At 73.4% G+C, this 57,671-nt stretch carries 41 protein-coding genes (2 of these 41 cut by a window edge); 9 read left to right on the top strand and 32 right to left on the bottom strand.

Features of this window, described 5'->3' with window-relative positions; translation table 11 throughout:
* The 3 genes from ACIOHG_RS25555 to ACIOHG_RS25545 form a co-directional block, all read right to left on the bottom strand.
* Positions 1–1,158 carry the 5' portion of a sensor histidine kinase gene (locus tag ACIOHG_RS25555; protein WP_400953931.1) on the bottom strand. 3 nt of this gene lie to the left of the window's left edge, so only the first 1,158 of its 1,161 coding nucleotides appear in the window; its start codon is at positions 1,156–1,158; its stop codon lies off the left edge, out of view.
* A 29-nt stretch (positions 1,159–1,187) separates the two neighbouring features.
* Positions 1,188–1,670: a DUF1453 domain-containing protein gene (locus ACIOHG_RS25550; protein WP_400953930.1), complete on the bottom strand. Its 483-nt coding sequence runs from the start codon at positions 1,668–1,670 to the stop codon at positions 1,188–1,190.
* Between the two features lie 139 nt (positions 1,671–1,809).
* Positions 1,810–3,957, bottom strand: a complete 2,148-nt coding sequence (locus tag ACIOHG_RS25545; protein WP_400953963.1) for a type IIA DNA topoisomerase subunit B — start codon at positions 3,955–3,957, stop codon at positions 1,810–1,812.
* Between the two features lie 453 nt (positions 3,958–4,410).
* On the opposite strand from ACIOHG_RS25545, the gene ACIOHG_RS25540 reads away from it, so the two are divergent.
* A complete protein-coding gene (locus ACIOHG_RS25540) occupies positions 4,411–4,641 on the top strand; it encodes a hypothetical protein (RefSeq protein ID WP_400953929.1) in 231 nt (76 codons plus the stop codon).
* A gap of 139 nt (positions 4,642–4,780) precedes the next feature.
* Here ACIOHG_RS25540 and ACIOHG_RS25535 read toward each other — a convergent pair whose 3' ends face one another.
* From ACIOHG_RS25535 to ACIOHG_RS25505, 7 genes are all read right to left on the bottom strand, one after another.
* Positions 4,781–5,632: a S1 family peptidase gene (locus ACIOHG_RS25535; protein ID WP_400953928.1), complete on the bottom strand. Its 852-nt coding sequence runs from the start codon at positions 5,630–5,632 to the stop codon at positions 4,781–4,783.
* A 187-nt stretch (positions 5,633–5,819) separates the two neighbouring features.
* The gene (locus tag ACIOHG_RS25530; RefSeq protein ID WP_400953927.1) at positions 5,820–7,442 is read right to left on the bottom strand and encodes an RNA polymerase sigma factor; all 1,623 of its coding nucleotides are present in this window, start codon (positions 7,440–7,442) and stop codon (positions 5,820–5,822) included.
* A gap of 440 nt (positions 7,443–7,882) precedes the next feature.
* Positions 7,883–8,755 (bottom strand): FadR/GntR family transcriptional regulator, encoded by an 873-nt coding sequence (locus ACIOHG_RS25525; protein WP_400953926.1) that lies wholly within the window; start codon positions 8,753–8,755, stop codon positions 7,883–7,885.
* 334 nt (positions 8,756–9,089) lie between these two features.
* Positions 9,090–9,932, bottom strand: a complete 843-nt coding sequence (locus tag ACIOHG_RS25520) for a hypothetical protein (RefSeq protein WP_400953925.1) — start codon at positions 9,930–9,932, stop codon at positions 9,090–9,092.
* Positions 9,925–11,838: an ATP-binding cassette domain-containing protein gene (locus tag ACIOHG_RS25515; RefSeq protein ID WP_400953924.1), complete on the bottom strand. Its 1,914-nt coding sequence runs from the start codon at positions 11,836–11,838 to the stop codon at positions 9,925–9,927. Before ACIOHG_RS25515 ends, ACIOHG_RS25520 begins: the two co-directional genes overlap by 8 nt.
* A gap of 338 nt (positions 11,839–12,176) precedes the next feature.
* Entirely contained in the window at positions 12,177–12,935 is a 759-nt protein-coding gene (locus ACIOHG_RS25510; RefSeq protein WP_400953923.1) for an NUDIX domain-containing protein, read from the bottom strand.
* A gap of 197 nt (positions 12,936–13,132) precedes the next feature.
* Positions 13,133–15,658: a glycogen debranching N-terminal domain-containing protein gene (locus tag ACIOHG_RS25505; protein ID WP_400953922.1), complete on the bottom strand. Its 2,526-nt coding sequence runs from the start codon at positions 15,656–15,658 to the stop codon at positions 13,133–13,135.
* 762 nt (positions 15,659–16,420) lie between these two features.
* On the opposite strand from ACIOHG_RS25505, the gene ACIOHG_RS25500 reads away from it, so the two are divergent.
* Complete coding sequence (locus tag ACIOHG_RS25500; protein ID WP_400953921.1) at positions 16,421–17,734, top strand: alpha/beta fold hydrolase; 1,314 nt, start codon at positions 16,421–16,423, stop codon at positions 17,732–17,734.
* A 37-nt stretch (positions 17,735–17,771) separates the two neighbouring features.
* Here the strand turns inward: ACIOHG_RS25500 and ACIOHG_RS25495 are convergent, their stop codons facing one another.
* Positions 17,772–19,313 carry a DUF4192 family protein gene (locus ACIOHG_RS25495; RefSeq protein WP_400953920.1) on the bottom strand — a complete coding sequence of 514 codons (1,542 nt, stop codon included), beginning with the start codon at positions 19,311–19,313 and terminating at the stop codon, positions 17,772–17,774.
* A gap of 206 nt (positions 19,314–19,519) precedes the next feature.
* Here ACIOHG_RS25495 and ACIOHG_RS25490 point away from each other — a divergent pair, with 206 nt between their 5' ends.
* Both ACIOHG_RS25490 and ACIOHG_RS25485 read left to right on the top strand, forming a co-directional pair.
* A complete protein-coding gene (locus ACIOHG_RS25490) occupies positions 19,520–21,718 on the top strand; it encodes a RecQ family ATP-dependent DNA helicase (RefSeq protein ID WP_400953919.1) in 2,199 nt (732 codons plus the stop codon).
* Between the two features lie 379 nt (positions 21,719–22,097).
* Positions 22,098–22,736 carry a hypothetical protein gene (locus ACIOHG_RS25485; protein ID WP_400953962.1) on the top strand — a complete coding sequence of 213 codons (639 nt, stop codon included), beginning with the start codon at positions 22,098–22,100 and terminating at the stop codon, positions 22,734–22,736.
* Positions 22,737–22,987: 251 nt separating this feature from the next.
* On the opposite strand, the gene ACIOHG_RS25480 is transcribed toward ACIOHG_RS25485, so the two are convergent.
* The 3 genes from ACIOHG_RS25480 to ACIOHG_RS25470 all read right to left on the bottom strand — a co-directional run bounded on the left by ACIOHG_RS25480 (position 22,988) and on the right by ACIOHG_RS25470 (position 25,266).
* Positions 22,988–23,515 (bottom strand): hypothetical protein, encoded by a 528-nt coding sequence (locus tag ACIOHG_RS25480; RefSeq protein WP_400953918.1) that lies wholly within the window; start codon positions 23,513–23,515, stop codon positions 22,988–22,990.
* Positions 23,516–23,783: 268 nt separating this feature from the next.
* Positions 23,784–24,476: a ribonuclease HII gene (locus ACIOHG_RS25475; protein ID WP_400953917.1), complete on the bottom strand. Its 693-nt coding sequence runs from the start codon at positions 24,474–24,476 to the stop codon at positions 23,784–23,786.
* Between the two features lie 166 nt (positions 24,477–24,642).
* Entirely contained in the window at positions 24,643–25,266 is a 624-nt protein-coding gene (locus tag ACIOHG_RS25470) for a TetR/AcrR family transcriptional regulator (protein ID WP_400953916.1), read from the bottom strand.
* Between the two features lie 183 nt (positions 25,267–25,449).
* Here ACIOHG_RS25470 and ACIOHG_RS25465 point away from each other — a divergent pair, with 183 nt between their 5' ends.
* Complete coding sequence (locus ACIOHG_RS25465) at positions 25,450–26,988, top strand: MFS transporter (protein ID WP_400953915.1); 1,539 nt, start codon at positions 25,450–25,452, stop codon at positions 26,986–26,988.
* A gap of 139 nt (positions 26,989–27,127) precedes the next feature.
* Here ACIOHG_RS25465 and ACIOHG_RS25460 read toward each other — a convergent pair whose 3' ends face one another.
* The 9 genes from ACIOHG_RS25460 to ACIOHG_RS25420 form a co-directional block, all read right to left on the bottom strand.
* A complete protein-coding gene (locus ACIOHG_RS25460; RefSeq protein ID WP_400953914.1) occupies positions 27,128–28,717 on the bottom strand; it encodes a DUF4153 domain-containing protein in 1,590 nt (529 codons plus the stop codon).
* Between the two features lie 550 nt (positions 28,718–29,267).
* Positions 29,268–32,318, bottom strand: a complete 3,051-nt coding sequence (locus tag ACIOHG_RS25455) for an Ig-like domain-containing protein (protein ID WP_400953913.1) — start codon at positions 32,316–32,318, stop codon at positions 29,268–29,270.
* 285 nt (positions 32,319–32,603) lie between these two features.
* The gene (locus ACIOHG_RS25450) at positions 32,604–33,617 is read right to left on the bottom strand and encodes a carbohydrate ABC transporter permease (RefSeq protein ID WP_400953912.1); all 1,014 of its coding nucleotides are present in this window, start codon (positions 33,615–33,617) and stop codon (positions 32,604–32,606) included.
* Positions 33,614–34,639: a carbohydrate ABC transporter permease gene (locus ACIOHG_RS25445; RefSeq protein ID WP_400953911.1), complete on the bottom strand. Its 1,026-nt coding sequence runs from the start codon at positions 34,637–34,639 to the stop codon at positions 33,614–33,616. Before ACIOHG_RS25445 ends, ACIOHG_RS25450 begins: the two co-directional genes overlap by 4 nt.
* A 169-nt stretch (positions 34,640–34,808) precedes the next feature.
* Positions 34,809–36,176, bottom strand: a complete 1,368-nt coding sequence (locus tag ACIOHG_RS25440) for an ABC transporter substrate-binding protein (protein ID WP_400953910.1) — start codon at positions 36,174–36,176, stop codon at positions 34,809–34,811.
* Between the two features lie 183 nt (positions 36,177–36,359).
* On the bottom strand, positions 36,360–36,926 hold the full coding sequence (locus ACIOHG_RS25435; RefSeq protein WP_400953909.1) for a Clp protease N-terminal domain-containing protein: 567 nt from the start codon (positions 36,924–36,926) through the stop codon (positions 36,360–36,362).
* Between the two features lies 1 nt (position 36,927).
* Positions 36,928–37,158, bottom strand: coding sequence for an RNA polymerase subunit sigma-70 (locus ACIOHG_RS25430; protein ID WP_400953908.1), 231 nt, complete (start codon positions 37,156–37,158; stop codon positions 36,928–36,930).
* Between the two features lie 32 nt (positions 37,159–37,190).
* Positions 37,191–38,039, bottom strand: a complete 849-nt coding sequence (locus ACIOHG_RS25425; protein WP_400953907.1) for an SDR family oxidoreductase — start codon at positions 38,037–38,039, stop codon at positions 37,191–37,193.
* A gap of 66 nt (positions 38,040–38,105) precedes the next feature.
* On the bottom strand, positions 38,106–38,855 hold the full coding sequence (locus tag ACIOHG_RS25420; RefSeq protein ID WP_400953906.1) for a hypothetical protein: 750 nt from the start codon (positions 38,853–38,855) through the stop codon (positions 38,106–38,108).
* A 109-nt stretch (positions 38,856–38,964) separates the two neighbouring features.
* Here ACIOHG_RS25420 and ACIOHG_RS25415 point away from each other — a divergent pair, with 109 nt between their 5' ends.
* A complete protein-coding gene (locus ACIOHG_RS25415) occupies positions 38,965–39,459 on the top strand; it encodes a hypothetical protein (RefSeq protein WP_400953905.1) in 495 nt (164 codons plus the stop codon).
* Between the two features lie 71 nt (positions 39,460–39,530).
* Here the strand turns inward: ACIOHG_RS25415 and ACIOHG_RS25410 are convergent, their stop codons facing one another.
* Both ACIOHG_RS25410 and nrdR read right to left on the bottom strand, forming a co-directional pair.
* A complete protein-coding gene (locus ACIOHG_RS25410) occupies positions 39,531–42,407 on the bottom strand; it encodes a vitamin B12-dependent ribonucleotide reductase (RefSeq protein WP_400953904.1) in 2,877 nt (958 codons plus the stop codon).
* A gap of 218 nt (positions 42,408–42,625) precedes the next feature.
* Complete coding sequence (gene nrdR / locus ACIOHG_RS25405; RefSeq protein ID WP_400953903.1) at positions 42,626–43,102, bottom strand: transcriptional regulator NrdR; 477 nt, start codon at positions 43,100–43,102, stop codon at positions 42,626–42,628.
* A 438-nt stretch (positions 43,103–43,540) separates the two neighbouring features.
* On the opposite strand from nrdR, the gene lexA reads away from it, so the two are divergent.
* Positions 43,541–44,266: a transcriptional repressor LexA gene (gene lexA / locus ACIOHG_RS25400; RefSeq protein WP_400953961.1), complete on the top strand. Its 726-nt coding sequence runs from the start codon at positions 43,541–43,543 to the stop codon at positions 44,264–44,266.
* 111 nt (positions 44,267–44,377) lie between these two features.
* Here lexA and ACIOHG_RS25395 read toward each other — a convergent pair whose 3' ends face one another.
* The 5 genes from ACIOHG_RS25395 to ACIOHG_RS25375 are packed head-to-tail and all read right to left on the bottom strand — an operon-like array spanning position 44,378 to position 51,953.
* The gene (locus ACIOHG_RS25395; RefSeq protein ID WP_400953902.1) at positions 44,378–46,465 is read right to left on the bottom strand and encodes an ATP-dependent DNA helicase; all 2,088 of its coding nucleotides are present in this window, start codon (positions 46,463–46,465) and stop codon (positions 44,378–44,380) included.
* 13 nt (positions 46,466–46,478) lie between these two features.
* The gene (locus tag ACIOHG_RS25390; RefSeq protein ID WP_400953901.1) at positions 46,479–48,254 is read right to left on the bottom strand and encodes an IucA/IucC family protein; all 1,776 of its coding nucleotides are present in this window, start codon (positions 48,252–48,254) and stop codon (positions 46,479–46,481) included.
* Positions 48,235–49,623 (bottom strand): lysine N(6)-hydroxylase/L-ornithine N(5)-oxygenase family protein, encoded by a 1,389-nt coding sequence (locus ACIOHG_RS25385; protein WP_400953900.1) that lies wholly within the window; start codon positions 49,621–49,623, stop codon positions 48,235–48,237. Before ACIOHG_RS25385 ends, ACIOHG_RS25390 begins: the two co-directional genes overlap by 20 nt.
* A gap of 15 nt (positions 49,624–49,638) precedes the next feature.
* Positions 49,639–50,184 carry a GNAT family N-acetyltransferase gene (locus ACIOHG_RS25380; protein ID WP_400953899.1) on the bottom strand — a complete coding sequence of 182 codons (546 nt, stop codon included), beginning with the start codon at positions 50,182–50,184 and terminating at the stop codon, positions 49,639–49,641.
* Entirely contained in the window at positions 50,178–51,953 is a 1,776-nt protein-coding gene (locus ACIOHG_RS25375; protein WP_400953898.1) for an IucA/IucC family protein, read from the bottom strand. The genes ACIOHG_RS25380 and ACIOHG_RS25375 overlap by 7 nt, the downstream gene beginning before the upstream one ends.
* Positions 51,954–52,208: 255 nt before the next feature.
* On the opposite strand from ACIOHG_RS25375, the gene ACIOHG_RS25370 reads away from it, so the two are divergent.
* Together ACIOHG_RS25370 and ACIOHG_RS25365 are read left to right on the top strand one after the other, a co-directional pair.
* Positions 52,209–53,306: a trypsin-like serine peptidase gene (locus ACIOHG_RS25370; RefSeq protein ID WP_400953897.1), complete on the top strand. Its 1,098-nt coding sequence runs from the start codon at positions 52,209–52,211 to the stop codon at positions 53,304–53,306.
* Positions 53,307–53,424: 118 nt separating this feature from the next.
* On the top strand, positions 53,425–54,570 hold the full coding sequence (locus ACIOHG_RS25365) for a trypsin-like serine peptidase (RefSeq protein WP_400953896.1): 1,146 nt from the start codon (positions 53,425–53,427) through the stop codon (positions 54,568–54,570).
* A 73-nt stretch (positions 54,571–54,643) separates the two neighbouring features.
* Here the strand turns inward: ACIOHG_RS25365 and hflX are convergent, their stop codons facing one another.
* Both hflX and ACIOHG_RS25355 read right to left on the bottom strand, forming a co-directional pair.
* Positions 54,644–56,146: a GTPase HflX gene (gene hflX / locus ACIOHG_RS25360; protein ID WP_400953895.1), complete on the bottom strand. Its 1,503-nt coding sequence runs from the start codon at positions 56,144–56,146 to the stop codon at positions 54,644–54,646.
* Between the two features lie 7 nt (positions 56,147–56,153).
* On the bottom strand, positions 56,154–57,671 hold the 3' portion of the coding sequence (locus ACIOHG_RS25355; protein ID WP_400953894.1) for a RelA/SpoT family protein. It continues 810 nt past the right edge of the window; 1,518 of the gene's 2,328 nt are visible here — the last part of the coding sequence; its start codon lies off the right edge, out of view — the gene reads right to left on this strand; its stop codon occupies positions 56,154–56,156.

The following is a 57,671-nucleotide window of genomic DNA, read 5'->3' as shown; positions in this document are numbered from 1 at the left end:
CGTCGGCACCCGCAGCAGCACGCGCCACCCTCCGTCCTCGGGGCCCGCCAGCAGTTCGCCGCCGAGCAGTTCCGCGCGTTCGCGCATCCCGAGCAGACCGTACCCGTTCCCGCTGTCGCCCAGCACCGGGTCCGCCCCGCGCGGCGCCCCGGAGTTGCGCACCGTCAGCTCCACCGCCCCGTCCAGGTAGGCGAGTCGGACCTCGACCCGGCCGCCGGGGGCGTGCTTGCGGGCGTTGGTGAGCGCCTCCTGCGCGGTGCGGCGGACCGCCAGTCCGGGCTCGGCCGGGACCGGCCGGGGCACTCCGTCCACGGTCAGCTCGGCCGCGGACTGCGCGGCCAGCTCCGCGACGAACTCGGCGACCGGGGCGAACTCGCCGCGCAGCGCGGACAGCGCCTGCCGGGTCTCCACCAGGCCGTCCTGGGCCATCCGCCGGGCCGAGACGATCCGCTCCCGGACCTCGGCCCGGTCCGCGCCGGCGTCCAGCATCAGCCGGGCCGCCTCCAGGTGCACCAGCTGCGCGGAGAGGCTGTGCGCCAGCACGTCGTGGATCTCCCGGGCGATCCTGGCCCGTTCGGCCAGCGCCGCGCTCTCCGCCCGGGCGGCCTGCGCGGCCCGCTCCTCGGCCAGCAGGGCGCGCTGCGCGGACCGGGCCTGGCCGTCCAGCCGGAGCAGCCAGCCGAGCAGGCCCAGGCCGCCCGCGACGGCCAGCAGCACCAGCAGCGAGTCGTTCGAGCCGAACCCGTAACTGCCCAGCGCCGCACCGGCGGTGAGCACTCCGGCGGCCAGCGGCAGCCGGATCACCGCGAGCACCGCGAGGCCGCACCAGATCACCGCGGCCAGCGTCCGTGCCCCGCCCTCGTGGGCCAGCCCGGCGTACACCAGCAGCCCGGCCGCGCAGGCCATCGCGGGCCACAGCCGCTGCGCCCTGCAGGAGACGTACCAGCCGGTGAACAGCGCGGCGGCGGCCGCGATCCAGCCGAGCGGGATCAGCACCTGCCAGCCGCCGTAGTGCCGTTCGGCGTAGGTGCCGGACAGCACCGCGCCCAGCATCGCGGCCCGGCCGAAGAACGACAGCACCGTCCGGGCCCGGGAGCCGTGCTCCCGGACCGGGACGTCACCGGCGGGCCAGCGGGTCCAGCGTTCCAGCGTGCTCACCCGCCGGTCCTCCTCGGGTCTACGGGCCGTCAGGCGGCCAGGCCGTGCCGCTTGTCGTCCAGCTGCCGGGCCCGCCAGGCCACCGTGGTCGAGCGGACCAGCAGCAGCAGCGCCAGCGAGAGCATCAGCACGCTGCTGGACTGGTGGACGTGCAGCGCCGAGCCGACCCCGTACCAGGCGGCCCGGACCAGGATCGCACCGACCCAGGCGAACACGGTGGCGGTCGACCCCTGGGTCCACAGCGCGCCGTCCGCGTCGCGCCAGAGCCGCATGGTCCAGCCCCAGGCGCAGCCCATGCCGACGGTGGTGAGCAGCGAGCCGGCCACCAGGACGGCGGCGGTCACCTGGTGCGCGGGGTCGATCAGCACCGGGTCGCGCAGCGCGACGGCGGCCAGCACCAGCGGCAGCAGCCAGAACCGGCGTTCGGTGTCCAGCCGGCGGGCCCGCAACTGCCGGCCCACCACCAGGACGATCACGGCGACGGCGATCAGGACGTTGGACAGGGCGGTCATTTCGGGTGCCTTCCGGGCGGGGTTTCCTCGACGTCCACCACGCTACGGAGCGCCGCCCGAGTCTTCCTCGGAGCGCGGGTTGAACCGGACGCCGAGGGGCTCTCCACCCCCGGGTGGAGAGCCCCTCACCGCGTCCTGCTCAGGCGTCGATCCGGGACCGGTCCAGGGTGGCCGCCGAGTCGACGATGAACTCCCGGCGGGGGGCGACGTCGTTGCCCATCAGCAGGTCGAAGGTCTTCTCCGCGGACTCCAGGTCGCCCAGGTTGATCCGGCGCAGGATGCGGTGCCGCGGGTCCATGGTGGTCTCGGCCAGCTGGTCGGCGTCCATCTCGCCGAGGCCCTTGTAGCGCTGGATCGGGTCCTTCCAGCGCAGGTTCTTGCCCTGGAACTCCAGCAGGGTGCGCCGCAGTTCGGCGTCCGAGTAGGTGTAGTGGTACTTCTCCTGGCCGCGCTTGGGGTTGGTCAGCTCGATCCGGTGCAGCGGCGGCACTGCGGCGAACACCCGGCCCTGCTCGACCATCGGCCGCATGTAGCGGTGGAACAGCGTCAGCAGCAGGGTGCGGATGTGCGAGCCGTCGACGTCGGCGTCGGCCATGAAGATGACCTTGCCGTAGCGCGCCTGGTCGATGTCGAAGGTCCGGCCGGAGCCCGCTCCTATCACCTGGATGATCGACGCGCACTCGGCGTTCTTGAGCATGTCGCTCACCGAGGCCTTCTGGACGTTCAGGATCTTGCCGCGGATCGGCAGCAGCGCCTGGAACTCGGAGTTCCGGGCCAGCTTGGCGGTGCCGAGCGCGGAGTCGCCCTCGACGATGAACAGTTCGCTGCGGTCCACGTCGTCGCTGCGGCAGTCGGCCAGCTTCGCGGGCAGCGAGGAGGTCTCCAGCGCGGTCTTCCGGCGCTGCGCCTCCTTGTGCTGCCGGGCCGCGACCCTGGTCCGGGCCGCCGCGACGACCTTCTCCAGCACCGCCCGGGCCTGCAGCTTCTCGTCCTTCTTGGTCGAGCTCAGGAAGGCCTTCAGCTCCTTGGCGACCACCGCCGCGACGATCCGGTTGGCCGCCGAGGTGCCCAGCACCTCCTTGGTCTGGCCCTCGAACTGCGGCTCGGCGAGCCGGACGGTGATGACCGCGGTCAGGCCCTCCTGCGCGTCGTCCTTGGTGATGTCGTCCTCGGCGACCCGGAGCAGCTTGGCGGCCCGCAGCGCCTCGTTGACGGTCTTGGCGAGCTGCCGCTCGAAGCCGGTGACGTGGGTGCCGCCCTTGGGGGTGGCGATGATGTTGACGAAGGAGCGCTGGGTGGTGTCGTAGCCGGCGCCCCAGCGCAGCGCGATGTCCACCCCGAGCTCGCGGGTGACCTCGGTGGGCGTCATGTGGCCGAGCTCGTCGAGGACCGGGACGGTCTCCTTGAAGGTGCCCTCGCCGCGCAGCCGGAGCACGTCGGAGACCGGGCGGTCGGGGGCCAGGAACTCGCAGAACTCGCTGATGCCGCCGTCGAAGCGGAAGGTCTCGACCTCGGGCTTGTCGCTCTCGGTGAGCCGCTCGTCGCGGACCACGATGGTCAGGCCGGGGACCAGGAAGGCGGTCTGCCGGGCCCGGCTGTGCAGCGACTCCAGCGACAGCCGGGCGTCCTTGAGGAAGATCTGCCGGTCCGCCCAGTAGCGGATGCGGGTGCCGGTCCGGCCGCGCGGGGCCTTGCCCTTCTTGGTCATGCCGCTGCCGGGCTCGAACGTCGCGTCCGGGCCCTCGCCGGCGTACACGCCGGGGGTGCCGCGCCGGAAGCTGATCGCGTGCACCGTGCCGGAGCGGTCCACCTCCACGTCCAGCCGGGCGGACAGTGCGTTGACCACCGAGGCGCCGACGCCGTGCAGGCCGCCGGAGGCCGCGTACGAACCGCCGCCGAACTTGCCGCCCGCGTGCAGCTTGGTCATCACCACCTCGACGCCGGACAGGCCGGTCTTCGGCTCCACGTCGACCGGGATGCCGCGCCCGTTGTCCCGGACCTCGACCGACCCGTCCTGGTGCAGCAGCACCTCGATGTGGTCGCAGTGCCCGCCCAGGGCCTCGTCCACCGCGTTGTCGATGATCTCCCACAGGCAGTGCATCAGGCCGCGGCTGTCGGTCGACCCGATGTACATGCCGGGGCGCTTGCGGACCGCCTCCAGGCCCTCCAGGACGAGCAGGTGCCGCGCGGTGTAGTCGGAACCGCCCTCGCCGGCCACCAGCGAGGACGGCACGGTCTTTTCTCCACTCACGCTCTGCACTCCTCCATGACGCTGACGGACACCCATGACGTTGACGGACACCCCCGCATGCTCTCAGCAACTGAGATCCGGGCCGTCGAGGTCCGCACCCCTTGTACGCGCTGCGCGAACACGACCCCCGCCGCGCCCGCGGGCCCCAGCCTCCCATCTCCTGCCGACACCACGGGCCCTGACGGGTCCGGGCGGCCGGGAAGGGCTGCGGAGCTGCTGCGATGCGGTCAAACAGGGTTCGGGTCGGGGCTTATGCTCCAACCCGGCGGAGGATTATGCTACGCGGACCTCGCACCCCGACCCGATCGGGCGTTCGAGGTGATGGGCGGGTCGTGGGAACCGGTACGCATGAACCACCGGCGCCCGGGGCACGTCCTTCATCAACGAGACAGCAGAATCCTCAAAGAGAAAAGCCACGAGCGGGAACGAATTCGACCTGGTTGGATGTTGATCCTGGTACACAGCTCGTCGAGCTAGAGAAGAGGCGACGTGACTACTGTTCTGACCCCTGCGAGCCCGCTCACCGCGGCAGACCGCTGCGACCGGTGCGGCGCTCAGGCCTACCTGCGCGTCGTCCTCTCCAGCGGTGGAGAGCTGCTGTTCTGCGCCCACCACGGGCGTAAGTTCGAGCCCGAGCTCAAGAAGATCGCCGTCGAGATACACGACGAGAGCGACCGCCTCTCCGGCACCACGGCCACGGCCGCGGAGGGCGAGCACTGACGCTCGCCCTCGGCCACCGAGCTGCCTGAACGGCCGGGTGGCCCGCCCTTCGCGGCGGGCCACCCGGCCGTGGCGTTCCCGGCCGCTGTCACCGGGGCCCGGCCCACGGCGTTCGGGCTTCTCGGCTTTCGGCGTCGGCTCACATCACGCTGCGCACCGACTCCACCACCGCGGAGACCCGGGTGTACACCCCGGGGTGCTCGGCCTCGGCGCAGCCCGCGCCCCAGGACACCAGCCCGGCCAGCCGCCCGGCCACCAGCAGCGGGCCGCCGCTGTCGCCCTGGCAGGCGTCCCGCCCGCCGCGCTGCTCGCCCGCGCACACCATGCTGCGCGCGTCGTAGGCGCTGTCCAGGCCGCCCGGGTAGGCGTGCGCGCAGACCGCGTCCGAGACGATCGGCACCGTGACCCGGCGCAGCGTGTTCGAGTAGCTGCCGTTGCCGCGGGTGTCCCCCCAGCCGTACACCGTCGAGGCGGTGCCCGGCGCGTACGGCTCGGTCTCGCCCGGGCCGACCATCTCCAGCACCGGCCGGTTGGTCTGCGGCTCGGCCAGCGTCAGCACCGCGACGTCCCGGGTGTTGGCGGTGAAGCTGTAGCCCGGGTCGATCCACACCCCGCGCACCGCGACCTCGCGGCCGGCCGTCCCGCGCAGGTCGTCCCGGCCGACGATCGCCCGCAGCCCGGGCCGGTCGGTGGGGCGGGCGGTGTTCTCGTCGTAGAAGCAGTGCGCCGCCGTCACCACCTTGGTCGGACTGATCAGCGCCCCGCCGCAGAACTGGCCGGAGCGGGCCGAGCCGAACTGCTGCCGGCTGGACAGCGCCACCATCCACGGGTGGTCGGAGGTGCTGGTCTCCGTCCCGCCGATGATCCGCCGCTGCGCCTCGGCCGGCGCGGCCGCGCCGAGCGCGATCAGCGGGGCGGGCAGCGCCGCCAGCGCGAGGAGTGCGACCGCCCGGCGGCGGAGCCGAGGCGCGTACGTGTCCAGGTGGGGCACCGGTTCTCCAGGGGGTTCGGCGGGCCGACGAGCGTTCCGCACAAAATGCGACAACCGGCCCAGCGTAGTCACCCACTCACCATGCGTGTCCGAACCCCCGCCGCCCGCCACTCCATCGGGCGATGCCCGGACACGCGAACGGGCCCCTCCACCGAGCGGTGGAGGGGCCCGTTCGCGTGACGGACCGTCAGTCCAGGTAGTCGCGCAGCACCTGGGAGCGGGACGGGTGGCGCAGCTTCGACATGGTCTTCGACTCGATCTGGCGGATGCGCTCGCGCGTCACGCCGTAGACCTTGCCGATCTCGTCCAGCGTCTTCGGCTGACCGTCCGTCAGACCGAAGCGCATCGAGACCACGCCCGCCTCGCGCTCGGACAGGGTGTCGAGCACCGAGTGCAGCTGCTCCTGGAGCAGGGTGAAGGAGACCGCGTCGGCCGGGACGACCGCCTCGGAGTCCTCGATCAGGTCACCGAACTCGCTGTCGCCGTCCTCGCCGAGGGGGGTGTGCAGCGAGATCGGCTCGCGGCCGTACTTCTGGACCTCGATGACCTTCTCGGGGGTCATGTCGAGTTCCTTGGCCAGCTCCTCCGGGGTGGGCTCGCGGCCCAGGTCCTGGAGCATCTGGCGCTGCACGCGGGCGAGCTTGTTGATGACCTCGACCATGTGCACCGGGATACGGATGGTGCGGGCCTGGTCGGCCATGGCGCGGGTGATCGCCTGCCGGATCCACCAGGTCGCGTAGGTCGAGAACTTGTAGCCCTTGGTGTAGTCGAACTTCTCGACCGCGCGGATCAGGCCCAGGTTGCCCTCCTGGATCAGGTCCAGGAACAGCATGCCGCGGCCGGTGTAGCGCTTGGCCAGCGAGACCACCAGGCGGAGGTTGGCCTCCAGCAGGTGGTTCTTGGCGCGGCGGCCGTCCTCGGCGATGATCTCCAGCTCGCGCTTGAGCTTCGGGGCGAGCTTGTCGGCCTGGCTCAGCTTGTCCTCGGCGAACAGGCCGGCCTCGATCCGCTTGGCGAGCTCGACCTCCTGCTCGGCGTTGAGCAGCGGGACCTTGCCGATCTGCTTGAGGTAGTCCTTGACCGGGTCGGCGGTGGCACCGGCCACGGCGACCTGCTGGGCCGGGGCGTCGTCCTCGTCGTCGTCCGAGAGCACGAAGCCCTGGTCGGTCTCCTCCTCGGCCTCGCCCTCCTTGCCGTCACCGGGCAGGGCCACGTCCTCGAGGAGCTCCTCCTCGCCGATCGCGTCCTCGTCGCCGGCCTTGCCCGCGGGCTTGCCGGCCGCGGCGGTCTTCTTGGCGGCGGTCTTCTTGGCCGGGGCGGCGGCCTTCTTGGCCACCGCCTTCTTCGCCGGGGCGGCCACCCGCTTGACGGCGGCGCGGGCCTCGGCGACCTCGATGGTCTCGACGACGGTGACCTCGGTGGTGGACACCGCGGCGGCCAGCACCGACGGGGCCGGGGTCGCCGCGGGGGCGATCCGCACCGGGGGCTTGGTCTGGGCGACCGGCGTGCGGGTGGTGACCGCCTTGGCCGCGGTGCGCTTGGTGGTGCTCTTGGCCGCGACGCTCTTGCGCTTGGCGCCGGCCGGCTCGGCCGCGCTCACCATGAGCTCCACCCCCTCCTCGATCAGCACCTGATTGAGGCTGCGCATGACGTTCTTCCACTTGGTGACCGGGATCTGGTCCGCCTCGAACGCGTGGCGCACGTCGTCACCGGCGATCTGCCCCTGGGCCTTGCCCCGCTCGATGAGCGCCAGCAGTGCCGCGGACTCGGCGATCTCGGGGGGAAGGGAACGGGATGTGCTGGCCGACACGAACAACCTCTCGGACGATGAGTGGACACGAACCCGCACCGGATCACCCGACTGCTCGGGTGGGTGGACCGTGACCGGGGTCTGCAGGACGGCGACAGCGTCGCGGACCAACACAGCCATCTGACTCGTGGTGGTTATTCCGGAGCTGCTTCCGCTCCGTACACATCGCTGCCGCTCCTCAAGTGTTACGCATGCCCGTCGTGGCGCCCGTCACACCACCCGTCGGCCGGTACGGGCTGCCCCGGGCGGCCTATCCGCGGGCCCTGCGGGCGGCTTCTCGGCGCTGCGGTGCTCCGGCGCTCCGGCGCTGGGGTGCTGTGGTGCTGCGGCGCTCCGGCGTTCCTGTGTGGTCCGGGCCGGTACGCCGATGGCCCCTCGGCTGCGCGCGCGTGGGCAGCGGAAGGGCCATCCGGTCGGAGCGGCGGTCGGGGTCGGACCGCTCAGTGCTCGCGCGGGGCGGGGACGGCGTGCTCGATGTCCGGGTGGACGGTGAGCAGCGCGCGGACGGCGGCCTCGGCGGCGGTGCCGTCACCGGTACCGAGGGCGTCGACCAGCCGGACGTGCAGGCTGACCGCCGAGTCGGACGGGCGCTCGCAGGTGGTGCCGGAGCCGCCGGAGACCTGGAGCGCGCCGGAGACGATCCCGGACAGGTGCTCCAGCATCCGGTTGCCGGCCATCTGCAGGGCCAGGGCGTGCAGTTCGGCGTCGGCACGGGAGTAGCTGACCAGGTCCCCCTGGCTGCCGGCGTGGCTCATGATCTCGGTCAGCTCGACCAAGCGGTGCTGGACGTCCTCCCGGCCGTGGCCGGCCGCGAGGCGGGCGGCCAGCGGCTCGATCGCCCAGCGCAGTTCGAACAGTTCGCGGCGCTGCTCGTCCCGCTGCGGGCCGAACGCGCGCCACTCGATGATGTCCGGGTCGAGCAGGTTCCAGTCGCTCACCGGGCGGACCCGGGTGCCGACGTTCGGACGGGCCGAGACCAGGCCCTTCGCCTCCAGCACCCGGAGCGACTCGCGCACCACGGTGCGGGAGACCTCGAAGCGCTGGCCGATCTCCTCCGGCACCAGCGGGCGGTCGGCGCCCAGGTCGCCGGAGACGATCATCTGGCCGAGCTGCTGGACCAACTGGCCGTGCAGGCCGCGGCCACGGCTGCTGGTGGTCTTCCGACCGGGACGGCCGAGCTCGTTCTCGGCCCCCTCCCAGCGGGGCGCGGGCGGGGTCGGGCGGTCGGCGTACGGGAAACGGTCCAACTCGGAGGCGGAGATCGACTCGGCCTGGCGAGCGGCGGTCACGGTGGGGTGCGCAAGGGTACTCACGCCCTCCTTTGTCGGCGATCGGCGAACCCGCCTTGAGCATTCTCCTGAAAAGCACACGAAAGGGTGATCGGCCGTGCCTGGATAATTGACTTCTTATCAGCAGGAAAGGTGCATATCGGTCATCCGATCCGCTTTTCTCTCGGGCGCCCTCGACCCCGCTTCCGTCTCCGCCTCCGGGCGCCGGTTCCGAATGCCGGTTCCGGATGCCGGTGGTTCTCCGCGGCCGGAGCGGCCGGAGCGACTGACATGCCGTCACCGCTCTTCCGGGGCCGCCGTTCCGGACGCGCCCGGGACCGGCGGACCTTCGGACCGCTTCAGGGAGCTTCAGAGGGCTTCAGAGGGCGCGGCGGCGGAACTGGGCCAACAGCGCGGTCAACACCAGCGCGGCGGCCGGGAGCAGCAGCGCCGCGGCCACCGTGCCGTCCAGCGCGCCGGCCGTCCGGTCCGCGCCGTCGCGGAACAGCTCCAGGCCGTACGAGAACGGCAGCAACTCCCGTACCCAGACCGGCCAGTTGAGGCCCCAGTGGTGCAGCAGCAGGCCGGCCGTCGGCTCCAGCAGGGCGGGCAGCGCACCCGTCAGCAGGACGCCCACGACGGCGCTGCGGACCACCGAGGTGAGCAGCAGGCCCGTCCAGCCGCCGGCCACCGCCAGCACCGGGAACGCCGACAGCGTGCGCCCGGCACCGCCGGCCCCGAACGGTCCGCCGGGCCGCAGCAGCCGGGACGGGTGCCACAGGTCCGCCGGATGCGGGAGGGCGAGGACCGTCGAGGCGTCCGCGCCGGCCGGCAGCGCGAACCGGACCGCGAGGGCGTTCACCGCCAGCGAGAGCACCGCCAGCACCACGGCGGCCGCGCCGACCACCAGCAGCTTCGCGGTCAGCGCGCCCAGCCGGCGGCGCAGCGCGACCCGGCCGGCGACCAGGCCCGGCCAGCGCATCTCGTGGCCGTACGCCAGCGCGCCGAGCACTGCCGCCGCCAGCGCGGTGATCGGCAGCGGCAGCCACGGCACCACCGCCGCCAACGCCCGCACCGCCCACTCCCCTTCCGCGGCGCGGCGCGCCGCGAGCACCGCCACGGCCGCGTTCAGCAGCAGCGCCGCCGCGACCACCCACCACGTGGAGCGCACTCCGCGCAGCCGACGCACCTCACTCAGCACCACCCGCACGGTCTCACTCACTCCCGTTCTCGTTGCCGCCGGCGCCGGGGCGCGCCGCGTTCCTCGGTTCCGCCGGCCCGCCGCCACCGGGCGGGGCGGCCGGGCGCAGTTCGGTGCTGTCGACCGGGCGGGCGCGGGTCGCCGTCGCCACCGGCATCGACACCAGTGTCGCCACCGGCATCTGCGGTACGGGGGCGGGGCGGGCGGGGCGGCCTGCCCCCGTGCCGACCGTGCCGACCGCGCCGCTCCCGCCGACCCGGGCGGGGGCCAGCAGTTCCGCGTCGGTGGGGTTGGCGGCCAGGTGCTCGACGTCGACCGCCCCCGGGGCCGGGACGGTCCGGCGCGCCCGGCCACCGGCGTCCGGCAGCGGCACCCGCTCGGGGGCGGCCGGGGCGCGGGTGGGCGACGGGGCGTTCACCGGCCGGGGCGACCGACCGAGCGCGGAAGCACCGCGGGGAGTTCGCCGGACCAGGTCGACAGCGGGCCCCCGACCTGACGGGGCACCAGACCGCGCAGCAGTCGCGTGCGACCCGGAGGGCGCCGGGACCGCCCGACCGGCCGGACCCGGCGACACCACCGGGTCCGAAGCAACCGCACTGCGCGGCACGGCAGTTGCCCCAACCATCGGGGGCGGGACCGCCGGAGCGCCCGGACTTGCCGAAGCCGACGGGTCCGGGGCGGGCGCGGCGGTGGCCTGTGGAGCAACCGAGCGCGAAGGGGCGGGCGTCGAAGCCGGGGCCGAGGCCGGGGCCGGGGCCGACGACACCGCCGGGTCCGGGGCGAGCGCCGCAGTGGCCCTGCGGCCCACCTGGAGGCCGCGGTGGTCGAGTGAGCGCTCCGGCTCCGGTCCGCCCAATCCGCCCGGCCCACCCGAGCTGCCCGATCCGACCGGGCGGCCTTCGGCTGCGCGCGGCGGTGCGACGTGGGCGGAGGCAGAGGCGGGGGCGGGGGCAGGAACCGGCTCGGTGTGCGGCGGCTGTCCGTCGGGGTGCTGCCGGGCCGTCCGGATCGTCACCTGACCGGAGCGGCCCGACCCGGCGGGCAGGCCGGACGGGTACCCGGCCGAACGGCGCGTCGTCCGGTCGGCCAGTTCGTGCAGCAGGATGCCGTTGCGGTAGGCGAGTTCGCCGATCTCGGTGCGGCCGATGCCGCTCACCGTGAGACCGGCTCCGCCGTCCCGCCGGACGTGCGCGCCCTGGGTCACCAGCAAGTCGGCCAGGCGGGCCATCTGCGGACCGCGGACCTGGACTTCGGGGTGCACCCTGGTCCGCCGGAACTCCGCGACCGGCTGGTCGGCGATCAGCCGACCGGTCTCCAGGGTGATCACCCGGTCGGCGAGCTCCGCGGCCTCCTCCGGGCTGCGGGTGGTCATCAGGACGGTGCCGCCCGCCACCGCGAAGGAGCGCAGGAAGCCGTGGAACCACTCCTCGCTGCGCGGGGAGAGCCCCTCGGTCGGATCGTCCAGCAGCAGGGTGGCGGGGGAACCGAGCAGTGCGGCGGCCAGTGCGAGCCGGCGGTGCATGCCCGGGGAGAAGGTTCCGATCCGATGGTCGGCGACCGCCGCGAGTCGGGTCTGCTCCAGCAGGTCGTCGGCCCGCCCGGCCGGGACGCCGACCGCACCGGCCAGCATCCGCAGGTGCGCCCCGGCCCGCATGCCCGGGTGGCCCGCCTCCGGCCGGGCGGTGGGCAGCAGCACGCCGATCTCGCGCTCGGGACGTCCGATCCGCCGGTACGTGCGCCCGTCGAAGAGGGTGACGCCCAGGCCGCGCTCCAGCTCCACCATCAGCCGCAGCGCGGTGGACTTGCCGGCCCCCTCGTCCCCCAGCAGCGCGGTGACCATCCCCGGTCGGACGTCGAACGTCAGGTCCAGTACCGCCGGGGGACTCCCCCGCCGGTACGCCTTGGTCAGTCCGGTGATCTGGATCATCGCCGCCCGTTCGCTCGCCCGCCGAAGGACCGGCGTGCCCGCCCGTCCCGAGCCTGCACAGTAGGACGCGGAAGCGGCGAAACCAGGCATTCCGGATGGGTCGTGAGCGGTATTAGCGCCGACCTCACCCGATCAGGGGACAGCGCTCCTGCGGCACTGACGCCGAACTGACGGAACGTCACCACCCTTGGGCGGCAACGCGCCTGCCGCGCCCTGCGTGTCGCACTCGCTCCGGCCCCGGCCGCCACCACCGGCGGACACCGCGCCCCGGAGGCTCCGGCACCCGCGCCGGGCCCAGGCGGTTCAGACTTCAGGCGTCAGACTTCAGGCGTCAGACTTCAGGCGTCAGGGCGCAGCATCGGCGGGTTCAGGACGGTCGCGCCGCCCGCCGTGAACAGCTGGGCGGGACGGCCGCCCTGACGGGTCGTCGTGCCGCCGGAGGGGAGCAGGAAGCCCGGGGTGCCGGTGACCTTGCGGTGGAAGTTCCGCGGGTCGAGCGCCACGCCCCAGACCGCCTCGTACACCCGGCGCAGCTCGCCGACGGTGAACTCCGGCGGGCAGAAGGCCGTGGCCAGCGAGGAGTACTCGATCTTCGACCGGGCCCGTTCCACGCCGTCGGCCAGGATCTGGCCGTGGTCGAACGCGAGCAGCACGCCGTCATTGCGCTCCTCGCCGAGCAGTTCGCGGACCGGTGCCCACCGGGCGCTGCTGGCGTCGCCGCCCGCGCGCGGCGAGGGCAGGTCGGGGGCGAGGACCAGGTGCGCGACGCTGACCACCCGCATCCGAGGGTCCCGCTGCGGGTGGCCGTAGGTGCCCAGTTGTTCCAGGTGCGCCCCGGCCGGGGTCGGTTCGGCCGCGCCCCGGCCCGGGAAGGACTGCGCCCGTAGCCCCGTCTCCTCGGCCAGTTCCCGGGAGGCCGCCTCGCCCAGCCCTTCGTCGGGCCGCACGAACCCGCCCGGCAGCGCCCAGTAGCCCTGGAACGGCGCCTCGCCGCGCTTCACCAGCAGCGCGCACAGCTCATGGTCGCGGACCGTCAGCACCACGAGGTCAACCGTGACTGCGAACGGAGGGAAGGCCGACGGGTCATAACGCGACATGGCGTCGATCTTAGTCGTCTCTCTGACGATAATCACAGACCACCGGCCCCGCCCCTTCCGTCCCCGGTGCTTCCACCTGCCCCATCAGCCCCACCGCCCCCGTCACAACGGTGCCGTGGTCGAACCCGGCCACCCTCCGGACGGCACCTCCACCCCTGCTCCTCGGTCCCGGCTCCGAGCACGCTTCCGGCCGGGCCTCAGCCGGAGGCGAGCTGCAGGAACGACGGGGCCTCCTCCACGACCGCGACACCGATCCGGCTGACCCGGACCGAGAACGGCTCGCCGGCCACGCGCAGGCCGGTCAGTTCGAGGGCCCCGAGGGGCGCGGTGCTGGCGGGGCGGGTGACCACCCGTCCGGAGGGGGCGTCCGGACGGACGCCCGCCAGCGAGAGGACCAGGTGCACCGCGGCGGCCGCGGACATCGCGGCCGGGCGGCAGGCCGCCGGGTGCGGCACCGGCGGGCAGCCGGCGACCTTCTGCTCGCCCGCGTACATCTCCGGCAGGCGGCCCTCGAAGTGCGCGGACGCCTCCAGCAGCCCTTCCAGCAGTATCTCGGCCTCGCGTTCGAAGCCCGCGTCCACCAGTCCGCTCACCGCGAGGGCGGTCTCCTGGACCCGGACCGCGCCGCTGCGGTGGCCGAGCGGGTTGAAGCGCGGCGACTTCGCGCTCAGCGTCCGCAATCCCCAGCCGCAGTCGAGCTCGGGGGTGACCAGTCGCTGGGCGAGCAGTCGGGTCTGCTCGCGGTCCAGCAGGCCCTCGTGCAGTTCTCCCTCCGCGGCGAGCCCCACGTCGAAGAGGTGCACCAGGGTGGAGGCGACGGCCGGGACCGGGCGGTCCGGGGCCAGCAGGGCGGCGGCCGGGCGGCCACCGGACAGGTCGTCGAGCCAGAACTGCTCGCGGAACCGTTCCCGCAGGTCAGCGGCCCAGTCGCGCCACCGCGCGGCACCGGGGCGGTCGAAGGCCTCCAGCAGGTCCGCCCCTTGGAGCGCGGCCCGGTGCGCCTGCGCCTGGACCTCACACCTGGCCGGACCGGGGCGTGCGGCCCGTTCCTCCGCGGACCGTCCGAAGTCGGTGACGAACCCGACCGGCCCCTCGGGCCCGTCCGCCACCGCGGCACGCAGCGCGCCGAGGGCGCGCTCCGCCGTCGGCAGCAGTTCGGCGACCTCGGCCCGGGGCATGCCCCAACGCCACGCCTCCGCCAGGACGGTGACGAACAGCAGGGTCGCCTCCGTCGCGGTGCAGCTGGTCGGCAGTTCGGGGCCGCCGTGCCGCAGCGGGCCCGGGATCACCCCGTCCATCGCCTGCGCCGCCGCCCCGCTCTCCGGGCCGGGGCCGCCCGCGGTCGGACCCGGAGCGCTCCCGGGGCCGACCGCCGTCCCGACGCCCTCTGCGGGTGACGGGCCGTCAGTCGAGGTCGCGGGGTCGGCCGGTCTGGCTGTCGCAGCCGCGGCGGCCGGTTGGGCGGTGGCTTGGGCGGTGGCGAGGTGCTGGCGGCGGGCCACCGCCCGGAGGGTGCCGACCGCGAGGCGGGTGCCCAGCGGCAGCGTCATCCGGGCGGCCCAGAGGGCGTCGGCGGCGGTGAGGCCGAAGCGCCAGGGAGCGCCGGAGGCGGTGTACAGATCGGTCGGACGGTCAGCGTCGGCGAGCAGCAGGCCGGCCATCGAGTCGAGCGCCCGGGAGACCAGGCGGGCGGCCCTGGGGTCGTCGGCCCGGACTTCGGGTTCGGACCAGGGCAGCGGGACGCCTGGGCCGCGGCCCGTCGGCGGACGACCCGTCGGCGGGACCTCCAGCTCCACCCGGAGGTCGACCGACCACCGGGAACCCGGTTGGATCTCCAAGTCCCAGCGGAGCACGCCCGCGCCGGCCAGCACCGCGTGCGGCGAGGGGCGGGCGGCGACGGTGGCGGCCCGGCCCTGGCCGACCCAGCGCAGGCCGGAGGACTGGACCTGGCCGGGCAGGTCCGGCGAGCGCCGACCGGCCGCGATGTCGGTGAGCACGCCGAGGTCGGTGCCGAGGGCGATCTCCAGGGGGAGCCGGGCCGGGCGGGCGCCCGTGTTCCGGACCGTCACCGTCTCGGCGCCGTCGGCGTGCCGGAGCCGTTCGACCGTCAGCGCCGGGTCCGGGTCGAGGTCACCCGGGACCCGGACCGAGCCGACGAAGCGGGCCGCGGCGGCGGACGTCAGGGTGCCCTGGAGCGGCAGCGGCTCGACACCGCCGATCCGCAGTTCCATCCGGGCCAGCGCTCGCACGCCGTGCCGGAAGAAGCCGTGCAGGCCGTGGCCGCGCAGCTGGCCGTCGGGGCCGGAGGAGGCCATGCCCGGCGCGTTCACGCACAGCACGTCGTGCGCCGCGGACGGCTGCGGCCGCGGCACCGCCGCCGGGGCCGGCTGCCGGGCCTGGCCGGCGGCGGGCGCACCGGCCACCTGCTCGGACCGGACGGCGGGCGCACCGAGCGGCGTGCCCGGAGCCGCTCCGGGCGGTACCGGGTGGTCGCCCCGAGGTGCGCCGACCACCCGGGCGCCGGGCGGGTAGCCGGGGGCCGGACGCACGGCCGTGCCGTGGGCCGGGGTGCCGTGGGGCGGCGTGGCGCCCGGGCCGCCGTAGGGAGCACCGGCGGCGGGCGTGCCGTAGGGCGGGGTGCTGCCGTACGGAGTGCCGTACGGGGGCGTGTTCCCCGGGGTTCCGTACGGCTGCGGGGGAACTGACGGGGGGTCGGGAACCATGTGAGCCGTACCGGCCGTTCCTGGAGTGGGGCCGGGTCCGACGGTCGTGCCGTACGGCGGCGTGGCCCGGTGGAGGGGCAGGGGATCGACGGGGCGCGGCGGCCCGGTGGGAGCCGGCGCTCCGGCGGGCACGGCGGCGCCTCCGGGGGCGGGCGGGTCGGTGGGCAGCGGCCGAGACGCTGCGTGGGGTGGCCTTGAGTCGGTCACCGGGCTCTCCTCCCCTCGACCGGTCGGCTGCTGCGGGCCTGACCGGCCGCGAGCGTGCTCGATCGCGGACTGTGCTGCTCTGCCGCCGGAACACGCGGCTCCGACGCGGGTGGAACCGGCTCGCCGGTGGTCCGCCCCGGCCGGGGCGCTGCCCGGGTCGGGACGCCGATGCCGTTCGAGCTCCGGCGGTACCGGGTCGAACGACGCGTGACCGGTGCCCGACACCGTCGACCGGGCCGTTGCGGGCCCGACGGTGCCGGTTCGGGTGGCGGCGTTCCGCAGGTTGAACGCACCACACCTGCCCCAGGTCACGCCTGGCGGGCGGGCGTCCGGTCGGACCCGGCCGCGAGCCGACGCTCCGTCGGCCGTCCGCGACCGGCACCCGGGGTGCCCGCTCCGTCGTGGGACCGCCTGGGGTTCTCCGTGGGTGGCGGACGCCCCCCGGCGGCTCCTGTCCGCGGTCAGGATACGGTGCGGGGGCGACGGCGGACGCACCGGTGACCCCGGCGGACACCGGCGCGACCAGCTTGTGATCAGCCAGTACCAAGGAGTCGCATGTCCGCCCTCGGCCGCATCCCCGGGATCGTCACCACCGACCACGTCTTCCGGGTGCCGCTGGACCACAGCGCTCCGGAGGGCGAGTCGATCGAGGTCTACGCCCGCGAGGTGGTGGCCGCCGGCCGCGAGGACGAGCAGCTTCCGTGGTTGGTGTACCTGCAGGGCGGGCCGGGCGGCAAGGCCAACCGGCCGCTGGGCCGGGACGGTTGGCTGGACCGGGCGCTCGACGACTACCGGGTGCTGCTGCTGGACCAGCGCGGCACCGGCCGCTCCACCCCCGCCACCCGGCAGACCCTGGCCCGGCGCGGCGACGCCCGCGCGCAGGCCGACTACCTCGCGCTCTTCCGCGCCGACTCGATCGTCCGGGACGCCGAGCTGATCCGACGTCAGCTGCTGGGCGAGGCGGGCCGGTGGAGCCTGTTGGGGCAGAGCTTCGGCGGCTTCTGCACCCTGGCCTACCTCTCGCTGGCCCCCGAGCACCTGCGCGAGGCGTTCGTCACCGGCGGGCTGGCCGGCCTGCGCCGATCGGCGGACGAGGTCTACCGCGCGGCCTACCCGAGGGTCGCCCGCAAGAACGCCGGGCACTACGCGCGCTTCCCCCAGGACGTGGCGGCGGTACGGCGAATCGCGGCGCATCTGCTGGACCGGCCCGCGACCCTGCCGGACGGCGGGCTGCTGACCGTCCGGGCCTTCCAGGCGCTGGGCCTGATGCTGGGCAGCGGCAGCGGCTCCTACGTGCTGCACTACCTGCTGGAGGAGGCCTGGGTGGAGGGCGTGGACGGGCCGGAGCTCTCCGACTCCTTCCTGGCCGGGGTGCAGGCGCACCTCTCCTTCGCGCAGAACCCGCTGTTCGCCGTCCTGCACGAGTCGATCTACGGGCAGCGCTCGGTCGACGCCGGGGCCACCAACTGGTCGGCGGAGCGGCTGCGCGCCGAGTTCCCCGAGTTCGACGCCGAGGCGGCCCTGGCCGAGGACCGCCCGGTGCTGTTCACCGGCGAGATGATCTACCCCTGGCTGTTCGAGACCGACCCGGCGCTGCGCCCGCTGCGCGAGACGGCGCAGCTGCTGGCCGAGCGCACCGACTGGCCCGACCTGTACGACCCGGCGCACCTGGCGGCGAACCGGGTGCCGGTGTACGCGGCGGTGTACCACGACGACATGTACGTGGACACGGCGCACTCGCTGGAGACGGCGGACGCGGTGGCCGGGACGCGGGTGTGGGTCACCAACGAGTGGGAGCACGACGGGGTTCGGGTCAGCGGCCGCGCGGTGCTGGACCGGCTGATCCGGATGGCGCGCGGCGAGGTCTAGGCACCTGCCGGGCGATCGTGGGTCGAGGATGCGCATGTCAGCCTCCGTGGGTGTGCTGGTGTCGGTGCACGCCTGGCCGTCCGGCCCGGCGGATGCGCACCCGGTGCCCGTGGGCGGTGCTGTGCCCCGGGTCTGACGGCCCGTCGGCGCGGGCGGTCGGGCTGCCGCTGTCCGGACGGCCCGCGGTACCGGAGTCGTCCCCGCACGGCTCGGGGTGTTCGGCCCCGCGGCCGCCGTCCCCGTGGTGCTCGCCGTCGCGCCGGTCGCTCCTGCGGTGCTCCTCGGCACCGGAGCCGGGTCTGTCGGACCGACCCGTCGCCGCCGCTGGGTCGGGGTCGTCGACGGTGGACGCTGCCGGTTCCGTTCCGGGCGGCACGGGACCGGGCCGGTGCGACGGGCCCGGCTCCGGTGCCGCGTTCGGTTCCGCGTCCGGGCCCGGTTCCGGTGCCGTGTCCGCCGGTTCGCGCAGCCTGGCGGTGCGCTCGCGCCGGACCACCCGGAGCAGGGCCTCCGGGTCGATGCCCGAGTTCAGGGACTCGTAGAGGAGTTGGGCCAGGGTGTAGCCCGGTTCCAGCTCCAGTGCGCGGGCCAGCACGATCCGCGCCGTGGCGGAGTCCCCGGCCAGCCAGGACGTCCAGGCCAGCAGTGTCATCGGCGGGGCGGCGAGGTGTTCGAACGGGTCGACGCAGCGGCGGACGAGGAACTTCCACAGGCGCTGGGCCGCGACCAGTTCGTCCGGTTCGGCGTACTCGGCGGCCCGGTCCCGGCCGAGCTTGTCCTGCAGGCCGACCAGGATCCGGGCGGTACGGGCGGCGTCGAGCTCGCGGGCCCCGGCCCGGAACTCGGCCGTGGCCTCGGCGAGCAGCGCTGCGGTCCGTTCGACCGCGGCACCACGGCCGCCGGGGGCGGCCAGCTCCCGGATGAACGGCGGCCCGACGTCCTCCAGGGCGCCGCGCTGCACCTCGGACATCGGTGGCCCGACCGGGGCCAGGCCGGCCACGATCGCCTTGCGGCTGCCGCGCGGGGCGAACCCGGCGAAGGTGGCCGCCGCGGCGAGCGGGCTGGGGTGGTGGGCCTCCCGGACCTGGGTGCCGTCCGGCGGACAGCAGTCGACCCCGGTGCACAGGAAGGACCACCAGCGGCCCTCGGAGACGCACAGCGCCTCCTTGACGACCACCTGCTCGGCCTGGAAGGCCTTGGTGAGCGCGGCGGCCAGGGGCCGGAGGCCGTTCAGGACGGCACGCGCGGACCCGGGGGCCCGGGCGTCGGCGGGATCTCGGCACAGGTACAGCAGGACTTGGGCGGGGCGGCGCTCGCGCTGCTCGGAGAGCTCGATCAGCAGCCGGGCGCAGTCCTCGGCGGTCCGCTCCCAGCAGCCCGGATCGTCCGGGATGTCGACGCGGATCACACCGCCCTGGTCGAGGCCGGGGCCCTGCAGGCCCACCGCGACGATGCTGTCGTCGGGGAAGAAGCCCAGCAGGTAGGGGAGCATCTCCGCCATGTCGGCGGGGCCGCGCAGCCGGACCGGGAGGCGGCCGGGGCGCGGAACGGGTGTGGTGGTGCGGTCGTCTGCGGTCATGTCGCACAGCGTGGACCCTCAGCGGGCCGGTTCGCCGAAATTTGTCCGAGCCTGTGGATAAATCGGGGGGTTCAGCATCTCCTCCCTCCAATGGCCTAATTTCCGGGGCACTGAGGCATATTTGATGGCCTATCAAATGATTTGCGCCAGGTTGTCCACAGCCCGGCATTCGCGGTCCGTCCGTGCGGCACGGTATCCATGACTCCATGCAGCAGACGCGCGAACCCCATCCGAGCACCCCCGCCGACCGCGACGCCGTCCGGGCCGCCGCGGAAGCCGTGCTGCGCGACCTCGCCGGCCCGTCCGCCACCCTGCGGGAGGACCAGTGGAAGGCCATCGAGGCACTGGTGGTCGACAGCCGCCGCGCCCTGGTGGTGCAGCGCACCGGCTGGGGCAAGTCGGCCGTCTACTTCATCTCCACGGCGCTGCTCCGCGAACGCGGCGCCGGACCCACCGTGATCGTCTCGCCGCTGCTCGCGCTGATGCGCAATCAGGTCGACTCGGCCGCCCGGGCGGGCATCCGGGCCCGGACGATCAACTCGGCCAACCCCGAGGAGTGGGCGGAGATCCAGCAGGAGGTCGCCGACGGCCGGGTCGACGTGCTGCTGGTCAGCCCGGAGCGGCTGAACAACCCGGACTTCCGGGACAACGTCCTGCCCAAGCTCGCCGCCTCCACCGGCCTGCTGGTGGTGGACGAGGCCCACTGCATCTCCGACTGGGGCCACGACTTCCGGCCCGACTACCGGCGGCTGCGCACCATGCTCGCCGACCTCTCCCCCGGCGTCCCGGTGCTGGCGACCACGGCGACCGCGAACGCCCGGGTCACGGCGGACGTCGCGGAGCAGCTCGGCACCGGCGCGGGCGAGGAGCAGGCTCTGGTGCTGCGCGGCCCGCTGGACCGCGAGAGCCTCAGCCTGGCGGTCCTCCCGCTGCCGGACCCGGCGCACCGCCTGGCCTGGCTCGCCGACCACCTGGCCGACCTCCCGGGCTCGGGCATCGTCTACACCCTCACGGTGGCGGCGGCCGAGGAGGTCACCGAGTTCCTGCGCGGACGCGGCTACCCGGTGGCCTCCTACTCGGGGCGGACGGAGGACGCGGAACGCCGGGAGGCGGAGACCGCGCTGCTGGAGAACCGGGTCAAGGCGCTGGTGGCCACCTCCGCGCTGGGGATGGGCTTCGACAAGCCGGATCTCGGCTTCGTGGTCCACCTCGGCTCCCCCAGCTCGCCGATCGCCTACTACCAGCAGGTCGGCCGGGCCGGCCGCGGGGTGGACCGGGCCGAGGTGCTCCTGCTGCCCGGCCGGGAGGACGAGGCGATCTGGCGCTACTTCGCCTCGATCGGCTTCCCCGCCGAGGAGCAGGTCCGCCGGACCCTGGACGCCCTCGCCGAAGCGGGCCGCCCGCTCTCCACCGCCGCGCTGGAGACTTCGGTCGACCTCCGCCGCACCCGGCTGGAGACCATGCTCAAGGTGCTGGACGTCGACGGCGCCGTCCGCCGGGTGCGCGGCGGCTGGGAGTCCACCGGCCTGCCGTGGCGCTACGACGCCGAGCGGTACGCGAAGGTCGCCCGGGCCCGCGAGGCCGAGCAGCAGGCGATGCGCGACTACGTCGCCACCGGGGGCTGCCGGATGGAGTTCCTGCGCAGCCAGCTCGACGATCCCGAGGCGGCCCCCTGCGGGCGGTGCGACCGCTGCACCCCGCCCCGGCACTCGGCCGAGGTCTCGAACGAGGCGCTGGACGCGGCCCGGGCCGCCCTCGGCCGCCCCGGCGTCTCGTTCGAGACCCGGCGGATGTGGCCGACCGGCATGGAGTCCCTCGGCGTCCCGCTGAAGGGCCGGATTCCCGCCGACCAGCAGGCCGAGCCGGGCCGGGCGCTGGGCCGCCTGTCCGACATCGGCTGGGGCGGCCGGCTCCGGACGCTCCTCGACGAACGCGCGCCGGACGGCCCGCTGCCGCGCGAGGTCCTGGACGCGATGGTGGGCGTGGTGGCCGACTGGGCCCGCGGCCCCGGCGGCTGGGCCGGCCCGGCGGGGCCGGACGGCAACCGGCTCGACCGGCCCGTCGGGGTGGTCGGGCTCGACTCCGCCACCCGCCCGCAACTGGTGTCCGACCTGGCCGGCGGTCTGGCCTCGATCGGCCGGATGCCCCTGCTCGGCCGGGTCGAGTACGCGACCGGGGAGCCCCCGCACGGGCCGCGCTCCAACAGCGCGCAGCGGCTGCGTTCGGTCGCCGGGGCACTGGCCCTCTCCCCCGGTCTGGCCGACGCGCTCGCCGCCGCCCCGGGGCCGGTCCTGCTGGTGGACGACCTGGTGGATTCCGGCTGGACGCTGACGGTGGCGGCCCGGCTGCTCCGCCAGGCGGGCGCCAGCGCGGTCCTGCCGCTCGTGCTGGCCGTCCGGGGGTGACGGACCCTCAGGTTCCGGGCCGCTCGGCGGGAGTCAGGCGCCCGGGCCGGAAGCCGGCTGCGCGGCACCCGGAAGATCCGTCTGGTTCACCTGAAAGTTCCATCGAACTCACCGATCGATCACCTCGCGTCAGCCGATCGGCCCTGTCGAAGAAGGGGAACATATCCGGCATAAGCGCGACTTTCGGGCCCTGCTCGTCATTTCATCATTGCCGGTCGGGCAGGTCTCACCTGAGAATTGAGGAGCATCCACAGCGCCCGGTCCGTCGGACCCGGCCTTCGGCGTACGCCCGCTCGCCCCTGGGGGCACGGGCCCGGGAAGGAGGATCGTGATCAACGGCAACGACCGAGGTCCTTCCCGGTGCGACAGCACGCGGAGCATCACCCTGCAGGAGTGGGTCGACCTCGACGTCCCGCTGCTCCGCGCACCGCGCGAGTTCGTCACCGAGCTCCACCAGCGACACCTGCCGCAGCCCGGCACCACGGTGGTCGCGGTGCTCGACCCCGAGCACCGGGTGGTGGCGTCCGCCTCCTTCGGGGCGCGTCCGCAGCTCAGCGACGGCTGGGACCACCGGAACACCCTGCTCGGCCAGCTCCGGCGGATCACCCCGCACGACCTGAAGCGCCCGGTGCCGAGCCGCACCGCCGTCCTGCTGCGCTGCCGAGAGGGCGGCCCGGGCTGGACCGAGCAGGACGGCGCCTGGATGTGGGCGCTGCGCGCCGCCGCCGAACTGCACGGGCTGCGCTACGGCTCGTACCTGACGCTCACCCCGGTCGGCTGGCGGTCCCTCGGCGACGGCCGACGCGGGCGCAACCCGCACTCGGGGTCCTGGGCCGCCGGGCCGGTCCGCACCGTCACCGAACTGCCGCCGCGCGTCCCGGCCGACGCCCGACCGACACCGGTCGCTCCGCAGACGGCCGAGCAGCCGCCGATCGCCCCGGTCACCTCGCTGAGCGCGATCCGCGCGCTGGAGAACACCCTGGAGAGCCGTCCGGCCCGCCGCGCCGCCGCCCGCTGACCACGGGCGACCGACCGCCGGCCGGCCACTGGGCGACCGCCGGCACCCGGAGGAAGCCCCGCCGAAGACGGTTCCCGCGCCGAGCACCGAACAGGGTGCGCCGAGGAGCGGGCGACGACCCGCCCCGGCCGACGGCGCGCCCGGGGCCGAAGCCGAAGCCGAGGACACACCTCGGCCCCGGTACCGACACCGGCACGCCACGGGCGCCACGGCCCGACGAACTGCGGTGACGGGACGGAACGGACCGGCCGTCAGGCGAACAGCGGGGCGACGACCTCCGTGTCGCCGCAGACCACCAGCAGTTTCGCGGCCCGCTCCAGCGCGGCGCGCGCCGCGCTGGCGATCCGGTCCGCGGCACCGCCGTTGACCACCAGCACCACCACGTCGCGGCGCAGCGGACGCGGGGCGGTGGCATCGGCGTAGAACACGTCGCCGCCGTCGGCGAACTGCGCCCAGTAGCGCTCCTCGCCGAAGCTCAGCTCGTGCTGCTGCCAGGGGTGCGCCTCGGCGACCGTCAGCACCAGCACGTCGCCGGGGCGACGGCCGGACTCCAGCAGCGCGTCGACCGCTTCGTCGGCGCGGTCCAGCGCCTCGGCCGCGGCCGCGGGCAGGAGTTGGACGGTCGGAACCGCGGGGCGCGGGCGCGGCGCGGGACCGGGCTTGGGTCGGGGTGCGGGCCGGGGACCGGGAATGGGACGGTCCGCACGGGGCGGTGCGGGGCGCGGCGGGCCAGGGCGGGGGCCCGGGACCTGAGCGGCGACGGCAGTGGATGAAGACATGCGGTGGGCAGGTGCGTCCGACGTGTGGGGCAGGGGAACGCCGGGGCCCGGGATCGTCTCGTGAATCTCCGGCTCCTCGGGGAAGACAGGCATACCCGGATTCCTATCAAATGCCGGTCGGATGCGCACGGGCACCCCACCTGTTGGGAGTGTGGCGTGCCCCGCACCCCGGTACGGCCACGGTCCGGTGACCGGGGAGTGAATGCTGACGAACCGTCAGGAATCGGGGACGGCCGCCCGGTCGACGGGAGCGATCGGGACCGTTCCGTCAGAAGCCGAGCGAGAGCTGCTCGCCGACCCCGTCCCCCTCGGGCGACGTCCGCTGCCGCTTCAGGTGGCTCCAGCGCGGCAGCGCGTCCATGTAGGACCAGGACAGCCGGTGGTGCTCGGTCGGGCCGAACTCCTCCAGCGCGGCCCGGTGGGTCGGCGACGGGTAGCCGGCGTTCTCCGCGAACCCGAACGCCGGGTGGTCCGCGCCGAGTTCGGCCATCAGCGCGTCCCGCCGGACCTTCGCCAGCACCGAGGCGGCCGCGACGCAGACGCAGGACTGGTCGCCCTTGATCACCGTGCGGACCCGCCACGGCCCGCCCAGGTAGTCGTGCTTGCCGTCCAGGATCACCGCGTCGGGCTCCACCGGCAGCGCCTCCAGCGCGCGGACGGCGGCCAGCCGCAGCGCGGCCGTCATGCCGAGCTCGTCGCACTCCTGCGGCGAGGCGGAGCCGATCGCGTGGGCGGTCACCCACTCCTCCAGCACCGGGACCAGCGCGTTCCGCCGCCGTTCGGTGAGCAGTTTGGAGTCGGTCAGCCCCTCCGGCGGGCGGCGCAGCCCGGTGACGGCGGCGCCGACCATGACGGGGCCCGCCCAGGAGCCCCGGCCGACCTCGTCCAGCCCGACCACCAGGCGGGCGCCGGCCCGGCGCAGGGAGCGCTCGACCGAGTGGGTCGGGGGGTCGTACGGCATCGACGCGGTCCTTCGCAACGGCGGGCTGGTCCGGCCGGGGCCTCGCGCGGCAGGACCTCCGACCCCGTTCAGCCTACGCCGCCGCGACGACGCCCCGGACCGCCCTGAACTGCCCCGGACGGCCGGACGCGGGAGCACTCCCCCCGCCCTCCGGCCGGCCGCCGCCTCACGGCCGGATCATCGGCAACAGGATCTGCTCCAACAGGTCGGCGCCGAAGGCCTCGTCGACCAGGCCGCCGCAGAACTTGGCGCGGTACAGCAGCATGGCGGGCAGCACGTCCGCGACCGCGGGCACCGCCGCGCCCGGCCGGACGTCGCCCCGGGCCTCGCCGCGCCGGAGGATGCCGAGAATGCCCTCGGTGGTCGGCCCGACCACCCGGTCGTGCAGGAAGCCCTTGAAGAACTCGGCGCGCTCGTGGTCGAGTTCACCCATCAGGCTGCGGACCGCCGCGCCGATCGGCGAACCCATCACCGCGACGTAGGCCGCGATGACGTACCGCAGTTCGGCCTCCGCCGAACCGAGGTCGGGGATGTCGGTGGGCGGCGGCATGGCGGCGGCCAGCGCGTCCATCACCAGGTCCGCCTTGGAGGCCCAGCGGCGGTAGAGCGCGGCCTTGCCGGTCTGGGCGGCGCCGGCCACCCCCTCCATGGTCATCCGGGCGAAACCGCCGGAGGTGAGCTGCTCCAGCGCGGCCTCGAAGATCGCCGCCTCCAGTGCCTTCCCGCGCCTGCGCTGCGGCACGCCCTCGGCCGGGCCGTCGGCCGAGCTCCGCCGGTCCAACTGATCCATCGTCATCCACCCTAAAAGACGGTTGCGTTCACTATCGGCGCCGACTATCGTCCTCGACAGTGAACGCGGTCGTTCACTATTCGCACCGTCGAGCACCTTACCGAACAACGGCCGGAACAAGGCCGGACAGCACGTGGCCAGCAGCAGTAGACAGCAGGGGGCACACCAGTGGCTATCTCCGACATGCTCAGTAAATCCGCTCCGCCCGGGCCCGGCCGCGGCCGCGGCAAGGGCGTCACGCTCGCGGTCATCGCCGCGACCCAACTCATGGTCGTCCTCGACGCGACCATCGTGAACATCGCACTCCCGCACATCCAGGACGCGCTGAAGTTCTCCACCACCGACCTGTCCTGGGTGATCAACGCCTACACGCTGACCTTCGGCGGCCTGCTGCTGCTCGGCGGACGGGCGGGGGACATCCTGGGCCGGCGCCGGGTCTTCATCACCGGTGTCCTGCTGTTCGGGCTGGCCTCGCTGCTCGGCGGTTTCGCCGCGAACAGCGGCATGCTGCTCGCGGCCCGGGCACTGCAGGGCATCGGCGGGGCGATCTGTTCACCGACGGCCTTCGCCCTGATCGCCACCAACTTCCGCGAGGGCCCGGAGCGCAACCGCGCGTTCGGCGTCTTCTCGGCGGTGGCCGGCTCCGGCGCGGCGATCGGCCTGCTGGCCGGCGGCGTGCTGACGGAGTACCTGAACTGGCGCTGGGTCTTCTTCGTGAACGTGCCGATCGCCGCCCTGATCGCCTGGGCCGCGCCGCGGTACATCAACGAGTCCGAGCGGCATGCGGGCACCTTCGACCTACCGGGCGCGCTCGCCTCCACCCTCGGCGTGGTCAGCCTGGTGTACGGGTTCATCCACGCCGCCGACCCGAAGGCCGGCTGGGGCGACGGCGTGACGATCGGGTCCTTCGCCGCCGGCGTGCTGCTGCTGGCGGCCTTCGTGGTGATCGAGCAGCGCACCGCCCAACCCATCACCCCGCTGCGGCTGTTGCGCGACCGGAACCGTACCGGCGGCCTGCTGATGATGCTCTGCCTGGCCGCGGCCATGTTCGGCATCTTCTTCTACGTGACGCTGTTCGTGCAGCGCGTCCTCGGGTACAGCGCGCTCAAGGCCGGCGTCGCCTTCCTGCCGATCAGCGCGGCCATCATCGTCGCCGCCCAGATCGCCTCCGCCTTCCAAGCCCGAATAGGCCCGAAGCCCTTCATGGCCGGCGGCGCCGTGCTGGTCACGATCGGCCTGGGCTGGCTGACGCAGACCAGCGTCGACAGCAGCTACGCCCTGGGGGTGCTCGGCCCGACGGTGACCTTCGGCCTCGGCATGGGCCTGATCTTCGTACCGGTGATGCTGATGGCGGTGGCCGGCGTACCGGCCCACGAGACGGGCGCAGCATCCGGGTTGCTCAACTCGGTGCAGCAGATCGGCGGTTCGGTGGGCCTGTCGATCCTCACCACGGTGTTCGCCAGGGCGGCGACCTCCGAAGGCGCCCACCAGCAGCCGGACTTCCTCTCGCACGCGAGCCCGGCCGAGCTGCAGTACGCCCAGCAGCATCAGAGCTTCCCGCCCGGCAGCCGGTGGGCGGACGAGGTGCTCACCCACGCCGTCTCGCACGCCTTCGTGGTCGGTGTCGCGTTCGCGGCGGTGGCCCTGCTGACGGCTCTGTTCGTGGTCAGGGCCAAGCCCGGCGACCTCCCCAGCGAGGCCCCGGCAGGCCTGGCGGTCTGACGGCGCCTCATCGGCACCGACCAGCACCATCCCCCAACCCCCTCCCTCCGTCCTACCGAAGGAGCACCCACTCACCACCGTCCGGCCGACCGATCCCCCGGTCGGCCGGACGACCGGCCCCTGTCCCCGAACCCGATCCCTACTCCGAACCCCATCGGTTGCCGTAGAGCGGGGCGACCCGGTTGCACGCCGCGCCCCGGTCGATGACCACCGGACGCTCGGCGAGGATCTCCCGGGCCCGGGATTCCGCGTAGCTGATCGCGTACCACGGCGGCGCCGGCTCGTCGTTCAGGTCCGCGGCGATCTCCTGGAGCGCGCAGGTGCGGTAGTCACCGGTCAGCCGGTCCAGGGCGGGCACCGCATCCACCGACAGGGTGCTCAGGTACCGGACGTCGAGTCGGGTGCTGCCGCCCAGCTGCCGGTCGATGTTCTGCTCGGCGATCAGGTTGTCGGTGCGCAGCAGGCCGAAAACGGCGATGGCGACGGCGGCGCTGAGCACCACGGCCCGCGGCAACCAGCGGCGGGTGGAGAGCACCGACCCGAACAGCACCAGGAGGAAGACCAGACCGAGCCAGATCTCCACGGCGGCGACGTTGACGCGCAGCCGGGTCAGACCGAAGGCGTCCATGTAGAGGCTCATCCGGACGAGGGCGGTGCCGACGACGACGAGGGTGAGCGTGCACAGCAGCCCGAGCAGCACCTTGACCAGCCGGCGGTCGCCCTCGTTGCTGCGCGGCGCCCAGTACTTGGCGAACGCGACCACCACGAGCGTGAGAACGGCGATCCAGAGCAGTTGCCAGAAGCCCTGCCGGGCGTACTCGGCGGGGGTCATCCCGGTGCGGCGCATGATCGAGCCGTAGCCGCCGACCAGTACCACCAGCTGCACCACCACGAAGGTGCCGAACAGGAGGTTCAGCACGACCAGCGGCATCGCCCACTCCAGCCGTCCGCGCTCCTTGCCGACCGGGGTGTTGACGCGGTCCCAGCGGCGCGGCGCGGCGGCGGTGTGCGCGGCACCCAGTGCGGCCACCAGACCGACGAAGAACAGCAGCGCACGGAACGGGACCTCCCCGCCGTCGACCGAGGGGACGAGGCTGTCCAGCAGGTCGGCGACGGTGGAGTCGGCTCCGGCGAACAGCGAGCCGAAGACGATCAGCAGCACCAGCGAGACGCCGACGGCCTTGGCCACCGGGGCGACCCGCCCCTTGGCCGGAAATCGATGCTTCTTCAGGGAGGCGATGCCCCAGACGAGTCCGGGCAGCAGGTGACCCCACACGCCCAGCGCGCCGAGCGCCACGCCGGGCCAGCGGCTCCCGCCGTGCAGCACCAGCGAGGCGACGCAGACCGCGGCGACCACGGCCAGCGCCTCCGCGCCACCGGCCCCGCTGACGGCGGGCACCAGGCAGAGCAGCAGCACCGCCAGTGCGAAGAGGCTGTGCCAGGGCTTGACGGTCCGTCCGGTGCCGAGCGCCGTCATCGCCGCGCCGACGGCCCCGACCAGCGTGCACAGCAGCAGGTTGGCGCCGAGGCCGTCACCGAGCACGAGCGCGGCGAGCAGTCCGGTCCCGATCGCGGTCCCGACCACTCGCAGCCGGGCGGGTGCGGCCGGGCGGGCCGTGCTGAGCCGCAGCCAGTCCGGCTCGGGCAGCGGCGTCGGCGGCCGGTACTGGTAGGGGTACGCTGCTCCGGGCCTCGCCCCAGCCGCCGCCGCGGCACCCACCCCGCCCATCGCGCCGGGCGGCAGTCCCTCGCCCCGGACGCCCGACTGCGGTACCTTGCCGAACCCGACCGCCCCCGCACCACCGGCCGGCCCCGACCCCGTACCCCGCTCCCCGGCAGACGCACCCGCTGCAGGCACACCCGCTGCGGGCGCACCCACCACAGGCTGCCCCTCGCCGGACTGCCCCTCGCCGGACTGCGGCGCCGCAGGCTTCGGCGGCTGCTGCCCCGCGGGCTTGCGCGGGGCGGTCGGCGGCGCGAACGGGTTGCCGCCCTCCGCCGGATTCGGCTGTCTGCCCGGATCGGACGACTGCGACATGAGGCCCCCTCAGAAAATGCGCGCACGACGGCTTTCGGCCAGTCGTACGACTGGTCGTTCGGGAGGACTCTAGAGCCGGAACGGCATTTCTGAACAGGTTCAAAAAGCCGCCGGGGCGACTCGGTCACAGAGTTGTGACACAAACCGCCCCGGCGGCCGGGTCCCGGAGCGGGACCGGAAGGGGTCACTGATCTGCCGTCACGGGGGCCGGGCCGGATGGCGCGGGTCCCGTGACGGTGGCTCAGTAGGTGCCGTACAGGGAGTAGACGAGGTTGTCCTTGACGGCCGTGCCGAAGCTGGCCGGGAAGGTGCCGAACGGGACGGAGGCGTTGCTGTACACGCCCGAACCGGCCGGGCCGGAACTGTAGTGCATGTTGTTGACGGTGGAGCTGATGCCGTTGGAGTTGTAGATCACCCAGTAGGTGGTGTTGGCCGCCAGGGTGTAGGTGATCGGGGCGCTGCTCCAGGCGTTGGCGCCCAGGGTGCCGACCGAGGAGGTGGCCAGCAGGGCGTCCGGCGAACCGCCGTTGTCGCTGTAGATCGCGATCTGGAACTGGTTGTTCGGCGCGGCGCTGGTCTGCCCGACGTGGACGTTGAGCGAGGTGAGCGCGATCGCCGAGGCCCCGGTGGTGACCTTGGAGCCGTTGAGGTGGTTGGAGTTGGTGTCGTCGAGCTGGGTGCCGACGGCGCTGTTGCCGATGGTCTGCGGCGGGGCGCCGGCGGTGGTGAAGGCCGAGGTGTAGGTGCCGACCTGGGTGTTGCCCGCGAGGTCCTTCACGTTGGCGACGCTCAGCGTGTAGCCGGTGCTGAGCGAGAGCGCCGCGCTCGGCGTGAAGGTGACGGTGTTGGTGGCGCCGTCCAGCGCGACCGTGCCGGCCACCGCGACGCCGCCGGTGGTGGTCTTCAGGGTGACGTTGGTGCCGTTGACGGTGCTCGCCTGGACCGGCTCGCTGAAGGAGGCCTTCACCGGGGCGGTGGCGGAGACGCCGGTGGCGCCGTTCGCCGGGACGGAGCCGGTGACGGTCGGCGCGACGGTGTCGGTGCCGTAGGTCGCGGTGTAGGAGGCGACGTTGCCGTCGAAGAAGGCGTACGAGATGCCGTGGATGGTCTCGATCCGGTAGGTGACCGGGGTGGTGCCCTGCTTGATGCCGGTCAGGGTACCGCCGGCCGAGTTGACCGGGACCATGGCGCGCAGGCCGTTGGCGCCGCCGGTGATGCTGAAGCTCAGCGTGTTGGCGCTCCAGGACAGCCCGGAGAAGGCCGAACCGTTGCGGTAGTCCAGCCAGTTGAGCAGCTGCCGGCCGGAGACCACCGGGGCGCCGTGCGCCTTCGCCGAGGCGATGACCTGGTCGGACGCGGTGGAGGCGGCGTAGTCGGTGTGGATGTTGGCGGTCAGGACGGTGTAGTAGCCCTTGGAGTTGTAGGCGTTGTCGAGCAGGGTGTTGACGGTGCCCGGCATGGACTGCCCGGACTCGTCGGTCAGCTCGGTGGTGGCCTGGTACTCGTTGATGGTGCTGCCGTCGGTGTCCGCGTACTTCATCGGGAGGGCGGTGCCGTTGAAGTAGCCGGGCCGGTCCTGCACGAAGCTGCCGGGGTAGTAGTAGTAGTCGGTGTCCAGGCGGATCCCGTTGGCCAGCTTGGTCTTGGCCTGGGTCGACCAGTCGTCCCACTCGACGCAGTGGGTGCGGGTGCTGTCCGGGTTGGGCAGCGAGGTGTACTTGGCCTTCCAGGCGCCGATCTGGGCAGCGTAGATGCTCTGCAGGTTCGCGGGGGTGCCCCACGGGGTGCAGTTGGTGGTGACGTGGACGCCGACCTCGAAGCCCTGGTCGGAGTAGGCCTTGGCCTGGGCGTCGGTCATCGGGTCTTCGGTGTAGATGTAGGACGAGGCCCGCACGCACTCCCAGTTGGCCACGTTGCAGCCGACCGGGCTCTGCGCGACGTAGCCGTCGAAGCGGCCGGTGGTGCCGCCGATGCCGTGGTCGTCACCGGTCATCACGACGACGCCCTTGACGTCCCGCGGGAAGTACCAGAACTTCGGCAGCGGCTTCTTGCCCGCGTCGATGGTGGTGATCAGGTTGGCGAGCAGGCGCTGCTGCTCGTCGGCGATCGGGATCTGCGCCTTGTCCAGGTTGTTCCAGTTCAGCTGGCCGCCGGTGCCGAAGAACATCTCGCTGGCTTCGATGCCGTCGACGTTGTCGCGCTGCTGGCCGCCCCAGGCGATGTTGCCCTGGCGGGTCTGGATCACGGACTTGGCGAGGTCGAAGGTGAACGCGGCGGCCTGGCCGGAGCCGACGGTGCGCAGCGTGACGGCCGGGTTGGTGGTGGCTACGGCGACGTCGCTGTACAGGGTGGCGACGGCGGTGGCGCCGTTCAGGGTGTACTTGTCGGCGGTGCCGTGGAAGCCCATGGTATCGGAGGTGAGGCCGGTACCGGGCGCCGCGGTGGTGTCGATCTTGAGGTAGGAGTCGGCCAGCGTGTCGGGCGTACTGGTGAGGCCGAGCAGGCCGGCCAGTTGCTTGTCGGGGCGCATCGCGACCAGGCGGCCGCCGCCGTTGACCCAGGTGGTGAACAGGGTGGTCTGGGCCGCCGTCAGGGTGTTCTCGGCGAGCAGCGCGACGTCGTAGGAGTTCAGCATGGTCGCGGTGACGGCGCTGATGTCCACGGTCTTGTAGTAGTTCAGGCCCTCGGCCTTGAGGATCTCGGCGTAGTAAGTGGTGTACGGGTTGGCCGAGTTGGTGATCAGCAGGATCGGGCCCTCGTTGCCCGGGCCGCTGCCGGGCGTGCCGCCGCCGCTGCCGCTCTGGGTGTAGGTGGCGTAGATGGAGTAGTTCAGGTTGCCGGTGGAGACGGCGCCGAAGCTGCTCGGCCAGGTGCCGAAGGCGGTGCCGCCGGTGGAGTAGCCGCTCTGGCCGCCGGTCGAGTAGTTCAGGTTGTTGACCGCGGCGGAGACGCCGTTGGAGTTGTACGCCAGCCAGTACGGCGTGTTCGGCGCGAGCGTCGCGGCGACCGGCAGGGTGTTCCAGGCGTGCGCGGTCAGCGTACCGGAGGCGGAGTTGCCGAGCAGCGCGCCCGGCTTGCCGGCCACGTCGCTGTAGACGGCGACCTGGTACTGGTCGTTGGGCGTGGAGCCGACGGCGCCCACGTAGACGCTCACGCTGGTGACGGTGCCGCCGCTGGCCCCCGTCACGAAGCGCGAGGTGTTGATGTAGTTGGAGTCACCGGAGTCGGTGGCGCTGCCCACCGTGTTGTTGCCGAGGACTGCGGTGGCCGCGTGCGCCGCGGGTGCCACCATCAGTCCCACGGACGTGACCAGGGCCACGAGCAGCCCGGCGATGCGTTTTCTGATCCTCACGCCAACCCCCCAAGGTCGGATGACCGGATGAACGGCAGAAGTGCCGCCCTCCGTCCTACCGGCTCCGACCCCGGCGCGTCCGCAGAACCCTCACATCACAACCATGAGTTCCGGCCAACTCGAACGCGAACGCTCCGCATCCGACCTGTTTGTCCGGACACGTTCAAAGATCCGGAGGCCCGTGCGTTCAACCCTTGACGCCAAGGCCCCGCCCCTAACGCCCCGTCAGCCCTTCACCGAGCCCGCCAGCAGCCCGCGGACGAAGTACCGCTGCAGCGCGAAGAACACCACCAGCGGGACGACCATCGAGATGAAGGCACCCGCGCTGAGCAGTTCCCAGCGGCTGCCGTTGGAGCCGGACAGCTGGGCCAGCCGGGAGGTGATCGGCGCGACGGTCGGCTTGCCGCCGGCGAAGGTGAGCGCGACCAGCAGGTCGTTCCACACCCACAGGAACTGGAAGATGGCGAACGAGGCCAGCGCCGGGGCGCTGAGCGGCAGCACGATCGAGCGGAAGATCTTGAAGTGCGAGGCCCCGTCCACCACCGCCGCCTCCATCAGGTCGCGCGGCAGCTGGGCGATGAAGTTGTGCAGCAGGAAGATCGCCAGCGGCAGCGCGAACATGGTGTGGGTCAGCCAGACCGGCAGGTAGCTGTCCTGCAGGTTCAGCGCCGGGACCACCGTCACCGAGCCGAGGTGCGCGCCGCTGGAGAACAGCCGCAGCAGCGGGATCAGCGACATCTGCAGCGGCACCACCTGCAGGGCGAAGACCAGGAAGAACAGCGTGTCGCTGCCCCTGAACCGCACCCAGGCCAGCACGTACGCCGCCATCGCGGCCAGCACCAGCGGGAAGACCGTGGCCGGGACGGCGATCGCTGCCGAGTTCACCAGGTACGGCATCAGGCCGCCGGAGGTGCCGAAGGTGTTGTCGAACAGCACCGCCCGGTAGTTCTCCAGCCCGAGGTCGGGATGGACGAACGCCTCCCACCAGCCGGTGGAGGCCACGTCCCCCTTCGGCCGCAGCGAGGTGACCAGCAGGCCGACGGTCGGGACGGTCCACAGCACCGTGACGGCCACCACCAGGGCGCTGGCCAGCGGGGAGCTGAACGCCCGGCGGACGGCCTTGGCCGGCGGCAGCTCGGAACGGGCCGCCCGGCCGGAAACGGTACCGGCGCCGGATTCCACACCGGAGCCCGCGCCGGCACCGGAGTCCGCGCCGGGAGTCTTGTCGAGGGCGCTCATCGGGTCGCACGCTCCTTGCGCAGCAGGGCGATGTTGTAGACCACCAGGGGGGCCACCGCGAGGAAGAGGATCACCGCGAGGGCGCTGCCGCGACCGGTGTTGTACTGCTCGAAGCTCTGCGAGTACATCTCGTTGGCGAGCACCTGGGTGCCGAAGTTGCCGCCGGTCATGGTGCGGACGATGTCGAAGGCCTTCAGCGTGATGATCATGATGGTGGTGAGCACCACGACCAGCGTGGTGCGGATCATCGGCACGGTGACGTGCCGGAACAGCCGCACCCCGGAGGCGCCGTCCAGCCGGGCGGCCTCGGTGATCTCGTCCGGGATGGCCTTGATCGCGGCGGACAGCACCACCATGGCGAAGCCGGTCTGCACCCAGACCATCGCGGCCATCAGCAGGAAGTTGTTCAGCGGCTGGGACAGGATCCAGTTCGGCGGGTCGTCCCAGCCGAGGGTGACCGCGAGCTGGCTGAGCAGGCCGACCTGGTTCTGCCCGGGGCCGCGCGACTCGTACACCAGCTTGAAGATCAGCGAGGCGGCCACCAGCGAGACCGCCATCGGCATGAAGATCAGCGACTTGTAGACGGCCTGGCCGCGCATCCGGTCCACCAGCAGGGCCAGCAGCAGGCCGAGCCCGGTGGCCGCCAGCGGGGCCACCACCAGCCACAACAGGGTGTTCAGCAGCACGCTGTGGATCTGCGAACTAGTCGCCGCCCAGCCGTAGTTGCGGCCGCCGACGAAGGCGGCCCCGTCCGCGTCCAGGAAGCTCAGCCAGACGGTGCGCAGCAGCGGCACCACCAGGCCGGTGAGCAGCATCAGGACGGCGGGGCCGAGCATCAGCACGATGGCGAGCGGCCGGGAGAAGCGGCCGGTGGCCCGGCCGGCTGCGTAGAACACGACCAGCAGCAGGCCGAGGAAGCCCAGGACGGCGCCGGCGGTGTTGCCGAACTTGATCGCCGCGTCCTGCCACAGCGAGTCGGCGAGCTGCAGCGCCGACCCGGCGGGCCGGGGATCGGTGGGCATGCGGGGTCCTTCCACGGGGCGACGGCGAAGGGCGGACGACGGATGGCGGGCGACGGGCGACGGAAGAAGGCGGACGACCAGGAGCGGACGGCCGGAGGCGGACGGCGAAGGGCAGCGCGGGCGGACGGCCCGCGCTGCCCGGTGGCGACCAGGACGGCCGCGGTGGCGGTTACGGCCAGGCCGCGTCGATGTCGCCGGCGGTCTTCTGGATCGACTGACCCTCGGCGAACCAGGCGGTCAGCGCCTTCCACTCGGCGCCGGAGCCGACGGCGGCGGGCATCAGGTCGGAGGCGTCGAACCGGAAGGTGGCCGCGGGGTCGGTGAGCGAGGCGGCGGACAGCTTGTCGATCGGGTCGGTGTACAGGCTCTTGTCCACGCCCTGGTTGGCGGAGACCCAGCCGGGCGAGACCTTGACCCGGCTGCTCGCCCACTCGGAGCTGGACAGGTAGTTCTGCACGGCCTGCACCTCGGGCCGGTCGGAGAACGCGCCGAGGAACTCGCCGCCGCCCTCGACCGGGCTGGTGACCTGCGGGTTCACCGCGGGCAGCGGGAAGGCGAAGACGTCGCCGTCCGGCCCGATGCTCGTACCCTTGGGCCACTGCGCGCGGTAGAAGGACGCCTGCTGGAGCATCGCGCACTTGTTGCTGAGGATCGGGGTGCCGGCGTCCTGGAAGGTGGTGGTGGCGATCGACTTGATGTCGCCGAAGCCGCCGTTGACCCAGGCCGGGTTCTGCATCCAGTCGGCGACGGTCTTCATCGCGGTGGTGATCTTCTCGTCGGAGAACTTCACCTTGTGACCGACCCACTGGTCGTAGACGTCGCCGCCGTAGGAGCCGAGCACGACCTCCTCCAGCCAGTCGGTGGCGGGCCAGCCGGTGGCGGTGCCGGAGCCGATGCCGCCGCACCAGGGCTTGGGGCCGCCGGCCTTGGCGATCCTGTCGCTGAGCGCCATCAGGTCGGCCCAGGTCTTCGGGACCTCGTACCCGGCGGCCTTGAACGCCTTGGGCGAGTACCAGACCAGCGACTTCATGTTGGCGCTCATCGGCGCGGCGTAGAACGTCCCGTTGACCGAGCCGTAGGTCTTCCAGACCGGCGACCACTTGTTCTCGTTGTCGACGGTCTGCTGCGGCGGCTTGACCACCTTGCCGGTCTTCACCATCTGGGCCAGCAGGCCGGGCTGCGGGATGATCGCCAGGTCGGGGGCGTTGCCGCCGGCCACCCGGACCGGGAGCTGGGACTCGAAGTCGTTGGAGCCCTCGTAGACGATCTTGATGCCGGTGCAGGAGCTGAAGTCGGCCCAGGACTTCTCCAGCGAGTCCGACTCCGGCGAGAGGATCGACGCGTACATCGACACCTTGGTGCCGGAATGGCCCGCGTACGCCTGGTACTTGGCGCAGTCACCGGTCAGCGCGGCGGCCGATCCGCCACCCCCGCCGCCGGAGGAGGAACTGTTCGAGCAGGCGGCTGTCAACGCCAGTGCCAGAACGGCCGGCACGGCGAGCAGCCGGCGGCGTCCAGTGGTCACGGGGGTGGTCAATGCGATCCTCCTTGCCAGGGCATGGACATGCCAGCCATAGGGCGGAACAACACTGCGCGGTACCGGAGATGTGGATCTGTACCCAGCGATCGCTGGCTCAAAGACGTTAACCCACCGGTACCCCCACGCCAAGGAGCGCGTTCGACCTTCATCGGGCAGCACCCCAGTTGTGACCGGGCCGTGCTAAGAGGCCCGCGGCAGACCGCCCACCAACGCTGCCTCCAGGGCCCGTTCGAGCTCCACCAGGTCGACGCCCTCGGCCCGCAGCAGCCGGACGCCCGTCCCGCCGCCCTCCCGGAGCACCCCGAGCAGCAGGTGGCCGGCCTCGATCCGGCGGGCCTTCAGGCCGGTGGCCGCGCGCAGCGCGAGCGCCATCGCCCCGCGACCGTGCGCGGTGAACCGGGGCCCGCCCCGGCGCGGGCGGCGTCCGGGCACCGGCCCGTCCAGCGCCCCCGGGCCGAAGGAGGCCTCGACGGCCGCGCGGACGGCGTCCAGGTCGATGCCGATCGAGGCCAGCGCAGCGCCGTCCCGCTCCGCCCCGGAGCCGCCCCGCAGCCGGAGCACGGCCCGCCGACCGGCCTCCGGGTCGAGGCCGAACCGGCCCAGCACCAGGGCGGCCGGGTCCTGCGGCTGGGCCAGCATGCCGAGCAGCAGGTGCTCGGTGCCCAGGTGGTCGTGCCCCATCCGACGGGCCTCGGCGGCCGCGTCGGTGACGGCCCGTCGGGCGGCCTCGGCGAATCGTTCGAACATCTCAGTCCCCTCCCCGTTCGGTGGTGCGCCGGGCGTACTTCTTGTGCACGGCCTGCCGGGTGACGCCCAGGCAGACTGCGATCTCGTGCCAGGACCAGCCCTTGCCGCGGGCGTTGCCGACCTGGAGTTCCTCCAGCCGGTCGGCCAGGTCGCGCAGCGCCCGGACGGCGCGCAGGCCGGTGGCCGGGTCGCCGCTGCTCGCGTCGGCCGCGAGCTGTCTCGTCTCGCTCATGCTGTCAACATAGGTTGACAGCAGCCGTCGCGTCAACCCTGGTTGACGCGACGGTGCGGGGGCCGGTCCGCGAACCGCTCCGCCAGAAACTCCTCGAAGGTGATCCGACCCGCCGGAAGGCCCGCCCCGTGCCCCGCTCCATGCCCCGCCCCGTGGCCCGGCACCAGGTTCCCGCCCGCCCGCAGCGCCTTCGCCGCACCGCCCGGCACCGGCGCCCGCAGCACCGGCCGCCGCCGGCCCCGGGCCCGCAGGAACTCCGCCGCCAGCGCCTCCACCGGCCGCACCTGCGGCCCGCCGAAGTCCGCCGCCCGCCCGGCCGGAGGGCCCTCCGCGAGGTCGGCGAGCCGCCCCGCCACGTCCCGTACGTCCACCGGCTGGAAGGCGACCCCGCGCGGCACCACCAGCACCGGCGCCTTCGACAGGCCGTCCAGCAGCCGCAGCACCAGGTCGTGGAACTGGGTGGCCCGCAGCACCGTCCACCCCAGCCCGGACTCCGCCACCAGCCGCTCGCACTGCGCCTTCGCCCGGTAGTAACCGAGCGGCACCTCGTCCACCCCGACGATCGACACGTACAGCAGGTGCTCCGTCCCGGCCGCACGGGCCGCCTCCACCAGCCGGCGGGTGGCGTCCACGTCGCGCTTCCCGTGGGTGGTCGCGCAGTGCACCACCGCCCGGGCCCCGGCCAGCGCGGCGTCCAGCCCGCGCCCCGTGAGCAGGTCCCCGACCGCCCAGCCGTGCTCACCCGGGGTGTGCGCCCGCCGGCTCAGCACCCGCACCGGGCACCCCCGCGACAGCAGCCGGCGCACCACCACCCGCCCCAGCGTCCCCGTCCCGCCGGTCACGAGTATCGGCCGCGTCTCCTCGCCCCAGTGCTCCGCCACTCCCCCAGCCTGCCCCGCGCCCCCGCCCCCGGCAGCCCGACCCGGGCACCCGGGGGAACGGGGCGGCTACCCGGGCAGCGGCCAGGTCTCCCCGATCCGCTCGGCGTAGTTCCAGGTGCCGCCGCAGATCTCGGCCCCGAGGGTCGGGTCCCCGACGGTGAAGCGGTCCGCGAAGCCGGCGGCCAGCACGGCCGGGTCGCCCTCGGGCACCACCAACCCGACCTGGAGCTGCACCTCGCACGGCCGGCCGTCGACGTACTGCCCGGCGGGCCGGTGGTGGAAGACCACCGTGACCAGGTCCGGCTCGGACGGCGCGGTACTGATGAAGTCGATCCCGCACCGACGGTCGGCCAACGCCCCCGCCCGCCACCCGAGTTCGACCTCCAGCAGCCGGGCGACGCTCCGCGCGGGCCAGTGCTCGACCCCCTCCCCTGCCCGCTCGACCTCCGCCAGGTACGTCCCGGCGTCGAACCGGTACCCGGGCAGCTCCGGGGCCGGGGTGACGGGATTGCGCCACCCGTCCCAGTGCACGGTGTCGCCCTCCCGGCGGATCGTCACGTACAGCGCGCCGCAGCAGTCCTCGCTGCACCCGAGGATCTGCAGGCGGACCTCCCGGGGCCCGGGGCCCGGCAGCAGGGGGCTGTACGGGCCGAGCAGGAAGGTCGGATGCGGGCCCGACAGTGAAGCGAAGTAGTGCCCGTCGAACCCGGTGGTCAGCAGATCCCGCCCGTCGACCAGGAACCGGAGCTCCGGCCGCCCCCGCACCGGGCGCTCCCCGACCCGCAGCTCCAACCGGTTCCTCGGTGTCTCATCCACCGGGGCATTGTGCCCCGCGCCCATGGCGGTGCCCACCGGTTTTCCGGCCCGCGCGCTTCGGGGCGGAGGCTCCTTGTCGACGGGACCCGACCGGCCGGATGATCGACCCATGTCCATGGACCGAGGCACTTTCGACCGCGTTCCCGTGCGCGCGCTGTTTCCCCGGCTGTCCGCTGCCGCCGTCGAATCGCTGGAGCACTCGGCCCGCACCGTTGACGCGGCTCGGCCCCGGGGCGCCGCAGCGGTGTGGGAGTGGGCACCGGAGCACGCGGTCTTCACGGGTCCGCAGTCCCGGACCTGGGTGATCCTCCTGCTGGACGTCGTCCGGCCGGCCGGGGTGAGCGACTGGCTGGAGTTCCTGCTCCAGGTGGGCTGGACGGACCAGGGCCGGCACGAGGTGACCGCTTCGGTGAACGTGGGCTGCTGGTGCGAGACCGATCACGGCACCCACGACGTGGACGCCCTCGGGTTCGCCGTCGACGACGACGTCCCGCTGGCCCGGGCTTTCGAAGCGTGCGCCGAGCGCATGGCGGGATGGCTGGCCGAGCCCCGGGACGCGGACTTCTGGCGCGCCCGGGAGGGTCTGCCGCCCCGCCGCCCCTGAGGGCCCGGACAAGCACACGGCGCGGGGCGCCGACCGGAATTCCGGTCGGCGCCCCGCGGGGTGGCGGTGCGTCAGCTGCAGCCGCTGGTGGAGCCGCAGCCCTCGCAGAGGTAGCAGCTGCCGGCGCGGCGCATCTTGGTGCCGCAGGAGAAGCAGAGCGGGGCGTCGGCGTTCAGGCCGAGGCGGATCTCGGCGAGTTCCGTGGAGTTGTGGGCGGCGGCGGCCGGGGCCTTGGGCGGCTGGACCAGGGGGAGCGCGGTGTGCGGCTTCTCCGGGGCGAGCGGGGCGGACTGGGCCAGCGACTCGATGTCGACGTCCTCCTCGATCGGCTCGTAGGAGCCGGTCTCCAGGTGCCGGGTGCGCTCCTCGACGGAGTGGATGCCCAGCGCGGAGCGGGTCTCGAAGGGCAGGAAGTCGAGGGCCAGGCGGCGGAAGATGTAGTCGACGATCGACTGCGCCATCCGCACGTCCGGGTCGTCGGTCAGACCGGCCGGCTCGAAGCGCATGTTGGTGAACTTGGCGACGTACGTCTCCAGCGGGACGCCGTACTGCAGGCCGACCGAGACGGCGATGGAGAAGGCGTCCATCATGCCCGCGAGGGTCGAGCCCTGCTTGGACATCTTCAGGAAGACCTCGCCGAGGCCGTCGTCCGGGTAGGAGTTGGCGGTCATGTAGCCCTCGGCGCCGCCCACCGTGAAGGAGGTGGTGATGCCGGGGCGGCCCTTGGGCAGGCGCTTGCGGGTCGGCCGGTACTCGACCACCTTCTCCACCGCGGGGGCCGGGGCGGGGGCCGAAGTGGCCGCCGGGGTCTTGGTCTTGGCCGAGAGCGGCTGGCCGACCTTGCAGTTGTCGCGGTAGATCGCCAGCGCCTTGACGCCGAGCTTCCACGCCTCGAAGTAGATCTCCTCGACGTCCTCGACGGTGGCGTTCTCCGGCATGTTGACGGTCTTGGAGATGGCGCCGGAGATCCACGGCTGGATCGCGGCCATCATCCGGACGTGGCCCATCGGAGAGATCGACCGCTCGCCCATCGCGCAGTCGAACACCTCGTAGTGGGCGGTCTTCAGCCCGGGCGCGTCGATGACGTTCCCGTGCTCGGCGATGTGCGCGACGATCGCCTCGACCTGCTCGTCCTGGTAGCCGAGGCGCTTCAGGGCGCGCGGCACGGTGCCGTTGACGATCTGCATCGAGCCGCCGCCGACCAGCTTCTTGAACTTGACCAGGGCCAGGTCGGGTTCGACGCCGGTGGTGTCGCAGTCCATCATCAGGCCGATGGTGCCGGTCGGGGCGAGCACGGACGCCTGCGCGTTGCGGAAGCCGTTGCGCTCGCCGAGCCGGACCACGTCGGCCCAGGTGTCGTTGGCGACCGCCCACACCGGGGCGTCCAGGTCGTCCAGCGGGGCGACCGCGGCCGAGGCGTCGGCGTGCTGCTGCATGACCCGCTTGTGCGGGGCCGCGTTGCGGGCGTAGCCGTCGTACGGGCCGACCACGGCGGCGAGTTCGGCGGAGCGGCGGTAGGCGGTGCCGGTCATCAGCGAGCTGATCGCGCCGGCCAGCGCGCGGCCGCCCGCGGAGTCGTAGGCGTGGCCGGTGGCCATCAGCAGGGCGCCGAGGTTGGCGTAGCCGATGCCGAGCTGGCGGTAGGCGCGGGTGGTCTCGGCGATCTTCTCGGTCGGGAAGTCGGCGAAGCAGATCGAGATGTCCATCGCGGTGATGACCAGCTCGACGACCTTGGCGAAGCGCTCGGCGTCGAAGCTGTCGTCGTCGCGGAGGAACTTCATCAGGTTCAGCGAGGCCAGGTTGCAGCTGGAGTTGTCCAGGTGCATGTACTCGGAGCACGGGTTGGAGGCGTTGATCCGGCCGGACTCGGGGCAGGTGTGCCAGTGGTTGATCACCGAGTCGTACTGGATGCCCGGGTCGGCGCAGGCCCACGCGGCCTCGGCCATCTTGCGGAACAGGCCCTTGGCGTCGACGGTCTCGATGACCTCGCCGGTCATCCGGCCGCGCAGGCCGAAGGTGGTGCCGTTCTCCACCGCGGTCATGAACTCGTCGTTCACGCGGACCGAGTTGTTGGCGTTCTGGTACTGGACGGAGGTGATGTCGTCGCCGCCCAGGTCCATGTCGAACCCGGCGTCGCGCAGCGCGCGGATCTTCTCCTCCTCCTTCACCTTGGTCTCGATGAAGGCCTCGACGTCCGGGTGGTCGACGTCCAGCACGACCATCTTGGCGGCCCGGCGGGTCGCGCCGCCGGACTTGATGGTGCCGGCCGAGGCGTCGGCGCCGCGCATGAAAGAGACCGGGCCGGAGGCGTTGCCGCCGGAGGAGAGCAGTTCCTTGGAGGAGCGGATCCGGGACAGGTTCAGGCCCGCGCCCGAACCGCCCTTGAAGATCATGCCCTCTTCCTTGTACCAGTCGAGGATCGAGTCCATCGAGTCGTCGACGGACAGGATGAAGCAGGCCGAGACCTGCTGCGGCTGCGGGGTGCCGACGTTGAACCAGACCGGCGAGTTGAAGCTGAACACCTGGTGGAGGAGGGCGTGGGTCAGCTCGTGCTCGAAGATCTCGGCGTCGTCCGGGGTGGCGAAGTAGCCGTGCTTCTCGCCGGCGGCGCGGTACGTCAGCACCACCCGGTCGATGATCTGCTTCAGGCTCCACTCGCGCTGCGGGGTGCCGACCGCGCCGCGGAAGTACTTGCTGGTGACGATGTTGACCGCGTTGACCGACCAGAAGTCGGGGAACTCGACGCCGCGCTGCTCGAAGTTGATCGAGCCGTCCCGCCAGTTGGTCATCACGACGTCGCGGCGCTCCCAGGTGACCGCGTCGTACGGGTGGACCCCAGGGGTGGTGTGGATGCGCTCCAGCCGCAGTCCGGCCTTGGGGCCCTTGGCTCCCTTGGCAGCCTTGTCCGACTTCGACCCTCGTGCGGACCCGCTCGTGGTGTCTGTCACTGCTCCTGCTCCTCCTCCTGGGCAAACGCCCGAAGTGCCCGGAAAAGTCCGGACACGACTGGTTCGTTCCGTCCGCGCGCGGGCAGGGGCGAACCCCGCCACGGCACACGGGCACTACTCGGGTGAATCACGCAAAAACGCAAGAAACGCACAACGCAAGAAATGCAAGAAACGTACGACATGCAAAAAGAGCGCCGGCGAGCGCCCGAAATCCGCCGCTAGGGCACGGGCACCGGCTCGGGGGCCGCCGGACGGCCGGAGCGGAGCTCCGCGATCGCCGCCTCGAAGTCCTCCAGGTTGTCGAAGGCGCGGTAGACCGAGGCGAACCGCAGGTACGCCACCACGTCCAGGTCCTTCAGGGGGCCGAGTATGGCCAGTCCGACGTCGTGCGTCGAGAGTTCGGCGCTGCCGCTGGCCCGGACGCACTCCTCGACCCGCTGGCCGAGCTGGGCCAGCGCGTCCTCGGTGACGGGGCGGCCCTGGCAGGCCTTGCGGACGCCGGAGATGACCTTCTCCCGGGAGAAGGGCTCGGTGACGCCGCTGCGCTTGATCACCATCAGGGTCGCGGTCTCGACGGTGGTGAACCGCCGACCGCAGTCGGGGCACTGCCGGCGGCGGCGGATCGAGCTCCCGTCGTCGCTGGCCCGGCTGTCCACGACCCGGCTGTCCTGATGCCGGCAGAAGGGGCAGTGCACCTGGAACTCCCTCCCTGCAACCCGACGGCGAACGACTCGCACCACTCTACCCGAACACAACACCTGTGCCCGATCGAGGAGACTAGCCACTAGATCTAGTGGCTGGCATGGCGCCACGCCGGAGGGACCCGGTGATTCCGGGGACAGCGCGCGGGGTGGCGCCATAGACTGTTCGAGTCGAACACGCAATCGACTTACACCCGGAGGCTTGATCAAGTCAGCCGACCTCGAATAAGTTCACTCGAACGTGTGTTTGGCGCAACCTTTCGATAGGGGGGCCAGTTGAGCTGGGCAGTTGGAGCACCAGCCGACGAGAGGGTCGCCGCGATGTCCACCCCCAGCGCCACCAGCGTCATGCACACCGTCGAAGCCAAGACCGCCATCCCGGTGCAGGAGCGTTCCGCGCGCACCACCGACCAGGAGAGCCTGGATCCGACCATGAGCCGTAGCCAGCCGATCGAGGAAGCCCCGCTCGGTGCGTCCACCCCCGTCGTGCGCTCCCTCCCCGGCCGCCCCCCCGGCATCCGCACCGACGAGGCCGGCCTGACGGAGCGTCAGCGCCGCGTCATCGAGGTGATCCGGGACTCCGTCCAGCGCCGCGGCTACCCGCCGTCCATGCGGGAGATCGGGCAGGCCGTCGGCCTCTCCTCCACCTCCTCGGTGGCGCACCAGCTGATGGCGCTGGAGCGCAAGGGCTTCCTCCGCCGCGACCCGCACCGCCCCCGGGCGTACGAGGTGCGCGGGGTCGAGGTGGCCCGCCCGGTCGCGGCGGAGACCTCCGGCCGGCCGTCCACCTCCTACGTGCCGCTGGTCGGCCGGATCGCGGCCGGCGGCCCGATCCTGGCCGAGCAGACGGTGGAGGACGTGTTCCCGCTGCCCCGCCAACTCGTCGGCGAGGGCGAGCTGTTCGCGCTCACCGTCAAGGGCGACTCGATGATCGAGGCCGCGATCTGCGACGGCGACTGGGTGACGGTCCGCCGCCAGCCCGTCGCCGAGAACGGCGACATCGTCGCGGCGATGATCGACGGCGAGGCCACGGTGAAGCGCCTCAAGCGCGAGGACGGCAAGATCTGGCTGATGCCGCACAACGCGGCGTACGAGCCGATCCCGGGCGACAACGCGACCATCCTCGGCAAGGTGGTGGCGGTCCTCCGCCGCCTCTGAACACGCCCGGACGCATGCGAGAGGGCCCGCACCCCCGAGGGGGTGCGGGCCCTCCGCCGTCTCACGAAGCAGCCGTTTCCCGAAGCAGCCGTTTCCCGAAGCAGCCGCCGCTCAGCGCTGCTTGACCGGCGGGGCCGCGGCGTCGATCGCGGCGAGCGAGCGGCGGACCTGGTTGCGGTCGGTGGTGTACCAGAAGTCCGGCATCGAGGCGCGGAAGAAGCTGCCGTAGCGGGCGGTGGCCAGCCGGGGGTCGAGGACGGCGACGACGCCCTTGTCCTCGGCGGCCCGGACCAGCCGGCCCGCGCCCTGCGCCATCAGCAGCGCGGCGTGCGTCGCGGCGACCGCCATGAAGCCGTTGCCGCCGTGCGCCTCGACGTCCTTCTGCCGGGCGCTCATCAGCGGGTCGTCGGGGCGCGGGAACGGGATCCGGTCCATCACGACCAGCTGGCAGGCCGAGCCGGGCACGTCGACGCCCTGCCAGAGCGACAGGGTGCCGAACAGGCAGGTGGCGGCGTCGGCGGCGAATGCCTTGATCAGTTCGCCGAGGGTGTCCTCGCCCTGGAGCAGGATCGGCACGTCCAGCCTGGTCCGGAGCTCCTCGGCGGCGGCCTGGGCGGCCCGCATCGAGGAGAACAGGCCGAGGGTGCGGCCGCCGGCCGCGCCGATCAGCTCGGTGAGCTCGTCCAGCATCTCGGGGCGGTCGGGCTCCCGGCCGGGCGGCGGCAGGTGCTTGGCGACGTAGAGGATGCCCTGCTTGGGGTAGGTGAACGGGGAGCCGACGTCCAGCCCGCGCCAGTACGGCGGGGCGTCCTCGCCGGTCTCGACGGCCGGGCCGTCGGGGGTGCGGGTGTCGGGGAGCCGACTCTCCGCGGGCAGGCCGAGCGAGCCGGCCACGCCGTTGAAGTCGCCGCCGAGCTTGAGGGTGGCGGAGGTCAGGACGACCGAGCGGTCCCGGTAGAGGTTCTCCCGGAGCAGGCCGGAGACCGAGAGCGGGGCGACCCGCAGCGAGGCGGTGCCGGGGCCGAAGCGGTCCGAGCGCTCGACCCAGACCACGTCGTACTCGGAGTCCTCCAGCAGGCGTTCGGCGGTCTCGTGCAGGGTCTCGGCGGAGGCCATCGCCTGCTTGCGGACGGCGTCCTCGTCGCTGAGGCCCTTGTCCCGGGTCTCGCCGAGCGAGGTGATCACCAGGCGGCTGGCGTCCCGGATCGCGGCCACCGCGTAGCCGAGGTACTCGGGCAGCTCGTCGAGCTGGCCGGGCTGGGCGGTCTCCATCAGGCCGTGGTAGTTCTCGGCGGCGGCCTGCAGCGCGTCCACCGCCTTCTCGTTGGCGAGCTTGGCGGCCCGCTTCACGGCCCGGTTGACGGCGCCGACGGTGAGCTCGGCGGTGGCCGCGCCGGTGACCCGGTTCACCAGCTCGTGCGCCTCGTCGATGATCAGCAGGCCGTGCTCGGGGAGGACGGGGGCGCCCTCGATCGCGTCGATCGCCAGCATGGCGTGGTTGGTCACCACCACGTCGGCCAGCTTGGCGCGCTCCCGGGCCTGCTCGGCGAAGCACTCCTGGCCGTAGGCGCAGCGGGTGGCGCCCAGGCACTCGTTGGAGGTGACGGAGAGCTGGGCCCAGGCCTTGTCGGAGACGCCGGGGCTGAGGTCGTCGCGGTCGCCGGTCTCGGTCTCCTCGGCCCAGTCGCGCAGCCGCAGCACGTCCTTGCCGAGCTTGCCGGTGGGGCCGCCGAGCGCCTCGACCGGGTCGAACAGGCCCTCGCCCTCGTCGCTCGGGGTGCCCTCGTTGGCCCGGTGCAGGCACAGGTAGTTGGAGCGGCCCTTGAGCATGGCGAACAGCGGGCGGCGGCGCAGCACCGGGTGCAGGGCCTCGACGGTGCGCGGCAGGTCGCGCTCGACCAGCTGGCGCTGGAGGGCGAGGGTGGCGGTGGCGATCACCACCCGGTCGCCGTGGGCGAGGGCGGGCACCAGGTAGGCGAGGGACTTGCCGGTGCCGGTGCCGGCCTGGACGAGCAGGTGCTCGCCCTCGTCGACGGCGGCGGCGACGGCCTCGGCCATCCGGACCTGCCCGGGGCGCTCCACGCCGCCGACGGACTCGACGGCGGCGTGCAGCAGCTCGGGGATGCGGGAGGCGGGGACCGGCGCGGGGGCTTCGGCCGTCTCCGGGCCGCCGGGCAGGGGTTCGGTGTCGTTCGTCATGACGACCCCCAGCCTACGGGGCGGGAGTGACAATCCGGTCCCGCTGGACGGGGAGGTGGGCGGTGCTGTGCAGCGGGTTGTCGACCCGGCCGTGCACGGCGGCGTGCGGGCGGTCCGGGCGGTCCCGGTAGCCGTCGAGCAGCAGCCGGTTGCGGTTCAGGCAGAGCCGGTCGATCCGCGGCGTGAAAAGGTCGAACAGCCGGTGGCGGTCGGCGAGTTCGGGGAAGCGGCGCTGGCAGTCCAGGATCACTTCCCGCAGCAGTTCCCAGAACTCGTGCTCGGGCAGGCCGAGTTGGTCCTCCAGCAGCGGGGCGAGGTAGCGGTGGACGCCGATGAACAGGCCGGAGTGCAGGAACTGGCAGAGGTAGTCGGGGTCCTCCCGGTTGAGCACCCCGGCGATCTCGGCGGGCAGGCCGTCGAGTTCGGGCAGCGGCCGGTCGCTGAGGTTGACGTCGTCGACGAAGTCCTTGACGGCGAGCCGGACCGGGACGTCGTTCGCGTCGAAGACCACGATGGCGTTCTCGCCGTGCGGGGAGAACACCAGGCCGTAGCGGTAGAGGAAGTGCAGCAGCGGCGGCAGCATGCCGGTGAACAGCCGGCGCACCCACTCCCGGGGCTCCAGGCCGGAGCGGGCGACGAGTTCGGCGGCCAGGGCGCGGCCGTCGGAGCCGGTCTGCAGCAGCGCGGCGAGGGTGCGGCCCCGCTCCCCCGGTTCGAGGTAGCGGCCGAGGGGTTCGCGCCAGATCGCGCCGAGCAGTTCCTTGTACTGGTAGGGCGCGTCCGGCAGGTCGCGGTAGAGCGGGTGCTCGACGGTGACGGAGGCGATCTCGCCGAGCAGGATGACCCGGCACTCGTCGCGCAGGTAGGGGTCCCGGTCGCGCAGGCCGTGGATCCAGGCGGTGACGGCGGGGGCGGCGAGCGCGCGCTCGGTGGGCAGGCCGCGCCAGACCAGGGTGTTGAGGATGGCGAGCGGCAGTTTGACGGTGCAGCGCTCGGGGCGGGAGACGTTGAAGAAGGAGCGGATCGACTGCTGGGGCAGCCGTAGGTCGCCGTCGCTGGGCAGCGGGACGATCCGGCCGTCGGCGATCCACGGCGCGAACAGGCCGACCACGGTCTCGTCCCACTGCCAGGGGTGTACCGGCAGCAGGTGGAACTCGTCGGCGCGGTCGCCGAGCTGGCGGCGGAAGGCGGGGTCGAGCTCGGTGTCGTAGATGGCCGGGTCGCCGCGGAACTCGGCCAGGCTCTTGTGCACGGCGAGCCAGGGCAGGGTGCGCGGGAGCCGGGCCTCGGGGCTCCAGCCGGCCGCGTCGGTGGCGGAGAAGCCGAGTCGGCCCTTGTTGGCGACGATCCACGGGTGGCCGGTCTGCCGGCCCTCCAGGGCGGTGTGGTCGAGGTCGGCGAGGGCGGCGGCGGGCAGCGCGGTGGCGTGCAGGTGGGCGTCGGCGATCAGGGTGGCGGTGAGTTCGCGGACCAGGTGGCCGGTGGTGTCGCCGCTCAGGCCGAGGACGTGCCGGGCCTGCTGGAGGAAGCGCAGCGGGTCGGTGCCGCCCTCGATCGAGTCCGGGTCGACCCGCCAGCTGCCGTAGGCGCCCCGCCGGGCGGTGAACCGGTAGTCGGCGTCCGGGAGTTCGACCAGGTAGTGGTCGCCGGCCGGGCGCGGGTGGAGCAGTTCCTCGTAGGCGAACTCGCCGAGCAGTTTGGCGAGCATGGCGCGTCCGGCGGCCTGCCAGTGCTCGGGGGTGAGCTGGGGTGGCAGGTGGAGGGCGGGGTCAGCGGCTGGCTGCGGCACGCTCGTTTCCTTCCAGGGGTCGCGGGAGCACCGGGTCGACGGCTGCTGCGGCGGGTGGGAGAAAGCTGGTCCAGGCGGTGCGGTGGGGCAGCGGGTGCAGGGTCTTGCCCGCGACGGCGTTGAGGATCACGGCGGCGCGGTGGGCACCGAGTCCGAGGTCCGGGGTGCCGACTCCGTGAGTGTGCAGCTCCGCGTTCTGGACGTACAGACCGCCGGTGAGTTCCGGCCGGGTGGCGACCCGGTGGTCGAGGTCGACCCGGTAGCGGCCGCGGTCGTCCCAGTCGATCAGGTCGGCGATCGGGTCGAGCGCGGCGGGGCGGACCGCCCGGTAGCCGGTGGCGAGCACCACGGCGTCGGTGCGGACCGAGTGGCGGCGGCCGGAGTCGCCGTGCCGGCAGTGCAGTTCGAGGCCGTCGCCGGGGCCCCGGCCGGCCGCGGTGACGGCGGTGCCGGGGAGGATCTCGACGGGTTCGGCGTCGATCGGGCGGCCGACGGTGCGCTCGTACAGGTGGTCGTGGATCTCGGCCAGGGTCTCGGCGCTGGCGGCCTTGTGCAGCTGCCACTGGGCGGGCACGAGGGCGTCCCGGGCCTGCTCGGGCAGGCCGTGGAAGTACCGGGTGTAGTCGGGGGTGAACTGCTCCAGTCCGAGCTTGGAGTACTCCATCGGGGCGATCGCCCTGGTCCGGGTGAGCCAGCGCAGCCGGGTGCCGTCGCCGGCCCGGCGGCGCAGCAGGTCGAGGAAGACCTCGGCGCCGGACTGGCCGGAGCCGACCACGGTGATGTCCCGTGCGCCGTCCAGTGCTTGACGGCTGATCAGGTAGTCGGCGGAGTGCAGCACGGCGGGGTGGTCCGCCAGCGGGGCGAAGGCCTCGGGGCGGACGGGTTCGGTACCGGTGCCGAGGACCAGGTTGCGGGCGTGCTGGACGGCGCCGGCCGCGTGCACCCGGTAGAGCCGCCGGCCGGCGTCCCAGTGGACGGCGGTGACGGGGCTGTCGAAGCGGCAGTTGGGGAGCCGTTCGGCGGCCCACCGGCAGTAGTGGTCGTACTCGCGGCGGGGCAGTTGGAAGCGTTCGGCGAAGTAGAACGGGAACAGCCGCTGCCGGTCGCGCAGGTAGTTGAGGAAGGACCACGGGTTGGTGGGGTCGACCAGGGTGACCAGGTCGGCGAGGAACGGGACCTGCATCCGGGCGCCGTCCACGAGCATGCCGGGGTGCCAGCGGAACTCGGGCCTGGCGTCCAGGAACAGCGCGCTGATCGTCTCGACCCGGTCGGCGAGCGCGGCCAGCGAGAGGTTGAACGGGCCGATGCCGACGCCGATCAGGTCGTACGGCTCGGGCGGTCGGCCCGTCGGGTCGTCGTGGGCAGTCATGGGGTCCTGTGGGTCCTAGGCGTCCGCGCGCCGGCGGATCATCAGGGCGGCGCGCTTGTCGGGCAGGTCGAGGTCGGTGGTGCGGGTGAACCCGGCGCGGGCGAACGCCCGGATCGACGGGGTGTTGCGGACGTCGGGTTCGGCGAGCACCCGGGTGCAGCGGGGTTCGTCCCGCAGCAGCCGGGTGGCGAGGGCGTCGAGGAGCCGGGCGGCCAGGCCCCGGCCGCGGGCCCCGGGGGCGAGCAGCAGGTGCAGGCCGAGGTCGTGCGGGCGGGCCGGGTAGTGCGCGGCCAGCGGGTCGAAGTCGGCCCGGTAGAGCTCGAAGTAGCCGGTGGGTTCGCCCGCCAGCAGGGCGAGCAGGGGGAGGCTGCGGCCGTCGCCGTCGAGCTGGGCCGCGAGGTGCGCGGCGGTGGTCCCCGGCGGTCCGGCCAGCCCCCACCAGCGGTCGGTGCCGGGGTCGTTCATCCAGCCGGTGAGCAGGTCGAGGTCCGCGGGCGGGGCCACGGGGCGCAGGACGAGTTCACCGGCGGGGGTGGCGATCGGGCCGGGCGCGGTCAGCACGCCCGGGCCACCGGGTTGTCGATCTCGACGTACACCGACTGGGTCTCGACCGGGCCGACCAGTTCGTCCAGGCCGTGCAGCCGGGTCAGCAGGTTGGCCTTGCAGCGCAGGGTGGGGGCGTCCAGCAGGTGGGCGGGCAGCGCGGAGCCGGTGGCGGTGGCGGCGGGGCCGGCCAGGAAGCGGCGCAGCGCGGCCAGCAGCAGCTGCTCGTCGGCGAGGCCCTGGGAGCCGAGGGCGCCGATCAGGCCGAGCACGTGGTTGATGCCGAGGTAGTAGGCGAAGCGCTCGTCGGCGACCGGGTCGGGGACGAAGGTGTCGCTGTGCGCGCCGAGGCCGGGCAGCAGGGCGTGCAGGCGGTCGGCGTGCGAGGCGCGGAAGTAGTAGCCCTGGTTGTCGCGGTAGCGGCCGCCGGTGGGCCAGCCCTGCGCGTCCAGCAGGACCAGGCTGTTCTGCTGGTGGGCCTCCAGGGCGATGCCGGCCCGGCCGTCCAGCCAGAGGATCGGCAGCACGACGGCGTCCAGGTAGCGGAGGAACCACTCGGTGGCGACGGTCGGGCCGGGGCGGCCGGTGCGGGCGGCCAACTCGACGATGAGGTCGGCGAGTTGCGAGGCGAGTCGCGATTCGTTCCGGCCGACGGGCCGTTCGGCGACCAGGCCGGCCACGCAGAGCGCCCGGTCGGCGGGCCCGAACGGGAGCTGCCGCAGCACGGTGTCCAGGCCGTTGGGGTCGGCGAGCGCGGGGTGGTCGACGCCGATCCAGGCCGGGTCTCGGAGGATGTCGAAGCCGGGGTGGGCGGCCCGCCAGCGCGCGCCGAGGCCGGCCTCCAGCAGCCGGTGCACCTCGACGCCCCGGTGCAGCTCCTTGCGGAGGTTCTCCCGGCGGGAGTTGGTGATCCGCAGGCCGAGCGAGAGCTTGAGCATCCACGGGGTGCCGGGGCGGCAGACCGTCCGCACCGAGCTGGTCGGGTGCCAGGGCTCGCCGTGCTGGCCGAGGTCGGTGAGCAGGCCCTGTTCCAGCAGCTCGGCCGCGGCCGGGCGGAGCGCCAGCTCGCGGGCCTGCCAGGGGTGCAGCGGCAGCGCGGCGGTGCCGCCGGGCAGCGCGCCGCCGTACAGCTCGGCGGTGAGCTGCTCGGCGGGGGTGCCGGTGGCGGAGTCGGCGGCCAGCAGCGAGCGGTCGACCGCCCACCAGTGCAGCCGGAACGAGCCGTGCAGCTCTGGGGAGTACGCGGCGGACTGGGCGGGGCCGAGGCCGTCGCGGCTCTTCGGGGTGGGGTGCAGCGGGTGGCCGAGCAGCAGCGCCTGCTCGGCGCGCAGGAACGGGTCGGCGGGGGCGGCGGGGAGCGCCCGGCGGTGGGCGAGGATCTCCGCGGTGCGGCCCACCGAGTCCGCCACCCGGGCGGTCAGGTCGGCGAGTTGGCCGGGTTCGGGGCGGCCGGTGGCGCCCGCGACCAGGGCGGCCACGGTGACGGCGTCGACGGGGTGCTCGGCGCTGCCGGTGGAGACCGCGGCCGGGCCGAACCGGTGCCAGCCGCAGGCCGACCAGTGCCGCACCGGTGCGGAGAGCTCGGCGGCCCCGCCGAGCACCGGGATGCGCAGCAGGTCGCCGTCCGGGCGGGCGGCCGCGGTCTCCCGGGCCCAGCAGCGCAACAGGCTCTCGGTGGCGGCGTGTTCGGCGGCGACGGCCGGGTCCGGGTCGAGCAGCGGGTCCGGGTCGGGGTGCCCGGCCGCCGGCCGGACGGCCGGGGGAACGCCGGTGAGGGTGGTGGCCAAATCCGCTCCTTGAGCCGCGCGATTGCCTACAGGTAAGGGTTACCTATCTCCGGAGCCCGGGCACAAGATCGGCTCACTCGATCCGGTGAGTTTCGAGCGATCACTCACCCATCGGTGTGACGGCGCGGCATTCTGACGGACCGTCATCGTCACGGTTCGGCGACCGCCCGACGGCGGAACCGCACCGGCCGCCCGCCCGGTCCGCCCCGGATGGGAGACTGTCCCCCGGGGAGAAGTCCGTTCACGGGGGGATCGATGACTGGGGCACGGGGGGTGGTGGCCGCGCTGACCGCGGCCGCCGTACTGGTCGGCGGGGCGACCGCCTGCACCTCGGGGGGCGGCGGCGGGGGGCCGCGCGGCCTGGCCGAGCTGCGGAACTGGGGGTTCGCCGACTGGGACGCCTGGGCGGAGCGGCACGCCTTCCGCAACCCGCCGGCGCCGGACGCCTGGAGCGCCGACCGGATGGACCAGGCGCCGCCGCGGCAGCCCGAACCGGCGGCGGCGGGCCCGGAGACCACGCTCCCGTCCGCGTCGCCGTCCACGGCCCCGTCACCGTCCGCCCCGCCGTCGGCAGCCGTACCGGCCGTGCAGGCCGAACCGGTGCCGCGCCCGTACACCAGCTACCCGGCGTCCGGGAAGGTCTTCATGACCGCGCCGAACGGGGGCACCGGGCAGTGCTCGGCCACCGTGGTCGCCGACCCGGCCCACCCGGGCCGGAGCGACCTGGTGTGGACGGCCGCGCACTGCGTGCACGAGGGCAAGGGCGGCGACTGGTACAAGAACCTGGTGTTCGTCCCGGCCTACAACAGCTCCGGCGCGGCCAGCAACCGGCAGAAGGCCACGGTGGCGCAGGTCGCCCCGCTCGGCCAGTGGTGGGCGGACCAGGTGGTCACCTCGCCGCTGTGGACGGTCGAGGGCGGCCGGGGCGGGGACGCCGCCAACCAGTACGACTTCGCCGTGATCCGGGTGCACGGCCCGGCGGGCGAGACCCGCTCGCTGGAGGAGGTGATCGGCACCGCCGTGCCGGTCTGGTTCGACGCCCCGCGCGAGCAGCTCGCCGTCCAGGCCTGGGGGTACCCGGCGGTCGCCCCGTTCGACGGGCAGGAGTTGGAGCGCTGCGACTCCGGCCGCCCCGGCTCGCGCAGCTTCGACCCGGCCCGGCCCGCGATGCTGGTGATCGGCTGCACCATGACCGGCGGCGCCTCCGGCGGCGGCTGGTTCGCGGACGGCCCGGACGGCCGGCAGCGGCTGGTCAGCAACACCTCGCTCGGCACCCAGGCGCACGCCGCGCTGAACGGCCCCTACCTGGAGGGCGTGGCCCGCCAGGCGCTCGACTACATCGCGCGGAAGTGACCGGCCGCCGGGGCCACCCGCTCCGCCACCGAACACACAGACAGCGAACGCACAGACACCGATCGACCGACACCGACTGACACCGACCGACCAGCACCGAACGCACGGGGGAACGCCCATGTCCGCACCGCACCACCGCCCGCCGCACCGGGCCAGGACCGCCGCCGCGGCCGCCCTGGTGACCGTCCTCGCCCTGACCACCGCCGCCTGCCAGGGCCAGAGCCCGCACCCGGTGCCGCCCGCGGGGTCCTCGCTGCCGCCGGTCGAGCTGAGCGACATCCAGGACTTCATCGCCAAGGTGCCGTCCTGGAAGGCCGACGACTGGTCCAAGTGGGCCGCCAAGAACGGCTTCACGCCGGAGGACATCGAGGCCGTCCGGAACTTCTGGGACCACAAGAAGGTCGACGACGCCAAGGGCATCGACACGCCCACCGCCGACACCTCGAAGGTCCGCACGCCCACCGCGAAGGAGGTGGTGTTCCCGAGCCTGATCCGGGCCCGTCCGCAGGCCCACCCGTACGACCCGGGCACCGCCGTGGTCGGGAAGATGCTGGTGGAGACCGACGAGGGCCTCGGCCACTGCTCCGGCACCGTGGTCTCCGACCCGAGCAACCCCGGCAAGAGCAACCTGGTGTGGACGGCCGCGCACTGCGTGCACGGCGGCAAGGACGGCAAGCCGTTCCGGAACCTGGCCTTCATCCCGGCCTACAACCGCTCGGGGGCGCTCAGCAACGGCAGGAAGCAGACCGCGCCCGACGCCGACCGGGCGCCGCTGGGGATCTGGGTCTCCAACAACTTCTACGTGATGCCGCAGTGGACCAAGGAGGGCCTGCACTACGGGAACCCGGCCAGCCAGTTCGACTTCGCGGTGGTCCGGGTCGTCCCGCCGAAGGGCTCGACCCGCTCGCTGGAGGAGACCGTCGGCGGCTCGGTCCCGGTCTGGTTCGGCGCCCAGCCGGAGGACATCGCCTCGCCCTCCGCGTACGGCTACCCCGCGGCCACCCCGTTCGACGGCGTCGAGCTGGAGCACTGCGACTCCGCGCCCAAGCCGACCCCGTTCGTCTTCGACCGCTCGCGCCCGCCGATGCTCTCGATCGGCTGCAACATGACCGGCGGCTCCTCCGGCGGCGGCTGGTTCACCCGCAAGGACGGGAAGATCGTGCTGTTCTCCAACACCTCGATCGGCAACGACATCTGGCTGGCCGGCCCCAACCTGGGCCCGGACGCCAAGCGGATGTTCGACGCCTTCCAGCAGACCCGGTAGGGCCGGGAACGGCGGAGCGGGGGCGCCGGGACGACCCCGGTGCCCCCGCTCCTCGTTGCGGCACTCGCGCGACCTACGCGGCGACAGCCGTGCAGCTCTCCAGCTCGGCGGCCAGCGTGGCCGCGACCTTGGCGTGCAGCAGGGTGCCCTCCGCGGTGTGCTCGGTGGAGATCAGCTCGCCCTCCGCGTGCACCCGGGAGACCAGGTCGCCGCGGGTGTACGGGACCAGGACCTTGACCTCCACCGAGGGGCGGGGCAGTTCCCGGTCGATCAGTTCGAGCAGTTCCTCGATGCCCTGGCCGCTGCGGGCCGACACCACGATGGCGTGCGGCTCGCGGCGCAGCAGGCGCTGCAGGACCGCCGGGTCCGCCGCGTCGGCCTTGTTGATCACCACGATCTCCGGCACGTTCTGCGCGTCGACCGAGACGATGACCTCGCGGACCGCGGCCAGCTGGGTCTCCGGCTCGGGGTGCGAGCCGTCCACCACGTGCAGGATCAGGTCGGCGTCGCCGACCTCCTCCATGGTGGAGCGGAACGCCTCGACCAGGTGGTGCGGCAGGTGCCGGACGAAGCCGACCGTGTCGGCCAGGGTGTAGACCCGGCCGCTCGGGGTCTGCGCGCGGCGGACCGTCGGGTCCAGGGTGGCGAACAGGGCGTTCTCCACCAGGACGCCGGCCCCGGTGAGCCGGTTGAGCAGCGAGGACTTGCCGGCGTTGGTGTAGCCGGCGATGGCCACCGAGGGCACCTGGTGGCGACGCCGCTCCTGCCGCTTGGTGTCGCGGCCCTTCTTCATCTCGGCGATCTCCCGGCGGAGCTTCGCCATCTTCTCGCGGATCCGGCGCCGGTCGGTCTCGATCTTGGTCTCACCGGGACCGCGGGTGGCCATGCCGCCGCCCGAGGAGCCGGAGCCACCGCCACCCATCTGCCGGGACAGCGACTGACCCCAGCCGCGCAGGCGGGGCAGCATGTACTGCATCTGCGCGAGCGAGACCTGCGCCTTGCCCTCCCGGGACTTGGCGTGCTGGGCGAAGATGTCCAGGATCAGGGCGGTGCGGTCGACCACCTTGACCTTGACCACGTCCTCCAGGTGGATCAGCTGGCCGGGCGTCAGCTCACCGTCGCAGACCACGGTGTCGGCGCCGGTGGAGGCGACGATGTCGCGCAGCTCCTGGGCCTTGCCGGAGCCGATGTAGGTGGCCGCGTCGGGCTTGTCGCGGCGCTGGATCACCCCGTCCAGGACCTCGGAGCCGGCCGTCTCGGCGAGGGCGGCGAGCTCGGCCATCGAGTTCTCCGCCTCCTCGAGCGTGCCGTCCGTCCACACGCCGACGAGGACCACGCGCTCCAGGCGGAGCTGGCGGTACTCGACCTCGGTGACGTCCTGGAGTTCGGTGGAGAGGCCGTGCACGCGCCGCAGGGCGGCGCGCTCGGAGCGGTCGTACTGCGCTCCGTCGTAGTCGTTGCCGAGGCCCTCGTCGATCGCCGCGAGGTCCTCGTCCATCAGGGCTTCCGCCTTGAGGTCGGCGAGCCGGTTGGCGGACTCGCTCGATCGGGTGCGGCTGTCGAACGTGGAGGTCATTGCGTCCTTAGATTGATCCGGTGGTGCTCTCGGTCAACACGGCGGAGCCGCCGTGAATTCCCCACGATGGTTGCACGTCCGCTGTGCCCGAGTCATCCCTTTTACCAGCCGCCGCCCCGGCCGCCGCCACCGGGTCCGCCGTCCGGTCCGGTACCGGTTCGTCCGCCGGTTCAGCCACTCGTTCGTCCACCCGTTCGTCCACCGGTTCGTCCGCCCGGCCGGGGCCCTCCTCGGGGCCGCTCGGCCGGTAGACGTCGTACACGCCGGAGACCCGGAGCATGGCCCGCATCACGGCGGGCAGCGCGGCGGCGTCGGGCAGTTCCAGGGTGTAGCTGTGCCGGACCCGCAGCTGGCGGGGCGGTTCGACCTCGGCGGAGAAGATCGAGACGTCCTCGCCGGAGATCGCCGCGGTCAGGTCGGCGAGCAGCCGGGGGCGGTTCAGCGCCTCGGCGTGCAGGGTGACCCGGTAGCCCCACTGCGGGACGCCGCCGGGCAGCCAGCGCACCCCGACCGGGCGGCGGCCGCCGCGCAGCATCCGGGTGCCGGTGGGGCAGCCGGTGCGGTGCACGGCGACCACGTTGCCGCGGAGCAGGATGCCGGTCGCCTCGTCCGGCGGCACGGGGGTGCAGCAGCGGGCCAGCCGGACGGCGGCGCCGGGCAGCTCGGGGATCTCGGCGGGTGCGGCGGCGGGCGGCGCGGGGGGTGCGGCGGGGGCCGGGGCCTCGACGGCGGGGGGCCGCTCGGGGAGTTCGGCGGGGGCGGGGCGGGCGGCCAGCCGGCGCTCCACGGCGAGCCGGGCGCCGGGGGTGCGGACGTACTCCAGCCATTCCGGGTCGGGGCCGCTGTCCTCGCCCTCGGGGGCGGTGAGGAGGCCGAACACATCGCCGTCGCGGAGTTCGGTGGAGAGCGCGGCGAGCCGGCCGTTGACCCGGGCGCCGATACATCGGTGCCCGGTCTCCTCGCCGATCAGGTAGGCGGCGTCCAGGCAGGTCGAGCCGGCCGGCAGGTGCAGGGTGGTGCCGTCCTCGGTGACGGCGGTGATCTCCCGGTCGTCGCGCAGGTCGGCGGTGAGGGCGGACCAGAAGGCGTCCGGGTCGGGGGTGTCCTGCTGCCACTCCAGCAGCCGGGACAGCCAGCCGGGGCGGGCCGGGTCGGTGCGGTCCTCGGTCTCCTCGGCGGCGTTCCGCCCGTCCCGCGGGTCGCCGAGCGCGACCACGCCGGTCTCGGCGACCTCGTGCATCCGCCGGGTGCGGACCAGCACCTCGACCACCTCGCCGCCGGGCAGCGCGACCGCGGTGTGCAGGGACTGGTACAGGTTGAACTTGGGGGCGGCGACGAAGTCCTTGAACTCGCCGGGCAGCGGCGTCCAGCAGGTGTGCAGCTCGCCGAGGACGGCGTAGCAGTCGGCGTTCTCCTCGACCACCACCAGCAGTCGGCCGAAGTCGCCGGGGCGCAGTCCGGCGCCGTCCGGGCCGGTGCCGCGCTTGAGCATCACCCGGTGCAGCGAGACCAGGTGCCGGGGCCG

This window comes from Kitasatospora sp. NPDC088134, from assembly GCF_044741705.1.
Lineage (GTDB): Bacteria > Actinomycetota > Actinomycetes > Streptomycetales > Streptomycetaceae > Kitasatospora.
Note: the sequence above shows the minus strand (reverse complement) of the source record. Positions and strands in the feature narration are given on the sequence as shown.

Excerpts from the sequence above, each read along its gene's own strand:
- ACIOHG_RS25550 (WP_400953930.1), bottom strand. The coding sequence starts at position 1,670 with ATGACCGCCCTGTCCAACGTCCTGATCGCCGTCGCCGTGATCGTCCTG.
- ACIOHG_RS25545 (WP_400953963.1), bottom strand. The coding sequence starts at position 3,957 with ATGGGTGTCCGTCAGCGTCATGGAGGAGTGCAGAGCGTGAGTGGAGAA.
- ACIOHG_RS25515 (WP_400953924.1), bottom strand. The coding sequence starts at position 11,838 with ATGATCCAGATCACCGGACTGACCAAGGCGTACCGGCGGGGGAGTCCC.
- ACIOHG_RS25510 (WP_400953923.1), bottom strand. The coding sequence starts at position 12,935 with ATGTCGCGTTATGACCCGTCGGCCTTCCCTCCGTTCGCAGTCACGGTT.
- ACIOHG_RS25505 (WP_400953922.1), bottom strand. The coding sequence starts at position 15,658 with ATGGTTCCCGACCCCCCGTCAGTTCCCCCGCAGCCGTACGGAACCCCG.
- ACIOHG_RS25500 (WP_400953921.1), top strand. The coding sequence starts at position 16,421 with ATGTCCGCCCTCGGCCGCATCCCCGGGATCGTCACCACCGACCACGTC.
- ACIOHG_RS25495 (WP_400953920.1), bottom strand. The coding sequence starts at position 19,313 with ATGACCGCAGACGACCGCACCACCACACCCGTTCCGCGCCCCGGCCGC.
- ACIOHG_RS25490 (WP_400953919.1), top strand. The coding sequence starts at position 19,520 with ATGCAGCAGACGCGCGAACCCCATCCGAGCACCCCCGCCGACCGCGAC.
- ACIOHG_RS25480 (WP_400953918.1), bottom strand. The coding sequence starts at position 23,515 with ATGTCTTCATCCACTGCCGTCGCCGCTCAGGTCCCGGGCCCCCGCCCT.
- ACIOHG_RS25475 (WP_400953917.1), bottom strand. The coding sequence starts at position 24,476 with ATGCCGTACGACCCCCCGACCCACTCGGTCGAGCGCTCCCTGCGCCGG.
- ACIOHG_RS25470 (WP_400953916.1), bottom strand. The coding sequence starts at position 25,266 with ATGGATCAGTTGGACCGGCGGAGCTCGGCCGACGGCCCGGCCGAGGGC.
- ACIOHG_RS25465 (WP_400953915.1), top strand. The coding sequence starts at position 25,450 with ATGCTCAGTAAATCCGCTCCGCCCGGGCCCGGCCGCGGCCGCGGCAAG.
- ACIOHG_RS25460 (WP_400953914.1), bottom strand. The coding sequence starts at position 28,717 with ATGGGCGGGGTGGGTGCCGCGGCGGCGGCTGGGGCGAGGCCCGGAGCA.
- ACIOHG_RS25455 (WP_400953913.1), bottom strand. The coding sequence starts at position 32,318 with ATGGTGGCACCCGCGGCGCACGCGGCCACCGCAGTCCTCGGCAACAAC.
- ACIOHG_RS25450 (WP_400953912.1), bottom strand. The coding sequence starts at position 33,617 with ATGAGCGCCCTCGACAAGACTCCCGGCGCGGACTCCGGTGCCGGCGCG.
- ACIOHG_RS25445 (WP_400953911.1), bottom strand. The coding sequence starts at position 34,639 with ATGCCCACCGATCCCCGGCCCGCCGGGTCGGCGCTGCAGCTCGCCGAC.
- ACIOHG_RS25435 (WP_400953909.1), bottom strand. The coding sequence starts at position 36,926 with ATGTTCGAACGATTCGCCGAGGCCGCCCGACGGGCCGTCACCGACGCG.
- ACIOHG_RS25430 (WP_400953908.1), bottom strand. The coding sequence starts at position 37,158 with ATGAGCGAGACGAGACAGCTCGCGGCCGACGCGAGCAGCGGCGACCCG.
- ACIOHG_RS25415 (WP_400953905.1), top strand. The coding sequence starts at position 38,965 with ATGTCCATGGACCGAGGCACTTTCGACCGCGTTCCCGTGCGCGCGCTG.
- lexA (WP_400953961.1), top strand. The coding sequence starts at position 43,541 with ATGAGCCGTAGCCAGCCGATCGAGGAAGCCCCGCTCGGTGCGTCCACC.
- ACIOHG_RS25395 (WP_400953902.1), bottom strand. The coding sequence starts at position 46,465 with ATGACGAACGACACCGAACCCCTGCCCGGCGGCCCGGAGACGGCCGAA.
- ACIOHG_RS25385 (WP_400953900.1), bottom strand. The coding sequence starts at position 49,623 with ATGACTGCCCACGACGACCCGACGGGCCGACCGCCCGAGCCGTACGAC.
- ACIOHG_RS25370 (WP_400953897.1), top strand. The coding sequence starts at position 52,209 with ATGACTGGGGCACGGGGGGTGGTGGCCGCGCTGACCGCGGCCGCCGTA.
- ACIOHG_RS25365 (WP_400953896.1), top strand. The coding sequence starts at position 53,425 with ATGTCCGCACCGCACCACCGCCCGCCGCACCGGGCCAGGACCGCCGCC.
- hflX (WP_400953895.1), bottom strand. The coding sequence starts at position 56,146 with ATGACCTCCACGTTCGACAGCCGCACCCGATCGAGCGAGTCCGCCAAC.